This window comes from Halalkalibacter alkalisediminis (assembly GCF_028610705.1).
Lineage (GTDB): Bacteria > Bacillota > Bacilli > Bacillales > Bacillaceae_D > Halalkalibacter > Halalkalibacter alkalisediminis.
Genome location: NZ_JAQQWT010000022.1, coordinates 1 through 51,746 on the forward strand (window position 1 = coordinate 1; position 51,746 = coordinate 51,746).

At 35.8% G+C, this 51,746-nt stretch carries 32 protein-coding genes and 5 pseudogenes; 8 read left to right on the plus strand and 29 right to left on the minus strand.

Annotation, left to right across the window (positions count from 1 at the left end; translation table 11 throughout):
- Positions 1-793: 793 nt before the first annotated feature.
- The 4 genes and pseudogenes from PQ474_RS19790 to PQ474_RS19805 all read right to left on the minus strand — a co-directional run bounded on the left by PQ474_RS19790 (position 794) and on the right by PQ474_RS19805 (position 4,014).
- Positions 794-1,215 (minus strand): annotated as a pseudogene (locus PQ474_RS19790) (DUF1801 domain-containing protein).
- Positions 1,216-1,539: 324 nt separating this feature from the next.
- A complete protein-coding gene (locus PQ474_RS19795) occupies positions 1,540-2,385 on the minus strand; it encodes an AraC family transcriptional regulator (protein ID WP_273847100.1) in 846 nt (281 codons plus the stop codon).
- 685 nt (positions 2,386-3,070) lie between these two features.
- Positions 3,071-3,448: a hypothetical protein gene (locus tag PQ474_RS19800; protein WP_273847102.1), complete on the minus strand. Its 378-nt coding sequence runs from the start codon at positions 3,446-3,448 to the stop codon at positions 3,071-3,073.
- Between the two features lie 137 nt (positions 3,449-3,585).
- Entirely contained in the window at positions 3,586-4,014 is a 429-nt protein-coding gene (locus PQ474_RS19805; protein ID WP_273847105.1) for a VOC family protein, read from the minus strand.
- Between the two features lie 168 nt (positions 4,015-4,182).
- Here PQ474_RS19805 and PQ474_RS19810 point away from each other — a divergent pair, with 168 nt between their 5' ends.
- The 3 genes from PQ474_RS19810 (at position 4,183) to PQ474_RS26775 (ending at position 6,352) form a co-directional block, all read left to right on the plus strand.
- Positions 4,183-4,443, plus strand: coding sequence for a YetF domain-containing protein (locus tag PQ474_RS19810; RefSeq protein ID WP_273847163.1), 261 nt, complete (start codon positions 4,183-4,185; stop codon positions 4,441-4,443).
- 328 nt (positions 4,444-4,771) lie between these two features.
- Complete coding sequence (gene arr, locus PQ474_RS19815) at positions 4,772-5,188, plus strand: NAD(+)--rifampin ADP-ribosyltransferase (RefSeq protein ID WP_273847107.1); 417 nt, start codon at positions 4,772-4,774, stop codon at positions 5,186-5,188.
- 690 nt (positions 5,189-5,878) lie between these two features.
- Positions 5,879-6,352, plus strand: coding sequence for a YoqH family protein (locus tag PQ474_RS26775; RefSeq protein ID WP_475690638.1), 474 nt, complete (start codon positions 5,879-5,881; stop codon positions 6,350-6,352).
- Positions 6,353-6,724: 372 nt separating this feature from the next.
- Here PQ474_RS26775 and PQ474_RS19825 read toward each other — a convergent pair whose 3' ends face one another.
- The 6 genes and pseudogenes from PQ474_RS19825 to PQ474_RS19850 form a co-directional block, all read right to left on the minus strand.
- Positions 6,725-7,432, minus strand: coding sequence for an HAD family hydrolase (locus PQ474_RS19825; RefSeq protein WP_273847110.1), 708 nt, complete (start codon positions 7,430-7,432; stop codon positions 6,725-6,727).
- Positions 7,433-7,473: 41 nt separating this feature from the next.
- A complete protein-coding gene (locus PQ474_RS19830; protein WP_273847113.1) occupies positions 7,474-7,803 on the minus strand; it encodes a SulP family inorganic anion transporter in 330 nt (109 codons plus the stop codon).
- A gap of 416 nt (positions 7,804-8,219) precedes the next feature.
- Positions 8,220-8,777, minus strand: coding sequence for a tripartite tricarboxylate transporter permease (locus PQ474_RS19835; protein WP_273847115.1), 558 nt, complete (start codon positions 8,775-8,777; stop codon positions 8,220-8,222).
- A complete protein-coding gene (locus PQ474_RS19840; RefSeq protein WP_273847117.1) occupies positions 8,749-8,928 on the minus strand; it encodes a hypothetical protein in 180 nt (59 codons plus the stop codon). The genes PQ474_RS19835 and PQ474_RS19840 overlap by 29 nt, the downstream gene beginning before the upstream one ends.
- Before the next feature lie 239 nt (positions 8,929-9,167).
- Positions 9,168-9,989, minus strand: coding sequence for a helix-turn-helix transcriptional regulator (locus PQ474_RS19845; protein ID WP_273847119.1), 822 nt, complete (start codon positions 9,987-9,989; stop codon positions 9,168-9,170).
- A gap of 613 nt (positions 9,990-10,602) precedes the next feature.
- Positions 10,603-10,740, minus strand: a pseudogene (locus PQ474_RS19850) (ABC transporter ATP-binding protein); the annotation flags it as partial.
- A gap of 463 nt (positions 10,741-11,203) precedes the next feature.
- On the opposite strand from PQ474_RS19850, the gene PQ474_RS19855 reads away from it, so the two are divergent.
- A complete protein-coding gene (locus PQ474_RS19855; protein ID WP_273847122.1) occupies positions 11,204-11,758 on the plus strand; it encodes a hypothetical protein in 555 nt (184 codons plus the stop codon).
- 803 nt (positions 11,759-12,561) lie between these two features.
- Positions 12,562-13,500, plus strand: coding sequence for a YndJ family transporter (locus PQ474_RS19860; RefSeq protein WP_273847124.1), 939 nt, complete (start codon positions 12,562-12,564; stop codon positions 13,498-13,500).
- A gap of 586 nt (positions 13,501-14,086) precedes the next feature.
- On the opposite strand, the gene PQ474_RS19865 is transcribed toward PQ474_RS19860, so the two are convergent.
- On the minus strand, positions 14,087-14,674 hold the full coding sequence (locus PQ474_RS19865; protein ID WP_273847126.1) for an Imm64 family immunity protein: 588 nt from the start codon (positions 14,672-14,674) through the stop codon (positions 14,087-14,089).
- A 220-nt stretch (positions 14,675-14,894) separates the two neighbouring features.
- Here PQ474_RS19865 and PQ474_RS19870 point away from each other — a divergent pair, with 220 nt between their 5' ends.
- The gene (locus PQ474_RS19870) at positions 14,895-15,698 is read left to right on the plus strand and encodes a LysM peptidoglycan-binding domain-containing protein (RefSeq protein ID WP_273847128.1); all 804 of its coding nucleotides are present in this window, start codon (positions 14,895-14,897) and stop codon (positions 15,696-15,698) included.
- A 105-nt stretch (positions 15,699-15,803) separates the two neighbouring features.
- On the opposite strand, the pseudogene PQ474_RS19875 reads toward PQ474_RS19870, so the two are convergent.
- Positions 15,804-16,508, minus strand: a pseudogene (locus PQ474_RS19875) (SDR family oxidoreductase); the annotation flags it as partial.
- 18 nt (positions 16,509-16,526) lie between these two features.
- Here PQ474_RS19875 and PQ474_RS19880 point away from each other — a divergent pair.
- A pseudogene (locus tag PQ474_RS19880) lies at positions 16,527-16,865 on the plus strand (fibronectin type III domain-containing protein); the annotation flags it as partial.
- A 319-nt stretch (positions 16,866-17,184) separates the two neighbouring features.
- Here PQ474_RS19880 and PQ474_RS19885 read toward each other — a convergent pair.
- The 14 genes from PQ474_RS19885 to PQ474_RS19950 all read right to left on the minus strand — a co-directional run bounded on the left by PQ474_RS19885 (position 17,185) and on the right by PQ474_RS19950 (position 47,371).
- Positions 17,185-17,904 carry a thioesterase II family protein gene (locus tag PQ474_RS19885; protein ID WP_273847132.1) on the minus strand — a complete coding sequence of 240 codons (720 nt, stop codon included), beginning with the start codon at positions 17,902-17,904 and terminating at the stop codon, positions 17,185-17,187.
- A gap of 29 nt (positions 17,905-17,933) precedes the next feature.
- Complete coding sequence (locus PQ474_RS19890; protein WP_273847134.1) at positions 17,934-20,834, minus strand: non-ribosomal peptide synthetase; 2,901 nt, start codon at positions 20,832-20,834, stop codon at positions 17,934-17,936.
- A complete protein-coding gene (locus PQ474_RS19895; protein WP_273847136.1) occupies positions 20,834-28,504 on the minus strand; it encodes a non-ribosomal peptide synthetase in 7,671 nt (2,556 codons plus the stop codon). The genes PQ474_RS19890 and PQ474_RS19895 overlap by 1 nt, the downstream gene beginning before the upstream one ends.
- A gap of 40 nt (positions 28,505-28,544) precedes the next feature.
- Positions 28,545-33,272, minus strand: a complete 4,728-nt coding sequence (locus PQ474_RS19900; protein ID WP_273847138.1) for a non-ribosomal peptide synthetase — start codon at positions 33,270-33,272, stop codon at positions 28,545-28,547.
- 9 nt (positions 33,273-33,281) lie between these two features.
- A complete protein-coding gene (locus tag PQ474_RS19905) occupies positions 33,282-33,554 on the minus strand; it encodes a phosphopantetheine-binding protein (RefSeq protein ID WP_273847140.1) in 273 nt (90 codons plus the stop codon).
- Positions 33,555-33,566: 12 nt separating this feature from the next.
- Positions 33,567-41,033, minus strand: coding sequence for a non-ribosomal peptide synthetase (locus PQ474_RS19910; RefSeq protein WP_273847142.1), 7,467 nt, complete (start codon positions 41,031-41,033; stop codon positions 33,567-33,569).
- Between the two features lie 18 nt (positions 41,034-41,051).
- Positions 41,052-41,699 (minus strand): hypothetical protein, encoded by a 648-nt coding sequence (locus PQ474_RS19915; protein ID WP_273847144.1) that lies wholly within the window; start codon positions 41,697-41,699, stop codon positions 41,052-41,054.
- Between the two features lie 12 nt (positions 41,700-41,711).
- Complete coding sequence (locus tag PQ474_RS19920; protein WP_273847146.1) at positions 41,712-42,398, minus strand: 4'-phosphopantetheinyl transferase family protein; 687 nt, start codon at positions 42,396-42,398, stop codon at positions 41,712-41,714.
- A 390-nt stretch (positions 42,399-42,788) separates the two neighbouring features.
- The gene (locus PQ474_RS19925) at positions 42,789-43,079 is read right to left on the minus strand and encodes a transposase (protein ID WP_273847148.1); all 291 of its coding nucleotides are present in this window, start codon (positions 43,077-43,079) and stop codon (positions 42,789-42,791) included.
- Positions 43,080-43,127: 48 nt separating this feature from the next.
- Entirely contained in the window at positions 43,128-44,720 is a 1,593-nt protein-coding gene (locus PQ474_RS19930; protein WP_273847150.1) for a hypothetical protein, read from the minus strand.
- Positions 44,695-45,411, minus strand: a complete 717-nt coding sequence (locus tag PQ474_RS19935; protein ID WP_273847152.1) for an ABC transporter ATP-binding protein — start codon at positions 45,409-45,411, stop codon at positions 44,695-44,697. The genes PQ474_RS19930 and PQ474_RS19935 overlap by 26 nt, the downstream gene beginning before the upstream one ends.
- Before the next feature lie 33 nt (positions 45,412-45,444).
- Positions 45,445-46,236, minus strand: a complete 792-nt coding sequence (locus PQ474_RS19940; protein ID WP_273847153.1) for an ABC transporter permease — start codon at positions 46,234-46,236, stop codon at positions 45,445-45,447.
- Complete coding sequence (locus tag PQ474_RS19945) at positions 46,233-47,138, minus strand: ABC transporter ATP-binding protein (protein WP_273847155.1); 906 nt, start codon at positions 47,136-47,138, stop codon at positions 46,233-46,235. The genes PQ474_RS19940 and PQ474_RS19945 overlap by 4 nt, the downstream gene beginning before the upstream one ends.
- Complete coding sequence (locus PQ474_RS19950) at positions 47,135-47,371, minus strand: PLD nuclease N-terminal domain-containing protein (RefSeq protein WP_273847164.1); 237 nt, start codon at positions 47,369-47,371, stop codon at positions 47,135-47,137. The genes PQ474_RS19945 and PQ474_RS19950 overlap by 4 nt, the downstream gene beginning before the upstream one ends.
- Positions 47,372-47,572: 201 nt before the next feature.
- Here PQ474_RS19950 and PQ474_RS19955 point away from each other — a divergent pair, with 201 nt between their 5' ends.
- Positions 47,573-48,118 (plus strand): helix-turn-helix domain-containing protein, encoded by a 546-nt coding sequence (locus PQ474_RS19955; protein ID WP_273847157.1) that lies wholly within the window; start codon positions 47,573-47,575, stop codon positions 48,116-48,118.
- A gap of 343 nt (positions 48,119-48,461) precedes the next feature.
- Here PQ474_RS19955 and PQ474_RS26430 read toward each other — a convergent pair.
- The 3 genes and pseudogenes from PQ474_RS26430 to PQ474_RS19965 form a co-directional block, all read right to left on the minus strand.
- Positions 48,462-48,595, minus strand: a pseudogene (locus PQ474_RS26430) (M23 family metallopeptidase); the annotation flags it as partial.
- Between the two features lie 170 nt (positions 48,596-48,765).
- On the minus strand, positions 48,766-49,911 hold the full coding sequence (locus PQ474_RS19960; RefSeq protein WP_273847159.1) for an SMP-30/gluconolactonase/LRE family protein: 1,146 nt from the start codon (positions 49,909-49,911) through the stop codon (positions 48,766-48,768).
- A gap of 545 nt (positions 49,912-50,456) precedes the next feature.
- Positions 50,457-51,746, minus strand: a 1,290-nt coding sequence (locus tag PQ474_RS19965) for a fructose-bisphosphatase class III (RefSeq protein WP_273847160.1), incomplete at its 5' end; no start/stop codon positions are given.

Below are 51,746 nucleotides of genomic sequence, written 5' to 3' on the forward strand. Positions count from 1 at the left end.
CCGTCATTGCTTGCGTAAATAAGCTTTTACACTGGATCTATGCCCTTTTAAAAAACAGAACAACTTTCCAAGATATAACCTAATTTATAATTACAACCGAATAAGACAAAACCTTCCATCCATAAGATTGTGGAAGGTTATTTGGCATGTACATTTTTAGTATATCATGGATAATTTATATTTTTTATTGAAAAATATTGACAAACTATTAGCTGGTTTAATTGAATACAGCTGACAGTTATTTATTTACCGTTTCTGACAAGGAAATCACAATAATCTTGTTATACCTGAAACTAAAGAGTAAGTTGCGACAATAAAGGAGAGAATTCCAAAGATTCTCGCCACTTTATCTTTGTCTTTATCTTCTACTATAAAAAATTATTGTAGTATTTCGCCTCTTAGTTTAACATTAATTTCCTTTTATGTGACTACATTGTTTATTGTATCATTGAAACAAAAACGTCAATAATTCCTGTATAAGTCTTATACAGAAGGGATCACGATGCTCTTATCACAAGCGTGGAAAAACCTATAAATTTCATAAACGAATTGAAGCTTTCTCTTCACATACGTTAAATGCAAACCGACTTCAATCGTGCCTTCTCATCCGTTATTTTAATGATGCATCGATTGAATCATTGTCTACAAGTATGGGTCAAATACGAAAAGACGACACTTTTGAAAGCAATCGTCTCTTTACAGGATTATTCTATTTACCAGCATCGTTGTACTATTCAGCAGATGACTTTCTTTGTTATTTGACAATCATGGATTTAGAACAATGACAATAACTTTATTCGTTCGGATAAAGATTCTGATATGTTTCTACTGTATGTTTAATTAAATCCTTAAAAACATTGGTTTCCATATCAGCTAATTTATTAATGTAAATACATACCTTACTCTTCGTGTGTTTACCAAAGCTTTCTAATAATTTTTCTCTTTCCTCACTTTCATAGGACAAATAAAGACTAATTTTCGCCTTTCTTGGTGAAAAACCCACTAAAGCGCATCCCCTTCATGACCTGATGCATACTTATAGTGATAGCTACCAAAGCCTAAAATACTAGGACCCCACATTATCGCATCGTAACCAGTTACCTCTTCAAAAATTCCTAATAACTGATAAGCACCTGCCTTCTTCTTCTCATTTTCCACACGTTCAATAAATTCAATTACACTATTGTCAGTTTCTTTCATCTTTGGTTCATACATATATGCGCTCTCCTATTCACTGAATAAATACTTGTTTACATTATTGTCATCATTATTACATTCTAGAATAATAGACCAATTCCACAAACATGAATAATCTTTAAATAACTTTATATAACAGGCAATGCTTAAATTAAGCTCTCGTCGCTGTAGTTTACACCATTCTCCAATTTACAGGTAGAAAAAAAGAGTTGCAACTGCAACTCTTCATTTTTATTAGCACCCCTGTTGAAGGTAAAGACGTTTTTTATGTTTGACCTTTTCAACATATGTGTTTAGAAATTATGAAGTCTCATTCAAATAAGACTTCAAGGTTACCTGTATCTATTTTTCCTTAATAGAGATCCAGATCTCGCTTTTTTCATCTTTGCTAGCTAGTATCTCTGGTCCTTCTGCCAATTCATATGATGATGAAGGTAGCCACTCTGAATATATTCGTTGCCAGTGTTCTTCAACTTTCTCCCAGTTTCCATCAATTTCAAAAACTGCCCATAAGAAACTAGGCACTTCTAAAATGGAATAATTCCCTAATAGTTCTTGCGTCGTAGCTGCTCCGATATATTGATCAAAGATTGCCTTCCCTTCAGCGTTTTCTGAATAATTTGCTGAAACATGAATGACACCATTAGGCTCTTTATTCGAGATAGATTCTAATTCTTTCATCTTGGAATCACTGATAGTTGATATCATACTTTCGTAAGTAGGTGTTAGTATCTCATTTACCATCTCAACTTTATATTTAACCCCCACCACTTTAAATGCTTCTTTTTCAACAATACGATAATTCATCTCCGTTCCTCCTTTTATCTTTAATTGAAAGGTCATTCTTGGATATGCTTTTAAGTTCTGCTCCGTATTCCTAGCTATTGAAGGGGTAACACCATGATAGTTTTGAAATACTCGTGAAAAGGCATCTGGAGATTGATATCCATATTTGATTGCTACATCAATCACCTTTACATCTGGATCTTTCAATTCTAATGCTGCCAATGTCAAACGCCTTCTGCGAATATATTCTGATATGGTGATGCCTGATAAAAGAGAAAACAGGCGCTTAAAATGATATTCAGAGCACAATCCAATTTTAGCCACCACTTTTAAATCAATGTGATTACTTAGATTTTCTTCAATATAATTTAATGCGTCGTTAATTCCTTTTAACATATCCATGAATCTCTCCCTTCACTTGTAATATCATAATTAATTAATCTGTATGGTACCCGACTTTTTATGCTCATTTCAGTCGGTTAGAGTAACTTTTGGCTTCAATGAAAAATACATTTCTTCAATTACCCTACTTCGTTATTTAAAAATGATATTTCCTTCATGAGGGAAACTCCCTCGATTTTTTCTTGAGTGCTTCCAAAAAAATGACTGAATATAAACTTTTTATGTATAAGGACATCCATTGGTAGATACGTGTACTTGAATTGGAGTGGCGGGCATGATAACCCTATTTTGGCTGAGTAAGTAACTCTTCTTTCGCCTTGTGCCATAGTCATGACCACAAATGCTCCGAATCAAGTGTCAAAAACAGCGCCCCTGACGATCAAATTTGTGGTGCATAAAAAAGAGCTGCAATTCATGCAACCCAAGATTTTACTAATACTTATTCGTAGATGAAAAAAGAAAACATTTTAATCTGGTTTAATATCCCCAATCGTCAACACGCCAACCATCTGAATGGATCTCTTACTAATATCCAATTGATTGACCTTTTCTTAAATCTATGAAAGGATTATCAAAATAGCGCCAGAATCTTGGGATCTTCGTTTTTCTTTATTGGCATTACACAGCTTTGACATTTTTAATATTCTTTCATACTATCGCCTCAAAAAATAATTCAATTAAGTTTCTAATGCTTTATAGATTTTTTCACCCTTTTTAGGTGTGGAGCTGTTAAGTATTTTTCTCTTTTTCGTAACACAGTCAAAAATTCCTCTTTATTTTCACCAGTTACGGCTAATAGTGTGCTTTCCGAGTGCTGAGGAATTTCCTTTGGTCTGCAATCCTCAAGGTGATTGAGCAAGAATGGAAAAATCGCATCATTGTTTTCCTTTCTAACGGCTGCTAACTTCGCAAGAGTTAGGACACCTTTATCAATGGTAATAACCGAACCTATTTTTATGGCACTTTTTAATGTGTCAAGATGCTCCATAATGGTTTCTGATGCTGCCTCAACAATAAAACTCCCCTGCAGATGATTTGGTGTTCTTTCTTCTTGGCTTTCCATACCTCGCTTTGCAGAAGATCAAAACGATTACTCCAAAATTCCTCATGAATATGGAACCATTCAGTAACTTGAGATATTCAAACCTGACAAAAAAGGGGTCCCTATATTACTTTTGGGACACCCTCATGGTAAAAATATTAATACGCTGTTTCTTTGTTATTTAGATTAAATTGCCAAATTACACCAAATTTATCAGTAACTCGACCATAAAGCTTTGCCCAGAAAGTCTCTTGAAGCTCCATGTCAACAGTTCCGCCTTCTTTAAGTCTATTATAAACAGATTGAAGCTTGTCCGCGTCAATACTATGATAAGCAAGGCTTATGTTGTTTCCAACCATAAATGGTGAACCAGGAAACGTATCAGAAAACATAACATTGCTTCCTTCTATATTTAAACGTGTATGCATAACTAAATTTTTTGCTTCCTCTGGAAGAGGAAATTCTGGATTTGGAGGGTTTTCTCCAAAAGTCATAATGGTAGGTTGTTCTGTTCCAAAAACCTCTGCGTAAAATTCTACAGCTTCACGACAATTACCATTAAAAGTTAAATAAACATCAACAGCCATTTTCATTCACCCCTATAATATAGTGCATAATAAAATGTTCCCCTATCATTATAACCATAATAATCAAAAATAACATTCTTTTCCATTAGTAAGGTGTGGAAAAAGCGACACCGCCTGTTATGAAGTGGTCTGTAACTTTATACTAATATTATTACATTTATTCCTAAAATTCTTGATGAACACATGAGAAAACAAAAATATACAATCGATGCTTTAAATCAAGCGTTACGCCAAAAAGGTATTTTTGATATAAAAGAGGTGAAATATGCGGTTCTTGAAGTAAGTGGTCAGTTGTCGGTGCAGAAAAAAGCAGAACATTTACCTTTAACTCAAAAGAATTTTTATAAACATTCTTCAGATGAAATTAAGAATTTTCCAGTTGAGGCACCCAATCACTTAATCTTAGTATATAAACTGAAAGCCACCTGATTAAAGGTGGCTTTTTTCCTCTTATTCTTATCACTTAATTATCCCCTATATTTTCAAAACCAAGTAAAGATGATCAAAAGAAAAATTTAATAACGTTCTTCAATTATAGGGGCAGATTGTTTAAATACCGTTTTTTTATACAAAACATATATGTCAGTCCATAAAACTCCTGCAACCATAAACTTTGATTGCTAATTATTTATCATTCGAGATCATTCTCTCTACTTACATTATACTATCAATTATAAATTATTTATAGACTACACTTTCTAAAGTTCCTGTCCTATACTGTTTTATACAAATCTAAAAATATAAGAGGTGTATCAGTATGAATGACAAAAAAGATGTCTTAGATAATGGTCCTTTCTTTCATGGTACTAAAGCAGAACTAAAAATTGGAGATCTATTAGAACCGCAACACTTATCGAATTACCAAGACAAAAAATCTAACTATATATATTTCACTGCAACATTAGATGCGGCAAAATGGGGTGCTGAATTAGCAACATCTAATTCAAAAGAAAGAATTTACATTGTAGAACCATTAGGTGATTTTGAAAATGATCCTAACTTAACTGACAAAAAATTTCCTGGAAACCCAACACGTTCTTATAGGTCTAAATCTCCTTTGAAAATAATCGCTGAATTAAGCTCATGGGAAAGACATTCCGATGAAGAAATAAATCATATGCTTACATCTTTAAAAAAGTTACGTGAACAAGGAAAAGCTGTAATAGATGATTAACCTTCAACATCTATAGAATCATGACTAAAAAGAACCAATAATCAACTTGCTTTTACAATCGGTTTTCGTTTCGGCACCGGAGCGCACCAAGAAGCGCAAACGTTAGAACTTGAGTGTCGCCCACATCCACCCAACTTTTGACATCTGTACAAATTTAAACCGAACTCCTCCCCCTCAATCCTTGAGGGGGATATTCATTCAAAAAAGAATTTAATAGTTACGTAGTATGTGTCAAATGCGAAAAGACATTCACCTAATAATTGTCCCAGGTAACTTTTAAACAGTATGGTTGTACTGTGATGTTCTACACTATTTAAGCTATCTTAGCCTTTTGTTCTGCTTATTTTCCTATTTGTTTATAAATTTCAAAGTATAATGGGTTCCGCATACATAGATTCTCATAATGATAGGTGATCAGTTAAAAATCTTATAGCCGACGCATCAGTGAACCTAATGCTTTAAAATGGTTACCAAAAAGGAAAGTGTTTTTACTGTTTTGGTGATAATTAATTCATAATTCAAAAAGCATACCCATTTTAAACGTTACCACATACCATAAAATAAGGTTTCTACGATTGGGAGGCAGTATTTATGTATAGACAGCAAGCAAGAATACCACGAAACTGTCCACAGGGTTTTTTGGGTCGGTATACCGTAATTCCAGGAGACACGTTCTATACCATCGCGCAGATGTTTAGAGTAAGAATAGAAGCACTTGCAGTCAACAATCCCCATATTCCAAATCCTAATGTATTATTCCCCGGAGACATCCTCTGCGTACCGGGTTTAATCAGCTACCCCTGCTGTACGTCTTTACAGCCCCGAGGGAGTGCACCATTCGGTACAGGCGGCGTAGCTTATGTGAATTTTGGTCCAAGAGGAGGTCAGGCTGTGAGCATTATGGTAACCTTACCGCAGCCTCAAGTTTTCGGTGATTTTGACAAGTATACAGGTGAAATTATCATTCTCGGGACTGGCAGCTTTAGAAACCAGTTATTTGCTACTCCCGAAGACCCACCTACTTGGACATCCCGAATAGAACTTCCTACCGCTGCATCCGTTACGCCAAACTCGCGTGTGTTAGTACGCCCTTTTAATTCGTTGGCCGGCACTTCAGGCGCTCCTGTCTTAGAAGGTATAATTCTTGTTGGAAATTGTCAATAACATCAATAGAAGCAAAAGGAGCTGTCCTTCGTCATGTGTGACTAAGAGGTAGCTCCTTGCATTGTTTTCAAAATGCATCAGGTCTCCAAAAAAAGCTGGTCCGTCAACTTTAGGATCCAAACTCACAGAGAGAATTAAAATAAGGACAGGCGCACTTCCGTATCGATAATGCGATCAGTTTCATGAGAAATAAATTCCCAAACTTTGCCCCAGCAAGAATATTACTCCTTTTATAGATGACAGTTCTTGTAAAACTAATGCTTCCGTTTTGTTTAAAAACCCGCTCAATGCTATTCATTAAACCAATAAGAAGTTTTCAATGAAACCTAAATAGGAACCAGGATGATAATCGCTGATTCCTACCATAACGACCTAAGCCTTTTTCACAAATAATTCTAATAACTCTTTGGCACTATGCACTTCTTTATCTGGTTTATAGGTAGCATTAGTCGGTAAATCTTTCTTACGATGATTCATCCAGATCGCTTGCCAGCCTGCTTGTTTTGCTCCGATAATATCTTTTTCAAAATTATCCCCGATATACACGGTTTTGGTTTGGTCAAGGTCCATTTTCTGTTCAATAAAATCAAATACTTCTCTTTTCGGTTTTGCATGACCAATCGTTCCAGAAATAAACGTCATTTCTGCCGGAATCCAACGACTAAGGCTGAGCTGTTTAATTTTCATTGCTTGATGTTTTTCTTCACCATTTGTAAGAATCCCAAGCTGTTTCCCTTCTTTGCAAAGTACATTTAGTAGTTCTTCGACTTCTGGAAACAAGGTAATGTTTTTTTGTTCGGTCACATACGTTTCATGAAAAATAGTCGCTTTTTCCGTATCTATAGGGATGTTAAAATCCTTACACGCAGCCATGATTCGTCCGGTTTGCCATTCAAATTGGGATATTTCACCTGCTTCACTTTGATCAAATAAAATCTCGCTATACTTACGACTAGCTTTATATAATTGATTGATTTCTTCGTCTGAAAATGGCTCTTGAAAAAGCTTCTTCACCGTTTTATGAAAAGATTGTGCTTGATCATATAATGTATCATCGACATCAAAAATTATCGTATCCATTCTCATAGCCCTCCTTATACTATGATGATATCACTTATTCTTCAACTAGAGAATGGGACAGGGGGACAGGTCCCTTGTCCCATTCTACCCATTGACTTAATCGAATGTGGTATAAGTTTTATGATCATTCCTACTTTCATCAATCCAAAAAGTAATTGAATAGTACCTACCATTAAAGCTAGAACGATCGTAAAGGAAAAATACTCAAACGTTCCAGGTTCTGCATATACAGAAACACCTGAAAATACAAGCAGAGATGTAATCGCAACAGGACCAATGGATAGGTACCTTGAGGAAGCAAAAAAAGCGTAAATGATTAAAAGATGGGTGGATGCATATAATCCCATGACAGGAGGAAGACCAGCTAACATCGCATACGCCATCGTCTAGGGAATCAGCATGACGAAAAGTGTAAGACCAGCAACCAATTCTTTTTGGAATATTTACGATTGTAAGTCGACATGATGGAGTGATTATGCTTTATTTTCATAACCCATAGCCTCCCACGGCGTAATAAGACACAGTAAACAATAAACGAGAATCATACTAACAGATCCTATACTTCTAAAAACTAAATGTATTTTTTTAAAAACTATTCCCTAACACCACTAAAGAAAGAGGGGCATCCTGTAACCACCACCTCCCCTTAAGTAAAATATTGCGGTTTGGCAAAATCATCGTTGACCACGTCAAAACTATTTCTATTTATACCGAAACTATTACTACCCTCCAACTAAGCTACTCTAACTCAATGGTAGAGATCTTAATCGCTTCCCTTCACAAGTAACTATGTGGACTTTCTTCGAATGACCTTCTTAACAAAAGGAAATAGAATAATGATGATAGATAATACAACAAAGGTAATTGAAATCGGACTACCCACAAATATGTTGTAGTTATTTCCAGATAACATCAACGCTTGTCTGAACTTCTGTTCTAGCATAGGACTTAAGATCATCCCAAGTAACAATGGGGCTAAAGGATATCCGTTTTTTCTCATGAAATACCCAGCTACACCAAAGACAATTAATAGTCCGACATCAAACAAGCTTTCTCGAAATGCGTACACACCTATAAAACAAAGACTAGTAATAACGGCTGTCAAATAGGGTTCTGCCTTTTGAATTAATATCGTGAAAAATGGGACGAAAATTGTGTTTAATATCAACAGTAAAATATTTGCAATAAATAACGCTGCAATTGCACCCCAAACGATGTCTGCGGAATCACGGAATAACAAGGGACCTGGCTGTAACCCTGCCATCATAATCCCACCCAATAGGATCGCCGCACTTGCCGAACCAGGAATTCCTAAACTAAACGTAGGAATTACCAATAATCCCATCGGTAACACTTAATAGTCTAATAGAAAGCTTCTCTTCAGTCTTCTTATCATAAACGTAAATGATTTGGTCTAAATATTTATCTAATAACTTTGCCTTACTAACGAGATCAAAATCATAATTTAGTTCAATAACATGAATACCATTAATCATAATCGAATCAGTTTCTATTTTTTTAGCTACGTCTAAATATTGAATCTCCTCACAAGACTCATTAGAATGTAAATTTCGTTCCTCTTTGACAAGAGCGAATTGGTTATTGTAAATGGTGATACTTTAACCTTTCATTTAGTTCATTCGTTGATTGATAGCGCATCTTAATGTCCTCCTCTTCATTCATATTTTCATTATACCGAGAACATATTTATGACCCCGAATAAAAAACGGGGGGCTTACTGATAATTCTTGTACAATTTCTCCGCTTCAACCTTTAGCATCTGCACAAGCCTTGGTGGGTATAAAACTTTCACATCACTTCCCCATGTTAAAGTCCAACGTACCAGCCCCTCACTAATAATCCCTTTCGTAAATAGCTTAAATGTTGAATCATCCATTGGACGAATATCGGCTTTTCTACCAAAGCGATCAATCACAACATTAATGAGACTTGCAGAAAATTCCATTTCAATCTCTGTTTCTTCGCCTGCATACATATGAAACAGCTTTTCTGTGTATTGCGTAATGTTAAAATTTGAATCGGGTAGGAAGGTTTCATGCGTTTTAGTGATATTTTTATAAATCCGATCAATTCGATAATGCCGAATCTCTTTTTTTGCTATGTATTCTCCAATTAGATAATAGTAGTCATGATTCCAAACTAGAGCATTCGGTTTAACTCGATATACATTTCCTTGGTGACTTAACACAAATTGTTTATCCATGTTATAACGACCATAATAGAATTCCACGATTGATTTTGTAGAAATAGCATCATGTAAATCACTAATAATATACTTAACGTAATTATTTTCAGATTTTGAATGGTCTGCAAGCAAGATTCGATTTTCAAGTTGCTTGGCTAAATAAATGCTTGTTAACTTTTTTAGCCTTTCAATAATCTTGTCTATATCGGCTTTTGGTATAAATTTTGCCGATGAAATTGCGTCAATCATTAAACGTAACTCATGAACTTCAAAGGGACGATTTTGATAGCTATAATAGAATGGTAAGCCATTTGCTTCTTGATAAGGGATGACAGCGAAAGTATTAACCATTTCTAACTCTTTTAGATCATTTTTTATCCCAACCGAATTAACCTCTAAACCTTAGTCTTCTTCAAATAAATCAACAATTTCTTGCACGGATAATTGATGATTTGAATCTGTATACCTTTTCAGAATTTCCTTAAAAGCAATAAGCGTGTGTGGTTAGACAATTGATCTCCCCTTTTCCTCTTCATCGGTCAATACCTACTATATTAGGTCAATTGCTAATTTATATATGAGTTAATTCTATAATTTGGATCATTAGTCTAGTAAAACTTTTAAACCACGAAAAAAGGAATATCTTTTAAGAATTAGTTGGTTACTACGAAACTAAAGACTAGAAGAAGATCCCTTTTCACAAGTATATGACAAGGTTACCTGTTTGACCTGCAAATCCTTATTATGCGTTCAAAAAAAAGAGACCTCAATTTTCTGAGATCACTTTCCTGAGTTTTATAACAATAGCGCCTGATTCTTGAATATCCTTTTTCTATTGAACAGCATCGTTATACTGTGCTACTAATGATCTGTTGTTCTTTCGTATTTTCTTCTTCAACATGAGCTCCCTTTTAGTTGAAGAAATTCACAAGGGTACAAACGTTCCCCTATCTATCCAGTTTTCTTAATCTTTTTTTATTCTTTTTGTTGCAATTGTCTTTTGGAAAGTATCGTCATGTTCTACAAAAACCATAGTAGGCATAAACGTTTGGATCAGCTCTTCAATTTGCATACGAGAGTACACATCAATAAAATTTTTGGGGAGTGCCTAGTCACTCCCCCTTGATGCTAAAGAAGATAAAAAATCTATTCCAATCCAAAAAGCTAAACCTAGTTGCTTTCGCCTTTCAATCTTTATCTCTTTTTATTCCCTTTATTGTTATCACCGCTAGCTGGAACTTTGCCATGTAATTCTGGTGCATTTTGATTACGGCTGCCTTTATTATATTTTTTGGTCATATTTCACATCTCCTTTCTTAATTCTTTCTTCAGTTTACCCCTTTTTTTAAAATCATATGTTTTTTCTATTCATACCTGTAGACTCCATTCTTTGATCAGTTCAGGCTCAAGAAGGATGGCTCCAATAACAGCTGTATGTATGATACTGGTGGTTGTAACAAGCGGTGCCTGTACGTTGAGACCCAAAGTGTTTCTGACATTTTTTAATACACTTTCCATAAATGATAAACCCAGAATTGGGCAATCTAAAAATGGGAGGTATGAAAATGATCGCTTATTTTGGTACTATGAATAAAATTGAAGATTTTACTAGTGAAGAAAAGGTTCAAAACGTCAATAACATTATTGGTACAATTGGATTTTGGCTTACATCTGATATTCATTCTGCTAAACGTTATGCAATAGGAACGGAGACGATTTTTCAAAAGTCAGAAACGGAATTTTGGGAAGATGGAAAACCTAAAGTTATCCAAGTTGATAAGCTGATAACTGGCTTTATTTACAAAATATTTATAGATGACCCAAACCTTAAGATATATGATTCTAATACCATGGATTCGTATGATTTGTTTATGAATGATCGTGACAAATATTGTGAATATTTTCATGCAAGAAAAAGAAATTTCACCTGGAAAGATGAGGCTACCCTTTTAAATATGGAGGAAGCCAATGAAAAATTTCGTAACAGCCTTATTCGTCAGGGGTATGAAGGCTTTGTCATTCAAAATTGCAAACTACCAAATGGGGTTACTGACTTGTATTGTCTTTTTTCAATAAAATCTCCGCTCATTTCAGATATTATACCTGTAGAAACTTTGTAGTGTGAAACGGTGCCTTGAACAGTGTCTGCCCCAACCACTAACGTTTAAAAAAAGCGGGGGAGCAATCGCACTCCTTTAGTTGAAAAAGTAGCTATCGCCAACAAAAATATTCTATTTGATTTTTGAAAGACACTTTCTTGGTATTTCGTTTCTGCTTTATCCTTCATTGCCTTTATGAAAGACACTTCTCGAGCATTTCTCGTCTCCTTTGTCCTTCATCGGCTTTATGAAAGACACTTCCTCGGCGATTCGCGTCTCCTTCGTCCTTCATCAGCTTTATGAAAGACACTTCCTTGGCATTTTTCGTCTTCTTTGTCCTTCAATGCCTATATGAATCTATTATAAAATATTAATATTGATAATAATGCCTGTGTCACTACCTGTAATTTGTCGAGAAGATTTCAACATGCTTTGAGGTAGGCAGGCACCTAAATTCAATCTTACGCTCTAGTTCCCAATAGCTAAAAAAATGAACATAAAAGGGAACCTATATCTTAACAGTATTTAGGTCCCTTAGCTGCTTTTATTCATTTGTAGTTGAGACAAATCAATACTATAACCTGCTTTCATCAACAAATCTAATTCCAATAAACCATTGATATCATGGCGAACCGTTCCTGGCACTGTTCGCTAATACTCTTCAGCTGTGCGTTGACTCATCGACATTTCCAGGTTTGTTTTACTGCTCTATCATCACGTTTCAAAGTTGCTATAATAGAACTGTAAGTATATTTTAGACTATCAATAACTATTAAGAGTATACTAATGTCACAAGTTAATAAAACTGAAAGGAAACTACTGTTATGAAACATCCATTTTTTCCGACTATTATTGGAGGAATCATTAGTTTTGTCATCTTTACATTTGATTTTTTCCAATTTAGTTTGATAGAGAAATTTTTAATGTTTGCGTCGTTTGTGATTTTACCACTCATTATTATTTTAATTAACGATAAGGATCAAACAAAGTTTCAAAAAAAGATTTATTCCTTCATTACTGTTCTGCATTTTCCTGCAGCACTTCTTTCTTTAGCTTCCCTTATGAGTAACAAAACCTGGGAAACGGGAAATAGTGCTATTTCAGGATCTTTGTCTCTTGCGTGGCTTCTTTTTACTTTCTTACTCGCTTTATATGGATTGCTTCTAATTTCAGAGAAAAAAGAAAAGATCGAAGAAATAGCAATCGGTGCAGGGTTAATTTATTTTTTTATTGGAGGGATTTGGTATACCCTTTATCAATTTCAATTAACCTTTCTACTAGTCGATCCTACAGTAAGTGCTTTAAGCTCCGTTCATTTTCATTTTTCATCTGCTATTGTTCCTATTTTTATTGGAATGCTAGGGCGGATTATGGTCAAAAAAAGTTGGTATACCTGGTTAGTTGTCATTGATATCATCGGACCCATTTTGATTGCGATTGGAATTGTTTTTTCTAAACCACTGGAGATCATGGGTGTAAGCATCTTTGCCTGCAATATTATCATTTATAGTACCTATCTCCTTTTGAAAATAAGAAAAAGCACTAAAAAAAGTTGTGGAAACTTATTATTAACCCTTTCCTCGCTTGCTTTTTTCAGTATCATTGTCCTTTCAATTTGTTATCCGATAGCGAAACGGTATTTTTCCTTAACCATTTTGGATATGGTACCTATATACGGATCACTACATGCGTTTGGATTTGTATTATTTGGATTGTTAGGATGGATCTTAATGACTTACTATCCAAATAAAGGAGATAATTGAAGAAGTATATCTATCCATTACCATGGCAATTAGAACTTCCATTTTTCGAATTGCATTATAGATTTAATCTTATAGACTATAGGAAAAAACTCAAAAGGGCGCCCAAAGCGTATATGTGTTCAAAAAAAAGCGACCTCCATTTTCTGAGATCAGCTTTCCGGAGTTTTTCTAACAATAGCTCCTGATTGTTGAATATCTTTTTCTATTGAATCGTATCGTTGTACTACGTAGTAACGCTGCTTATCATTAACAACACTTTTCAAATAAAAGGATTAGTATTATTAAAATAAGACATAGAATTTCATCCATGTCACTAAGGTTTCGTAATTAAACAATTCAAATATCGTTAAATTTTTGTTATTAGACTAGACCAATAGTTAGAAATACACCTCATGGTTTTTATCGGATATATAACAAGTAAATCCGAAAAAGATGAAAAACAGGGTCAACTTCTATATAATTATACTATACGTATTTGAATAATCGGATTAATAACCGCAAAAAAAAAACAGGCTGTTGAGAAGACTTTTCAACAGCCTGACTTAAAATAAATTTTAAGTGATTTTGGGTTTCAGGCCCCTGTAAATTAAATAAGAACTACTTCCCTTTTTGCTTTTTGCTCTGTCAGGCCGTCAATACAGAATGGCCCGTATAGAATTTCGAGTTTTTCCTCCGCGCCGATTAACACAACTGGAAAGGAGTCTGATTCACCGGAGATGTCATCCGGGTGAATCTCGATTTCCAGCTCGTGCCCTATGAGAGAATATGCAAAGCCTGTTTCTTTATATAAGTTGGCCGTATTTTTAACCAGCTGGTTAGTAGTACTCTGTAAATCATTCTTGCCGTTTTCCGGAAACAGTTCTTCCCACTCTATATTGATTAAAAACCCGAAAAACCCTTCTTCATGAATCGTTGTTAGAAAGAATATATTTATACCCAAAATTTCACCTGAAATTTCAATGGACAAGTAATAGCACGGGCCGTCGATTTCCAGCTGATTTGCTGTAACCTCTCTCTCCGCCCAATTCTCGCCATCTGCATCTTTGCTGTATTTCACCTTTAATATGGTGCTGCCCTGTTTTACGAAGTACTGAAGAGTAGCCTCCAGTTTATCCTGAATGTTTCCATTATCGTTAAATACCTGAGCAATATTAATGTATCCGCCGGCTGCCATATATTATTTACCTCCTGAGTATTTAGCAAAATGGGGACTGACCCCATTACCTCGTTTTTCTGTATTTCTTTCGTATTCATCATATTCTTCAACTATATATAATATATTTTGTTAATCGTGAAGAATAAAAAACGTAAACAATGATGCCACTTCTCAAGAAGATGAAGGTACTAACCCAGGAATATCACGATTATAATGGCCCAAGGGGAGTGTATGTTATATGCCTGTTGTAAGACAATCACATGTCGTTTACACCGTTCAGCCAGGCGATACGTTATATGCAATCGCTGCACGTTTTGGCAGTACAGTCCTAGAAATTCAAAGAGCGAACCTACAGGATCCTCGTTTCATCGATCCAAATGTCATTTTTCCAGGTTGGACACTTGTTATTCCTGTCCCTACCGTACGTCCCTTTGACACCACCTACCTTCCGGCCCCTGGAAATACACTTTTTCGGATTAGTCAGCGATTTTCAACACATTTCGATCTTATCGCCGGAGTTAATAGACTCCAGGATCCGAACCTTATTTTTGTTGGGCAACTTCTCTGGGTTCCAGCCTTTGTGTACGAAATTGAAGTAGGAGATACTCTATTTGGCATTTCCAGACGCTTTCAAATTCCGATAGCAAATATTTTAGCAGCAAACGAAGGTCGTCCTGGATTTTCACTTGATTTAATTTTTGTCGGTTTTCGCTTACTCCTTCCACTTCCGTCATCAAGAAATATCGTAGTCACTCATCCTTTTCCAGGGGATATTATTCCAAGCAGAGAGCTTGTGGAAGGCTTCGCTCGTGTATTTGAAGCCAATGTATTGATGCAGATTCGGGATGATAACGGGGTGATCGTCTCAGAAGAACGCTTTACAACAGCACTTGAAGGTCCACCTGCATACGGTTATTTTTCTGGAACCGTTCTCACCGATCGACCACCTACCTCACCTAGCGGACAATTATGGGTATACTCTCGCAGTCCAGTCGACGGCAGTATTATAGATCTTGTACAAATAAGAGTTTTCTTTATGTAATGCATGGGGTCGGTTCTTTTGCTCCCTTTGCTTCTCAGAAACACGAGAACCGTCCCACGCTTCCCCTTATGAGTCATTCCTGTTGAGATAGGCTTTACTAGTAACTTAATACTTATAAGATTGTCCACCATCAATTGGCACGACAGCCGCATTGATAAATCCTGCTTGATCAGATAGAAGGAAGGCAGTAAGGTAGCCTACTTCTTCCGGTTTACCAAAACGTTTCATAGGGTTAGGCTCAACAAACGCTTTACCTACTTCTTCCCAACCATCTTCACCACCAATTTGTTTTAATGATCCTTCAACCATTGGTGTCATAATTGCTCCTGGGGCTATCGCATTAATCGTAATACCGAATTGACCGTACTCAATAGCTGAGTTATGTGTTAAACCAACGACCCCGTGCTTACTTGCCGCATAGCCTGATTGGTTACCAACACCACGAATACCACCAACAGAAGCAGTATTTACGATATGGCCACTACCTTTTTCTTTCATCACTTTAAGAACATATTTCATACCATAAAATACACCATTTAGATTGATATCCAAAACTTTACGGAATTCATCAGAACCGAAATCTTCAGTCAAGTTTTGTTTGCCTTCAATTCCAGCATTATTAAAGAAACCATCAATGGTTGCAAATATTTCTACTGTTTTATCTACATAATTTTTTACATCATCTTCGTTAGCGACATTGGCAGTTACTAAAAGCACCTCGGCATTTGGAGCTACTTTTCGAACCTCGCTTTTTGTTTCTTCTAATCCTTTTTCATTTAAATCGATTAAAGATAGCTTCGCCCCTTCTTTTCATCGGTTAACCAGGAAGTCATCGGTTACAGAGTCTATGTGAATGGCGTACCAGTTAAAGATGAACATGTGATCTTCAACCCAGTCAACAATGAAATGACTACTACCGAAACAAGCTTTAAAATCTCCAATCTAGATACTGGCAAACGTTATACGTTCAGAGTAGAAGCTGGAGGAGCTACAACTAAGCTTGCGAAGAGAGAACGACTTGCTGACGTTCTGCCAAACGGTCTTTTAGAAGTAGAAGATTACCGTTGGAGCGGATTTGGACCAAGTACAGAACTTCATCTCACGCCAAGAGCAACACCAACACCGCCAGGAAAATCAGTCACACCACCTGGTAAACGAGGCAATTAATTGGAACAGAAATAAAGCTTAGAGAATTTTTCCTTTCTCTAAGCTTTATTTTCAACAAGACGATGGAGTTTGATATGAACTTTGACATAAAACTTTGCTAAAACATATTCCTGATTGTCCCCTGGTTCATCATTAAATTGATTTCCTTTACGAACCAAAACCCCGACTTCGTTTTGTAGTGGAAACTCGTCCGGCTTCCTTCAGATTCTAGGTCGCCCTAGACACCCTTGCCATTCGCTAACAGTTCCCACTGCCAAGCCTGTAGTGGACTTTCACCACCTAGCTGTTAGACATGCCGGGCACACCCCATATAGTATGCTTACATGACTGGAAGTTCATTTTGTCTTTTGCTGATATTGTTACGAACCAGTTTAAGGACCGTATCCTGATTTTGTTTTATGTAAAAATGATCTCCATTTAAAACTTGCATGCCCTCAATGGGTTCTATATATTCTTCCCATGCTTCCATACTTTCCTTTGTCACCGTATCCTCGGATCCTACTAATAGCATGGTGTGACTTCTTAATTTTTGATTAGGTTTTGGACCGCCACAATAGTTAGCTAATATCGTTAAGTCAGCTTGCATGATTGGCAGGAAGACCTGTAATATATCTTCTTTTAAAAGTTGTTCTGAGGTTCCACCAATTTCTTTTAACGTTTTTTTTAACTCGGTTACATTCGAACAATCCATTTGCGCTAATTTGTAATGGGGAGATGATTTGCTAGAAAGAAATAGATTTTCTATTTTTTGACTGTATCGTTGCTCTAGTTTTACTGCAATCTCATAGGCAACTGTCGCCCCCATGCTATGCCCAAAAAATGACAAATGATCTAGCGGAGTTATGTTATAGTTGGTAACAATTTCTTCAATTAATAAATCTGTTAACTCAGACATACTTTTACAGAGAGATTCACTGTACTTACTACCATGTCCAGGATACTCTAGCGGTATGACCTGTAGGCTAGCATCTGTTTTCCAGTCTTTATAAAAGGACGCACTACCTCCCGCATATGGAAAACAAAAAAGCTTGTTCTTCATTCCAATCATCCTCTCTTCGGTAGTACCGATTAATCCAACATATGCTTCATAAAGTTTTCAACATAATGAACATCGATAACTGGCATGTCCATTGAAACTTTCACCAATTCTTTTTTCGTTTTCTCTTGTAAAATTGTAGACTCTTTTAACTTAGTTGATTCATCAATTAATTGAGATAAGGCACTTAAGGAATGAATTTCATCTGATTGTGTTTTTTCTTTTAAAAGTTGCAGCCATTGCTCTAGCTTCATATTTGTATAGTTTAGTTGGTATTGGTCAAAGAAAGTAGTTACAAATTCACTTGAAACCTTCTGACCGTTAAACATATGGTAGATTCCTAGTTTGTCGTCGACCTCCATTCTTGTAATTTTATAAATAAAGTCACTGACAAAATCAACCGGCATTAATTCAAAATGAATCTCTTCCTTAAATGGCATTATCTTTTGATTAACAAATGATTCAAACACTTTGTATAACATGTCTTTTTTATTCCATATTCCGTTTACTGAATGAGAAGAAATACGCCCTAACCGGAAAATATCAATAGAGAGTCCCTCTTTCTTTGCTTGAAAAAGGAGCTTCTCTGCAACCCATTTCGACTGACTATATCCAATCATTAAATCAGGTGTATACACCAATTCATCTTCTTCATCCCACTCTCTTTCACCGGTTAAAACAGAGAGTGTTGATGCGTAATAAATATTCTTTCTATTATTAGACGCTGCGAATTTCACAACCTCTCTCACTCCATCTACATTTGAACTTTTGGACTTGCTATAAGAGTTGAAAAAATCTGTTTCTGCTCCCACATGATACACATGAGAGACATCATTGCTTAATTCTTCATAGGTGATATCATCTAAACCAAATTGAGGCTTACTGAAATCTCCTTCTATCACAACTAACTGACTTTCAAACTTATCGTCCCACAACTGGTAGCTCTTTAATGTTTCCTGTAATCGATTTTTCGAAGGGAATCTAATCAAACAATAGATTTTCACATCTTTCAACTCGGTTAGTAATTTGTTCAAGAGATGCGCACCTAAAAAACCAGTTGCACCAGTGATCAGTATATTTTTATCAAACGCAACAGACTGAGTACTAATCGACCTAATGCGTTCTTTTAAAATAGGGTCCAGTTCAGAATCTTTCTCCATCAATTCTCTCATACTAGTAGCTGCTTCATTTTCGATAGCGTCCACAAACTTATTAACGGTATTGTTTTCCAATAACTTTTGAAGGGTAGCTTCTGGTAATACCGTTTCCTTCATTAAATACACTAGCTTCGTAGCCAAAATGGAATGGCCACCATGGTCAAAGAAATGATCATCCAATCCCAACTTAGTATTTCCTAACGCTTGTCTCCATATCGCTAATACTTCTTTTTTCTTTTCATTCTCTTCAACTGCTATAGCTGTTGTTGGATCAAAGATATCCATCTCAAGAACTTTCCTTTGATCAACTTTCCCATTTGCGTTAAGCGGAAATTCTTCAACTTTAACAAAGAAATGTGGAATCATATAACTTGGCATCTCACTACTTAAGTAGTCTTTTAGCTCTTTATCCACGTTCTGGGCGTTTACATCTTGATGTTTATAATATGCTACAACGTAAGATTCATCATTTATGGTTTTTACCGCTACTAATGTAGTTTCCACTTCAGAATATGCATCAAGCTTTTCTTGAATTTCATTTAATTCAATTCTAAATCCCCGAATCTTTACTTGGCTATCTCTTCGTCCTTTGTAGAGTATTTCTCCATTGCTTTGACGAACAGCAAAGTCCCCTGTTTTATACCACTTCTTTTGTAAATCATCTACAAACAATGCTCGTTCTGTTAACTCCACTTGATTTAAATATCCTCTCATAACCCCCTGTCCACCAATATGAATTTCACCTATCTGCCCATCTGCAACTTCTATCTGGCCCTCAGAAAGGATTGAAATTTCGACATTACTTAATGGTTTTCCGATCGGAATCACTTTTGTATCTTCACTTTTCACTTCATGACAAATTGCAAAGGTCGTACACTCTGTTGGCCCATATCCATTAATTAATGAGACATCTTGAAGGGATTGCTTCAACTTCTTTACATGGGAAGTCGAGATCTTATCTCCACCCACTACGAGTTTCTTTAACCCGTCAAATATCAATGGATCCTCATCAACAATGGCATGGAAAAGACCTGTTGTGAAAAAGGCGACATCCACCTTACCAATCGTAATCGCCTCCTTCCAATCATCGAAAGAAGTAAATTCATTAGCCATTAAGAACAGTGTCGCTCCGTTTAATAAGGCTCCCCAAATTTCATAGGTTGCTGCATCAAAGCTAGGATTAGAGAACTGAGCAACTATATTGGATTCGTCTATTTTAATGATGTCAGAATTAAGAACGAGATTAGCAATACTACTTTGTTCAATCATGACGCCTTTAGGCTGTCCCGTTGTGCCAGATGTATAAATCACATAGGCAAGGCTGTTTGTGGTTGAACGATTCACTGGCTTCACCTTCATTTGACCGAGTTCATCTAGGTCGAAATAAATGGGTGAAATCCCTAACTCAACTAATTTGTTATGATCCTTACCATTTGGTAGGAAAATGCTCATTTTAGTGTCTGCAATCATATATTGCAATCGACTACTTGGATACTTTTCGTCTAACGGAACATAGCAACAACCAGACTTCATAATAGCCAACATCCCTACAATAAGTTCAATCGAGCGTTGACTTGGAATTCCTATCATAGCTTCCTCTTCAATTCCTAAATCGATGATTCTCTGTGCGAGATGATTGGATAGATGATCAAGCTCTTCATAGGTTACGGATCTATTATTTTCACGAATAGCCACTTTTTTTGGATTAGCTACAACTGTATTAGAAAAAGCCTCTGTTACCGATATTAATCCACTTGCTGTAATCATTTTGCTCATTACCGCACCTCAACTCTCATATCATTTAGTAGTTGTCCAACAGTCATTGATTCATCTTCTATTAGTTTCGTAAAGATCGTTTGTACTTCATCCATAAATCGAACGATTTCACTCTCTTCATACTTATTTTCTTTATAGATTAGCTTATAATGGAGTTGTGTTTGTACGATAGCCGCAGAAAATGTTAGATCAAAATTTGTCGACTCATTTCCAATAAAGTTCTCAATCATGATGTCAGAATCAGTTACTTGTTCTGTGCTCGGATAATTTTCAAAAACAAAAATATGCTGGAATAAATCCTGAACCCATGAAACGTCACCGTACCTTTTAATATCAGTTAATGAACTACTTTCGAATTCTCTCATTTGCAGTTGTTTCATTTGAACAGTAGTTAAATACGATTTGAAATCCTCATTTCGATCAATATTAAACGTGAATGGTAATGTATTAATTAGCAATCCTACAGCTGATTCAATATGAGGGATACTAAGATTTCTTCCAGAGCTTGTCACACCATAACAAATGGACCCACTCTCACTAAAATGAGACAGAACAATGCCCCATACCCCTTGAACTACCGTGTTAATGGTTTTCCTATGACGCCTTGCATACTCTATAACTTTTTCCGTCAGATCTTCTGGCAGGTGATACTCCATGACTCGGTCGTTTGATCCGGCATCAGTTTTCTTTTTCGTTGCTAGAGACGGAGTGACTTCTCCTACATTTTTCAGTTCATTTTTCCAGAATAGAGCCTCGGCTTTTTTATCAACAGTTTGAATGTGTCTCATTACTTGCTTATACGCAAGTCTGTGCTCTCCAGTGTCTTTGGCTACGATCATTGGATTACGATAACATTCAAGAAAGTGATTCATTACCACTTGTAGACTCCAGCCATCAAGCAATGCATGATGATGTGTCCATATGAATGTAAAACGATGATTTGGCAGGTGAGCGATTGTTATATTCATCAGTGGTCCATTCTCGATATCGAATGGCTTATTCCTATTTCGGACTAACAATTTATCAAGTTTCTCTTGCAACTCCTCACCGGAAAACATTGATATATCGACATGACGAAAGACGTAATAGCTATCACTAAGAATAAGCTGGTAGCGGTCCCCGGTTTGATTCCTTCTGAACACCGAACGTAGTACATCAAACTTTCTTGCCGTTTCATTCCATGCTTCTTCAAGAAGATTAAGGTTAATATTTCCTGTGATATCGAAGGAAATCTGTGAAATATATTCAGAGCTTTGTATTATCTCGCTATGAAATAGCATCCCCTCTTGAAGTGACGTCACTGGATAAATTTCTTCTATATTGGAAAACTTTTTGATAAAATAATTAATCGTGCTTTCATCAACAATCTGATCTGACTCAAAGTCTGTTTCAACAATCGCATTAGATAAACCAAGATTCCCCGTTAAAAGTTTCGTAACTAAGGACTCAATTTCTCTACATACCGCTTGGAAGTTGCTATTGCGCCCATCTCCCATCACATTCAATGTCAATCTATCGTTGATGATACTGGCGACGACATTTATTTTATACGGGAATACATAGTTCTCATCTATATTGTTACTTTGCGTTTGTTCCATATCATCTACGTTGTTAAACTGACCTAAATAATTGTAGCTGACAAGACTCCCAGGGGAATTTAAATCTTGTTCAGAAAGGAACTTAAGGATTCCAAAATCAAAGCCTTTATTTGGTACGTCTCTCAACCTTTTTTTCGTGTTTCGTAAGGTTATTCCAAACGATTGTCCTGCTTCAAGTCTTACCGGGTACATCGTAGTAAACCAGCCTACAGTTCTAGTCAAATCAAGATTATCTGAAATCTGCTCTCTACCATGTCCTTCTAAGTCGACCCAAAACTGGTCTATCCCCATTTGACTCGATAGGCCACTTGCTATAACAGATAATAGTAATTCATCGATAGTTGTTTTATACTTTCTTAAAGTATTTTTTAAAAGGTTTTGAGTTTGTTCGACATTAGCTTCAAATGTATATATGTGTTCACCATTACAATATTCTCCTAAATCCTGTGTAACTGGAGAAACCGTTTGATTCATTTCATTTTGCCAATACTCAACAATATCTGATGTTAGTTCGTTCGCTTGATAGTCCATAAGTGTCTTAGACCACTGTTGAAATGAGGTTGTTTTTAAAGGTAAGGACAAGGTTTGCTTGTTTGTAATCTGTTGATAGCATTTCTCAAAATCTTCTAGAAGGATTCGCCAGGAAACACCATCAATAAGTAAGTGGTGGCTAACCCAAAACATTCTTATATGGCGTTCATCTCTAAACAACAGAACCTTCATCAGTGGACCATGAATAATATTAAGACTTCTCTGCGCTTCGTCCTCTAGTTTTTTTATCTCTTTCAAACACTCATCATCTCTAATATCAAAAAAAGAATAATCAATCACTTCACAAGCTGTATTAGCCTCCCGAATAATTCCTACATAAGAATCACCTTGCTTTTCAAATACCGTTCGTAACCCATCATGATGTTCGACTAATGCCCGGATAATCTCTCTGTATTGCTCCGTTGTTAGTTGGTGATTCTTACTTATTACAATAGACTGATTCCAGTGGTGTATATTCTGATGGTTTTCATTTAAAAACCAGGACTGAATCGGAGTTAACGGAACAGGACCTGATACCAGATCCTGTGACACGACACTTTGAGTCGTTTCACCTACAACGGACGCTAGTTCACGAACCGTTTGTGATTCAAATAGATCTTTAGGTGTCATAAACAAACCCTGCTCTTTTGCTGCCGAACAGATTTGAATACTAACAATCGAGTCACCGCCACATTCAAAAAAGTTATCATCCGGTCCAATGAACGAATCATCAAGAACCTCCCTCCAAATACTAAGAAGGGCTGTTTCCGTTTTTGATAATTCGGTAACGGTTGGAAGCGTTGTCTCACGCCCATTTGTGTAATCTGTCCATTTCGGTAAAGCCTTTTTATCAATCTTTCCACTCGGTGATAGGGGAAATTTCTCAAGCTTGATAAAATAAGAAGGAATCATGAAGCTCGGTAAAATTGCTCGCACCTTTTTTCTAATCGCTTCTTCGGTAACCTCCGACGCGATCGTATAGTAAGCGATCAGCTTTTTTGACCCATTACTATCTTCCATAACTGTTACAACACTATTTGTAATTTCATCAATCTGAAGAAGGGCCATGTTTACCTCTGATAGTTCGATCCGATATCCTCTTATTTTCACTTGATCGTCTGCTCTTCCTATATATACGAGCTCTCCGACTTTATTAAATTTAACTAGATCACCAGTCTTATATAACTTTTCATTGGGATTATATGGGTTGACAATAAATCGTTCATTGGTCAATTCTTCCAGATTCATATACCCCCTTGCTATACCAAGCCCTCCTACATACAGTTCACCTACTGATCCGATCGGCATAAGATTTCGATGTCGATCTAATACGAGCACATTTGTATTCGTTATCGGTTTTCCAATCGGGACAACATGTGCGTCCTGGATATCCTCGTTTGGTAAAAAGAGTTTATAGCTGGTACACACTGAGTATTCCGTTGGTCCATAAGCATTAAAGAAGGTAATCTGTTTAAATTTTGAAACCAGCTCAACCGTGCATTCGGAACCTGCCGACCCTAACACCTTAATGCTATTTAATTGATCAATTGGTAGCTCTTTTAAAATAGCTGGTGGCAATATAATATGAGTAATTTCTGCTGCCTTTATTTGATCAACAAGCTTGTCCATATCAAATTGGTTTTCTTTATCAAAGCTTATATTAAGTTCCGCACCAAATAGCAGAGTGCTAAAAATCTCGATAACAGATGAATCGAAATTAAAGGTAGCAAATTGTAACAATTTAGCTGATGGGTCTAAGCACAGCATCTTTTTTTGGCTATATACTAAATTAATAATTCCTTTATGCTCAAGCATAACCCCCTTCGGCCTACCTGTTGTCCCTGACGTATAAATCACATAAGCCAAATTGGTGCTCTCAGACATATCAATATTAGTTGCCCCTAGTGTCTCTGCTTCAGCTTCAACTGTTTCAAGAAAGATAAATTCAGAGCTAGCAACTAGTTCACTTTTACCCAGCTCTTTATTGGTTAAGCAGTAGGAAAGAGAGGAATCTTCAATTATATAACTTAATCGATCCACTGGATAATGAGGGTCTAATGGAACATAAGATGCCCCTGCCTTTATAACAGCTAGCATACCAATGACCATATCAATCGATCGGTTGACATAAATCCCTACCTTCTCTTCTTTGCTAATGCCCTTTCCTAATAAGTAGCGGGCAAGCTGATTACTCTTTTGATTCAACTTCTCGTAGGTTATCGATTTCGCACCGTCCACAATCGCTATCTTGTTAGGAAACTGTCTAACGATTTTAAAGAAGGCTTCCGGAATCGTATCGTCCATGCCCTCAAACGTCACCTGCTCTCCTTGCCATTCCTCCAATAACAGCTTCTCCTGGCTCTCACTAATACCAGGTACTTGATATATTGAAAGTTCTGGCATATCGATGATTCTCCTTATCCAAGCTAGAAAATTCTCGCTTAATTGCTGAATTGTTTCTTCTTGAAAAATCTCTGACTGATACTCAAAGGCAAGTAACAGCCTTCCATCAAGTTCCTCGACAGCTAAACTCAAGTCAAACTTTGCTTTTTGAGACTTTAGTATTTCTGATGTTATTGTTACATACTCACTCTGGAAATTAACTGCATTGTTTTGTAAAATGAAAGCTGTTTGAAACAACGAGGTACTCGTTGAGCTTCTTTCAGGGTTGAGCGCTTCAACGATTTTATCCAATGGCATTTGTTGATGGTCATATACATCAATAATATGTTCAACATTTCTTGCCAAGATCGACCTAAATGTATCGTCAGAATTGACTTTTAATCGAAACGGTAACGTGTTAACAAAATACCCAATGGTCCTCTCTGTCCCTTCAATGAGGCGATTTGCTAACGGACTACCTACAATAACCTCATCTTGTCCTGTGTATCGGATTAAAAATGTTTGATACATGGTTAGTAATGTCATATATAACGTAGAGTTTCTGTCAAATGACATGCTCTTTAAACGTTCTAGCTCTTCTTTCTTTACTTCTACAATAAAGCTACTACCTGGATTCGTACTGTCCTTTAAACGAGAGCTATCTAAAGGCAATTCTAACTTCGGTAAGTCTCCTGATAAATTGTTTTTCCAAAACTCCATTTCCTTTTTCGCATGAACTTCCAGCCAGCTTCTTTGTTCCGCTGCAACATCCTTATATTGTTTAAAATCAAGATCGAGATTGGGCTTCGTTTCATTCATCAAACTATCATAGAACGATAACCATTCATCCCAAAAAATTCCTACAGACCAGCCATCAAAAATCAAGTGATGGATATTCACATAGAGGACAAATTCAGACTCAGATAATTTGACCAGCCGTACCACCAAAAGAGGACCTTCTTCAACGTCAAATGACATAGACTGGAGGGTTTCCTCGATTTTTGATAGACGGGTCAATTGCAATTCTTCTGACAAATTTTCTATATTTTCTTCACTTAATTTAATAGAAACATCCTCTCTAATTTCCTGAAATCCCTTTCCTCCTTTTTCTCGTACGACCGTCCTTAAGCTTTCATGCCTTTTAATCACCAGATTCAGTGCCTTTTCTAATAGGACTGCGTCTAATTTCCCTTTCACCCTATACTTTTGCGGAATAGTATAACTCGTTGAATTACCAAGTTTTTCGTTAAACCATAAGGCTTCCTGATTACTAGAAAGGACATACTGCGCTGTCTCGCTACAACTTTCATTCCTTATCTGATCATCCATCTTCGTAGACAGGTAGGTAGATAAAGAATTAACACTTGGGTGCTCAAAAATTGCTTTCAAAGTGATAGCGTTCTTAGAGACTTTGTTTAACTTCGATACGACTTTCATCGCTGTGATCGAATGACCACCTAATTCAAAAAAGTCGGCATTAGGATCTATATGCTCTATTGCTAATACTTCTTCCAATACTTGTTTGACCGAAACTCTTATCTTCTCTTCTAACGTTGAACTAGAAGTAGGCATAGGTGGAAACAGCTTCTTGCTTAGTGATGCTAAAGTAGGGTTTTCAAATAACTCTTTTAATGTAAGATTGACATTAAGCTTCTTATTTACCCTAGAAATAAACTTCATCGCTTTTATGGAATGACCACCGATTAAAAAAAAGTCAGCATCAGGATCACTTTCCTCATTAGGAAAGAACTCAAGCCATATCTCCTTTAGAGGTTCATGAACGAACGAGGTTAACATTGCATTAGATTGGTTCAATTCTCCTTCCTTCTTTCCATTAATAGGAAAGGGAGTTGTTAATGTTATATCTTTAATCGTGGAAACCTTTGTTATTTGGTTAGCAATCTCCATAAATGCTTCGTGAATTACCTCGGCAAGAGCTGGTTCTATAAACTGAAGATGAAAGTATAACTTACAGAAAATCGCTTCTTTGTTATCTTGAGCTTGTAGTGACAATGGAAAACTATGTGCCTCAGAACCTCCTTGGATCTCCCAATCAAGATCAATATCCGAATTTTTAGCGGCTTCTGGATAATTCTCATAAACAAAAAGAGTTTCAAATAAAGGGTCTTCTTTCTTTACATTTGTATACTGTTTAATATCAACAAGTGATATTTGAGAGTATTCTAACATGTGATTTAATGTGTTTTGAAATTCTTTCAACACCTCTTTTATGTTAGCCGGCTCTTTGATTTCCGTTATTACTGGTAGTGTATTTATGAGCAATCCAACAATTTCTTCTGACCTATATAGCTGTGACGATCGACCTGAACTTACTATACCAAAGACGATTTTTTCTTTTTGTGACATCTCCTTCAAGACGATCGACCATATTAACTGCAGCAACACATTAACAGTTACGTGATTAATTGCTGCGAATTCTCGTAACTCTCTACTCAACTCATGACTTAATTCCCAGAAAATATGACTATCCTTTTGGTCTGCTTTCACATCTGGTAATGCTGAAAATGTAATAGTGGGGCGATCTAACCCCTTTGCCTTTTCCTTCCAAAAAATAGTCAAATCCTCTTTATTTACTTTATTCATATAACGAATAAAATCGCCATATTGCCTTGGCTTTTCAACAAGATCCCTGACTTCAGCTTGAACAATCTGACCATATCGCTCAAATAACTCATTGATTACAATGCTCGTGCTCCAGCCATCTAAAATAATATGATGGTGAGTCCATATCAATGTAAAAAGCTTTTCTTCCAATTTCACCAAATGAAGCTTCATCAAATTTGAGTTATTAACATCCATTTCCTTGCCCTTGTGAGAGATTCTATCTAGCTCTTTAAGCTTCTCCTCTGCAGTTAAGGCCGAAACATCTATTAGCTCCGGTTGATAATCAAGTGTATCAAATACTACTTGAACGTTATTTTCAACGTTCTTTGTTATAAGCCTCATTCTTAGCGCCTCGTGACGTTCAATAACATGATTCCAAGCCGCAAACAACGCATCTACATTCAATGGACCAGCTATTTTTATTTTCATTTGAGAAATGTATAAGTGCTCGGTATAATCCTTCATTTCGAGTTCATAAAGAATTCCTTCTTGAAGTGGTGTTAATGAATAGATATTTTCTATTGATTTTCTCATTTTGTCCCTCCCAATTCCCTCGTTAACTTTGATGCTAGTATTAGTTATTCGAATTTAAGATATGAAGTAAGTCATCTTCCGATATGACAGCATCTGGAAAGTCACTTTCTATCAGGTAGTTCTGGACGACATCGGAGTCCTTTAGCTCCACTATGATACTTTGAATAGTTTCAACTAGAAGTGATATTTGCTCCTCCGCTGCCTTTGAGATAATTTTTATATGGAGCCTGTCATTCTGAATGACTGCTAAGATATGAAGTCTTGGTTTACTCTCAAACTCACCAAAATCTGAGCTAACAGAGAATTCTATTTGAGAATCGAGTCGCCCCAAATAATTGAACGTCATATAAATGTCTGGATCCTCAATCAATACAGGAGTTGAATACTTGATTAGACCGTAGTCGAATCCTTTGTTCGGAATTTCTCTAATAGCATTCTTAGTATTTTTCAAGGTAGTGGCAAAAACACTGTCCGACTCCAATAAGATCGGGTAAATTGTTGTAAACCAGCCAACGGTTCTTGTTATATCTATTGTGTCATCAACCATTTCTCTTCCATGTCCTTCTACCTCTATCCAAAAACGGCGAACGTCAAAGGCTTGCCCCATACTCTTTGCAACTAAAGTCAACAATACTTCTTCCACAGATGCTTTAGACTGACTCGTTAATTCCTGAATGAAAAAGGTTGTGTCATCTTCACTGAAAATTATTTCCCTTGTTTTCTCTCTTTTTTCAGTCATGTGATCTACTAGTCTAAAAGGTGAAACATTACTATTAAGCTTATTAGTCCAATAGTTAATAGTATCTTGGGCTAGGACTGAACGAATATATTTCTTTAGATAAATAGACCAATCTTTATATGATGAAGTTCTAGGTGGTAGATTAGTTGGTTGATTATTTAACACTCTATCATGAAGATGATGGAAGTCTTCAAGTAAGATTCTCCAGGAAACAGCATCTACAACAAGATGATGGATCACCCAGAAAAAGCGATACTGATGGGCTTGTTCTTTCAAAACGAGCATTTTCATAATCGGTCCATTCTCGATATTCAAAGATTCTTGGATTGCGATTTCCCATTCATCTCTTTTTCTGATTCGAGTATCCTTATCAAGATGATGAACATCTTTATAGATCAGCTCCCATGTCTTATGTTCCGAATTGATCAGGCCGATATATTGTTCGTCTTTCTTCTGAAATAGGGTTAATAATACGTCATGATGGTCGACGATTTCAGCTAGAATCTGTTCCAGTTCTTCTTTTGAAGCACACTCATTACTGTTGAAGACTAGCGATTGGTTCCAATGATGGATCGATGTCGAGTGTTCTTTGAAAAACCATTCTTGAATAGGAATGAGCTCAATACTCCCTCGTGTTTCTAAGGGCTGAATAATTGATTTATTTTCTGTGTGTAAACTGGCTGCTAATTCAGCTACCGTCTGATGTTCGAAAATTGACTTAGGACTAATAGTAAGACCTTCTTGCCTTGCTAACGAGCAAATTTGAATACTTTGAATCGAGTCTCCCCCCAGTTCAAAGAAATTATCTCGAATGCTCAGTTTATCCATGCCTAACACTGACTCAAATATGGTCAGAAGAATTCTCTCGTTCTCTGTGTCAGGGGTCTGGACTACCTTCTCCGTTTTTGTAGCAGGATCAGGAAGTTTGTTCGTATCTACTTTCCCATTTGCATTTAACGGGAATGAATCAATCTGTAAAACAAAGGAAGGAATCATGTAAGTTGGTAAACTTTCTTTTAGAAATGCCTTAATTTGTTCTGTATCGATTTGTTCATTTGATGTAACATAGGCAATTAGTTGCTTGACATAGTTTACATTCTCATCAATCTTTATATAAGCATCACTTACTAAAGGATGTGCATTGAGTTTGATCACGATCTCATCCATCTCAACTCGAAACCCTCTGATTTTGACTTGGTTATCAGATCTTCCTTGAAACAACAATTCACCAGTCATTGTATATTTAGCAAGGTCTCCACTACGATACAGACGCTCACCTGGTCTAAAAGGGTGTTCAATAAATTTCTCTTTCGTTAATTCATCATTATTATGATAACCAGCCGCTAACCCTTCGCCCCCTATGTACAATTCACCAGTTGCACCAATTGGAACAAACTGTTTCTCACTATTTAATAAATAGACGTTCGTATTAAGAATTGGTTTACCAATAGACACCTTGCGCCTAGTTTCGTCATAATCGTTAGATACTTTAGATGCCTCAAACATCTCAAACGTCGTCCAAACAGAGTACTCCGACGGTCCATATGCATTGTAAAAATTTACATGCTGATATTTCTTAACTAACTCTACCGGGCAATCCGATCCTGCAGATCCAACAAACTCCACTTCACCATTTTCAATATCCAACACCTGCAAAATCGCTGGCGGTAGTACAAGATGTGTTAGCTTTTCTTTTTTAATTTGCTTTTCAAGTTGAATTAAATCAAACATATCTTCTTTATTATTTCCGATATGTAGCTCTGCCCCATTTAACAAACTTCCAAATATCTCGTATACAGAAGCATCAAAGTTATAGGTAGCAAATTGCAGTACTTTTGAAGTTTCTTTAAGATGCAAATATTTATGCTGACTTCTAACCAAATTTACGATCCCTTTATGCGAAAGCATGACTCCTTTAGGTCTTCCCGTCGTTCCAGATGTATAGATAATGTAAGCTAAATCTGTTGGTTCAAGCCCGGAACAATCGATGGCACTTTTCTCATAACGAACAGACGTAAGGTTAATTACATGGCGAATCGTCTCAATTACCCCTTGCTGTCTTTGATCAGTTATACATACAGTTAGAGCCGAATCATGAATAATATATTCCAATCGTTCACTGGGTAGAGAAGGATCTAGTGGTACATAAGCGCATCCGGCTTTCATAATTCCTAACATACTAACAACCATGTCAATCGATCTTGTTACGTGAAGCCCTACCTTTTTCGAACGTTCGCCCATTGCCTTTTTAACTAAGTGCGCTATGCCATCAGACTTCTTATCTAACTCGTAGAACGTTATTTGTTCCCCGTTATCATAAACAGCGATGCTGGTAGCACGCTCTTTTACAACCTGTTTGAACACGGAGATAACCGTCTCATTGGCATAGTCATTGGTAATCTCTCCTTGCCAGCTTGATAACAAATCTAACTGATCATCATCTAAATATTGTAATTGTCTGATCGGTGTTTCGAAATGTTGACAAATTTGGTATAGCCATTTTTCAAAACTCTTCATAAGTCTCTTGATCGTTTCTGGTAGAAAGAGCTCATCTGAGTATTCAAATTCAAGAATTAACTTTTGAGAGCCCTTCACTTTAATGGTTAGATCATAATTAGAGAAAGGAATATCAAAATTTTCTTTTTCCAAAGTAAAAAATGAATTCCTAAACTGACCATCAAAGCTTTCTTCCATTGCTATTGCTGTTTGAAACAACGGAGAATAACTTAAGTCCCGATCCGGGTTAATGATATCTACTATCCTATCAAAGGGATAAGCTTGATACTCAAGCACTTCCAAAATTTGTTGCCGATTCCGAGTTAGAATCGTTTGGAAAGATTCAGTTGAATCTACTTCTAACTGAAATGGCAGTGTGTTCACAAAGCAGCCAATCACCTTAGCAAATTCCTCTTGAACCCGATTAGCCACTGTACTACCAACAACAATTTGCTGCTTCCCTGTATACTGAGCTAAAAATACTTGATAGGCCGTCAACATAAACGCATATAGCGTTGTACCACTTTGCTTCAAGACACGGTCTATCAACACTCGAAGATCATTGTTAATTTCTAATTCTATTCGGCTTCCCGAAAAGGATGGAGATTTTGGTCTTGAGAAATCATAAGGTAATTCTAAATTCGTCTCTCCCTCCATGAAGTAACGCTCCCAGAATTCTTTTTGGTTGGCGTCATTCTCTTGAACCCATTCCTTATGCCACAATGCATAATCTAAATACTGCATTTCTAAAGGCAGAGTAGTGTCTGTTGCATTGGCTGTAGAGTTCCGTTCATACGTTTCTGTTAATTCTTGAAAAAAGGTCATAAATGAAACCCCATCAAAAATAATATGGTGAAAGTTACAAACTAAATAATAGAATTCATCTTCTATTTGGAAAATCTTCAGCGTAAATAATGGACCCGAGTCTAGATGAAAGCTTCTTCTTGCTTCTTTATTAAGATGGTTATCAAGCTTCACGAAAGCGACTTCTAGTTCATCGTCTCGCAAATCTTCGTAGGTAATCGTATTTCTACTAAACTTGTTCACGACTTGTCGAATTTGATGGTTCTCTTCTAAAAAGTTGGTTCTCAAGCTTTCATGTCTCTCTACTAGAGAATCGAGGGCTTTTTGTAGAACTTCGATTTCTAATATGCCATTTAAGCGGAACTTAAATGGCATATTATAGAGCATCTGGTTATCTCCAAGACTATCGAACAAATACATCCGATCTTGATTATGAGAAAGTTCTCCCCGGATTGCCCCGCGTCTAACAGGTTTAACTTTATGGTCTTCTCTCATATTAATAACCATCTCGATAAAGCTTGCTAGTTTTTGGATGCTTGATTGAACCGTTATTACTTCCATCGTTAGTTCGATTCCAAACATCTTTTTGATAAGCGCGAAAAATGCCTCTTGCTCCGCATACGTTTTTAATTGATGACATAGGTTATCTGTAGACGTTAAGGGCGCATCCACACTTCTTGATAAAATAGTCAAAAGCTTCTCTTGCGTTCCAGTCATTACTCTATTCATAGATTCACCTCATTTATCGCAGCCCTGATTAATATCACTTAATTGCTTGATCAGTAGCGAAAGCTCCTCAATAGTGGGATGTTCAAACAAAACTTTGATAGCTAATTTAATACCCAGGTTATTCTTCACCATTTGAATCAATTGCATTGCTAGAAGAGAATTGCCTCCAAGGTCAAAAAAGCTAACATTTCGGTCAATACTCTCCTCTCCTAGAATTTCTCCCCAAAACTCAATTAGTTTTTTTTCAATTGCTTCAGTCTTACTTGTAGTAGTTATCTCCATATGTTTTTCTCCTCACTTAACTTTTAAATTTTCAAGTAGTTGACTTATGATTTGATTAAACGTTGAAATAATGGAAGACCTTACGTTTACAGCAATGGTTGCCTCGTTAAATTTAATTTGAACGCTTGTACCTGGAGTAATAACAATGACCATTGGATAATGAGATGTTTCTCTTCCTTCTATTAAACTCACAGTCAGTTCATCTGTACTCGCTATTGTCATTGGGTAGTTTTCAAAAGCATACAATGAATCAAACAAATGCTCTTGTGAATTCGCCCATTCCTGAATTTTAGATAAAGGTGTATTTTCAAAGGCACTTACTTCTAATAGCTCGCTTTGTACTTCTTTCATTAGCTCTTTATACGTCGACTCTTGATCCACTGTCTTTATAAAAGGGATCGTATTAATAAATGGTCCAACCATCGTATCAATCCCTTGAATTGGAATATTTCTTCCTGAAGTCACTACACCACAACAGACCGTATCTCTTCCTTTTAACTCGCTCAAGGTTGCAAGCCAAATCGTTAAGAAAAAAGTATTGGCAGTAATCTTGTTTTCCTGACAGTATCGTTGAACCAACATAGAGAGTTCATGATCTAATTTTTTCGTATATACGTACTCAACGTAATTGTCACCTGTAAACGATTCTAGTGAGGAAGTAGCGCTTTGTAATTGTTGAAGCTTTACGTTCCAATAATCTTTCAGTTGATTCTGCTCCATATACCTTTTCATGTATTCAACGTACAATTTGAAAGGTACATCTACTGCTGAAAGTGATACTTTGGCATGATAGAAATCGAAAATTTCGTTAATTACCATTGAATAGCTCCAACCATCCATAATAATATGGTGGAATGTCCATATTAATTGGTATTGTTGCTGGGCAGACTTAACGATTAAGAAACGGTTGATTCGATTGCTCTCAATATCAATTTTTTTGTACTGACTCTCCATCCATTGTTCTAGATTTAAATGCGAATTCCATAAATCGACATAGTCGATTTCAATATCCACAGAGTGCAATAAAAATTGTTGAAAGTGCCCCTTCTTGTCGGAATGGAATTGGGTCTTAAAAATATCATGCTTTAACATTGTTTTCGTTATGGCATTCTTTAGTTTTTCAATATTCAATTGACCATCTAAGCCAAAGCTAAGCTGTACGGTATACTGGCTACTATCACTATCAAATAAACTATGGTATAACATTCCTTTTTGGGTCGCTGTTAAGTCATACACATCTATAATTTGGGAATCAGGTATTGGAAAGTCCAATGTCACTTCAGCTGATCCATTCTGCTCGGTCTTTTCTCTTAAACTATAAAGTAATTTTGGCAATTGGATCTTCACATAGTTTTCAAAGTCCTCTTGGACAAAATATCGGTTGTAATTGACTCTTACTTCCTGTTGATCATCAACAAGCAATAATTCAATATCTATTTCATGCTCAGTATAGGAGTTCTCTTGAATATCCTGTTCACTGAAAAAATGGATCTCTGTCGCAAACATATTCTTGCTTTTATGAAATTTCCCTAAGTTATTGAAGCTAAGGATCGGTTTATTCAGTCCAGTCAATTGATCCTTTAATATGCCATAATCAATACCTTTATTTGGCATAGTTCTTAACTTTTTTCTTATGTTAAAAATAGTATCGGACAAGGAATCCTTCTTTTCTAAATAGATGGGATACATAGTTGTAAACCACCCTACGGTTCTAGATAAATCAACATCATCAAACAATTCTTCACGGCCATGGCCTTCTAGTGTAAAGTGGACATCTGTTTTATTGAAATACTCACCAAGCAATGTTGTAAAAACAGCTAGATAGACTTCATCAACCGTTACGTTATATGCCTTTGTTATTTCGTTATAAATCGCATGAGTTACTTCTTGATTTAATGTTAAAGCAAAGGATTCCCCTGCATAATCAGTTGTAGTCTTCACCAACAAATGGTCATACTTCTTGCTGCATTCATCCACCCAATATTTCTCAATATTTTCTGGGATTCGTTCCTTATACTCAGCTAATTTATTGGCCCACTTTTTAAATGATGTTGTTTTGGAAGAAAGCCGTTGTTCCTCATTATTCAGGGCTTGCATATAGAGCTGATCAAAGTCTTCTAGTAGAATTCTCCAAGAAACACCATCCACAATTAAATGGTGAACGATCCAGATGATTGTATGCTCATCTTCACTCGTCTTAAGGCAAACTACTCTCATTAGTGGTCCGTTTATAATATTAATTCCTTTTTGAGCGATCTTTTCTAGCTGAGAGATTTCTTGTTGGAGTTGCACCTCACGAAGGTTAGAGTGATCGAGGTATACAGCCTGCCAAAATGCTTGGTGTTTCTCAGCTCTTTCCACTGTTGAAAATTCTTCACTCGCGGTAAATCTTGTTCTAAAGGCATCATGATGCTTTACAAGCTGGGCAACAATCTGATTAAGTCTGTTTTCATTCATAGCTGGATAGCCTTTTAACGTAACAGATTGATTCCAGTGGTTATAATTGTTAATATTTTGAGAAAAGAACCACTTTTGGATCGGGGTTAGCGGTGCCTGTCCATATACGTCTGATTCAGTTATTTCGTTGTCGTTCCTCCATTCCACAACCTTAGCAATTTCTTCAATGCATTGTTTCTCAAATATATCTTTAGATGTAATGAAAAGATGTTCTTTTTTGGCAAGGGCACAAATTTGGATACTTAGAATAGAGTCCCCACCACATTCAAAGAAATTATCAGATATGGTAATATTCTCTTTGTTTAAGACGTATTCCCATATTTCTAATAATTTCTGTTCAATTATATTCATTGCTTTCTCTTTAGGTGTTCGTTCACGATGTGATTTTAGATCGGATAGGCTTCTCATATCCACCTTTCCATTTGTTGTAAGCGGAAATGAATCCAACCTAATAAAAGAAGAAGGAATCATATATTGAGGCAAGTGCTTATTCATATGTTCATGGATGTCAGCTTCGGCCATCTCATTGTCTGAAATAAAATAGGCTATAATAAGCTTTGACTGTGCTTGATCCTTAGTTGTAACTATGCAATCCTTTATTCCATCAAACTTTTTTAGTACTGCATTGATTTCACCTAATTCAATTCGATAGCCTCTAATTTTCACTTGGTCATCTGCTCTTCCTATAAATAGCAAATCTCCATCCTCAGTAAACTTAACTAAATCCCCAGTTTTATACAGTTTTTTAGTTGGATTAAATGGGTTTGGGACAAAGCTTTCTACGTTCTTTTCCGGATTATTAATATAACCTCGTGCAATTCCTTGACCTCCGATATACAGTTCTCCAACTTGTCCCTTAGGAGTCAACTTCATCATTGAATTAAATACATATGTCTCTACATTCAAAATGGGTTTTCCAATCGGAATCACCGTATTATCTCCTGGACGAACTTTATGGGCGGTTGAAACAACCGTTCCTTCTGTCGGACCATAGTTATTATATAAATTAAAATTTAATTGATTAGGGATCGTTTTCAAACGGTCACCACCAGTAAGAATGCTCCTAATCGAATCTGGGAATTTCATTTCATTAATAAATAATTGCTCAAGAAGTCCTGTAGAAAAAAATGCGATTGAAACCTTTTCATTTTCCAATTTTTCCGAAAGTACTTCGACATCAAGTAAATCATAGTAATCTAATATCACAAGCTTATTGCCATTAGTTAAGTAAGGGAACATTTCCCATATCGAGGCATCAAAAGAAGCACTCGAAATAAGTAAGGCTGCATCTCCCTCTGTAACGGAGTAGTAATCGATATGCCAATCACATAGATTCGCGAGTCCTCCGTGTTCGATCATTACTCCCTTAGGTTTTCCCGTTGTTCCCGAAGTGTAAATAACATAAGCTAAATTCGTCTTGAAAAGTCTTCGTGCCTGGAACTCATTAGCTTCACCTAGATTAATAATTTCGTCAATGGCGATAAGTTTCTTATCATCTCCTGGATAAGTAAGTTCTCCATTATTAGTTAAGCAATACACAATTTCAGAATCGTCAATCATATGAATGAGTCGCTCTTCTGGTTGTGAAGGGTCTAGCGGGACATAGCCAGCTCCTACTTTCATAATGGCTAAAATAGACGCTATCATCGTTATAGAACGTTCCATAAAAACACCGATTTTGTCTTCCTCACATACCCCGTTCTGATGTAGATAAGTAGCAATCTCATTAGCCCTTTTATTTAGTTCTCGGTACGTTAATTGCTCTTCTCCATGAACGACTGCTACGTCCTCAGGCCTACTCCTCGCCTGTCGTTCAAAACGGGACACTACATCCTCGAACTTCCTCTCTTCACCTTCATTATGACCTCTGTTACTAATCGCTAGTGTTAATGTTTCTTGTAATTGTGCTGGTTCTATGTATGATAAGTTTTTTAATTGAGTTTCTTCTTCACTAGTAATTTCATGTAACCAGTGTTCGAAATTATTAGCCATTTTCTGAATGGTTGATTTATTAAATAATGATTGGTTATATTCAAAGGAAATCACCAACTCCTCATTGATTTGTTCTGCTTGTACAACTAAGTCAAAAATCGCTTTATATGAATTGACCTGTCTCGGTTGTAATTGAACGGTTTCGTACGTTAATTTTTCCTTTTCGTTATTTTGTAAAACAAATACTGTATCGAATAATGGTGTCGAATAAATCGAGCGATCCTGTGCATGTGCAGCGTACTTCATTATTTGTTCAATCGGTAAGTTTTGGTGATCAAACACATTTGTGATATTCTTAATGTTTCTTCTTAACACGTCTGTAAATGATTCTTCTTGATAGATGTGTAATTTAAAAGGTAATGTATTTACGAAATAGCCTATTAACTGCTCTATATCAGCATGATTTCTTTTGGCTAATGGACTTCCTACTACAATCTCTTCCTTATCAAAATAGACAGATAAAAACGTTTGATAGGCAGATAGCAAACTCATAAACAAAGTCGATTTTGTCTTTAGATTAATCTCTTCTAATTTCGTTTGAATGGCATTGGGTACAGAAAAACGAATAATATCTGAATCATTTTTACTAGCTGCTGTCTTCGGATAATCATATGGTAATAATGATTCCTTTCTCATTGTGGAAATTTCTCTACTCCAAAATTGTTGATCCTTCTCACTTATATAGGTTGGTGATGTTTTTTGCCAGTAAGCATAATCACCATATTGAATCTTTTCTTCACAATGGGCAGGCTGATTCTCACTATTAAGATTGTCATACATAGTAAACCAAGTGTTAATCAGTAAAGGAATTGACCAACCATCGAATATAATATGATGGAAGTTACAAATCAATTGATACTCCAAGTCACTCTTCTTCGCTAGAGTAATCGATAATAACGATCCATTTTCGATATCAAATTGTCTAGTTGTTTCTTGTTTCACGAATTCTTCTACCTTTTCTGCTTGCTCTTTGGCAGTATTGCTTGAAAGATCAACAAAGGTAAAGTGATGATAGATTGTCTCATCATATACTAATGTCCCTTTTCCTCCTTGCTCTCTAATGGTACTTTTTAATATTTGATGCAAATTACCCATTTTATTAAACGAGTTCTCCAGGGCCTTCCTATCAATTTCTCCTGTTATATCATAGGAAAATACAATATTATACAGAGACTTATCTTCATTTGTATGGTAAATGAACCATAAATTCTCTTGTTCATATGTAAGGGGGTATTCATTCCTTTTCTTTATTTCAATAGGGTGATACTCTTGCATCTCTTTTTTCTTTAATCGTACTTCTATCATGCTCGTTAATTTTAGAATCGTATCATTTTCTAGCATCTCTAATGGAGCAAGCTCAATATTGAAAAGGTCTCTCACCTTCACTATTATTTTCATTATCGATAATGAATTCATTCCTGATGCCAATAATGACTGTTTATTTGAAATCCCTTCATTGCCTAGAATATCGATAATCACTTTTCTTATTTGTGCGGCTAATTGTTCATCTACTACTATTGTTTCGGACGGTGTTGGTTCAATAACTGTTTGTTGAAACTTTGGTAATAATCCCTTATCCAATTTCCCGTTTACGGTTAATGGAATTTGGTCGATCTTGATAAAGAAACTTGGAATCATATATGCAGGGATCAGGGTACTAACTGCTTCTCGTAAATAACTGGTAGGTAATTCCTCCTCCGCAACATAATATAAAACCAAATGTAGGTCATCACTAAAGACCGTATCGGTTATAGCAACTGCATTGCTAATTTCCTTAAGTTCATTATATGCGCTCTCCACCTCACCCAGTTCAATTCTAAAGCCTCTTAACTGGACTTGTTCATCATTTCTTGAGATGTATTGAAGTTCATTATTGTCTAATTGTTTCACTACATCGCCTGACTTATAATATCGAATATTATCAAACTCTTTAAACTTTTTCTCATTCATTTCTGGATTATTATAATAGCCTATTGAAAGACCTCCTCCTGAAATGTACAACTCCCCTTCTCCCCCCTTAGAAACTTCTTCTTCACAATCATTCATAATCTTAAAGTCTAAGTGAGGGAGTACCTTACCAATATTAGTCACACCATTTTCCACACTACATTTTTTCACTTCTTTAAAAGTAACATGAACCGTCGTTTCTGTTATCCCATACATATTTATTAGTTTTGGTAAGTACTTATTTTCCGGAGAAAACCACGTAGCTAGTTTTTTAAAGTTTAACGCTTCTCCTCCAAAAATTATGTACTTTAAGTGTAATTCCTGTTGACGCTTTATGAGTTCTGTACTCATTTCAAAAAAAGCACTTGGTGTACAATTAAAAATGGTCGTCTTCGTTTGTACCATGAGATCAACAAATGAAATTGGACTCCTACTTTCTTCAAAGGAAACGACGATCACTTCACCACCATAGAGCCAAGCCCCCCACATTTCCCATACCGAAAAATCAAAGGCATATGAGTGAAAAAAAGTCCACTTATCTTGGTGGTCGAAATCAAATAAACTCTCACACCCTGAAAATAAACTCATCACATTTCCATGGGTTACACAAACTCCTTTTGGGTCTCCAGTCGAACCAGATGTGAAAATGATATAAGCAGGGTTTTTTGGGTCGATGGATATATTTAGATTGTTGCCCTCAAATTGTGTTGATCCGTCAATGACTTGAGCACTCGTCACATGTTGACAATTTTCGGATGTTTCTTCGTCTGTAATCAGTAATTTCAACTCTGAGTTCTTAATAATATGTTTAACTCTTTTAGCTGGGCTTTTTGGGTCAATTGGAACATAGGTAACGCCTAATTTAAACAAGGCTAAGATGAAAAATAAAACATATTCCGATTTTTCAATATAAATCCCTACATTATCACCTTTTTGTATTCCCTGATTTTGTAAGTACTGTGCAAACCGATTTGCTAATATATTCGTTTCTTTATAAGAAAATTGTCTATCTTTATTTCTTACTGCAACTTTATCCCCATGCTTTTTTGCACTTTCTTCAAACAAATATACCAACGATTTCATAGTCGTGTTTCCCCCTTGTTACTTTAAATATGTTCCTGATGTTACCGTCAACATATGAAACACTAGAGAAATTAACGCGATAATAAGTGTAATGATAATCGCATTTCTTCTTTTTATTTTTGCTACTTTTTCTAAGGAAAGACTAAATACAATAAGACTAGCAATATAGAATAACTCAAATTCAGCCATAAAGGTGTGTAATGTAGAATTTTGATCATGAACAAGTAGAGCTAAACTAGTAAATGTAGTTTCTTTCGCACTGACTAAAAGCGCAATGATTGCATTGACACCAGAGCCAATGACGATCAATATCCCGGCATTGACAACCGATTTCATAATACCTTTTACGTTTACGGGTTTCTCTTTTAACATAAATGCCAGTAGTATTACGATAAGGGTTTGAACAATAAACGTAAAAAATAATCCTAACGATCCCATAGCAATCGTCATACTAATAAAACCGATGACACCTAGCTCTGACATTGAAACGCCATTTAATACATCCATTCCTTTTTGTTCCGCAGAGTATAATAATAAAGTCGTTTCAATGCCCGCTATGAGGCTAAGTAGTACTAAAGCAATAATTAACTTACTAAATTTGTCCTCTTTTTTATAAAGATGATTAGTTAAATTTTTTTTGTTTCGTACTTCCCTTTTCAGTTCCATTCGTAATCTCCCTTATCCGTTTACTTTTGTAGAATTAATTGGAAACGTAACACTTCGTATCTGGTCTTCTCTAAGCACAACCTTACACTGATATTGCGTAAAATGACTAAAAAACAATAAAATGCCCTCATGGTCAACCTCAAACCTCGAAATTTCAAAAATTTGTAGTGGTGTGGTTAATCCTGTTTTTAATATTTTTGATAGACTTTCTTTGGCACTAAAAAGAATTTCCTTACTTAAGAAGCTACTCCCCTGAATCATCTCTCTTTCGTGCTCAGTTAAATATTCTTCTAAAAACGGAGAATCCTCTTTTGTTCTTTGTTCAACATCGATACCCATTGGATGCAACTGATCAAATACGACGATTCCAATTGTTTTTGAGGTATGGGATATCGAAATGCCGACATTAACCGGCAGAAACCTATTTCCGATAACGACGGGCTGTCCGAACACACCTTTTAGAAGAGAAATTTGTTTTATTTCATTTAAACCAATATCTAAAAATTTCATGATAGAAAATTTTGCACAATATAAACTTTTCTTTGCTTCTGAATTTTTTTTTACAGTTAGTGAATCTAAATAACTACGTTCTTCCTCACTAAATATCCCATCTACATCGTTTAAATTTAATAAGTCTGCCTCATAAAACATGGTGAAGGCTTTGTAAGTATTGCACTTATTCATAAAATATTCGATCAATCTCCCCCCTCCCTTTTTACTAAATTAACAATAATGATCTACCTTTTTACCGATATAATTTTATTTATTTTAATTATTTTTTTACTACATTGGCCAAAAACATTATCATTATCATTATTGATAATACCTTACCATAACAAATATGTAAGGTCTATTAAATTTTTGTAAAATTATAGGTTGTTTAATTGTTTTTGGTTGATTTATAGTTTTATTTACTTATATCTAAAGCCTTAACACAAAAGTATTTTACTCGTTTAGTTAAGAAAAATTTTATTTTTAAAATTTCTTTTAAAAATTTAAATAGATTTCAAATTTTTATATAAAAAAAAGCCTATTCAATTTGATCATTGAATATGGCTTTCTCCTATTATTTAAAATAGATTAGGTCACCTATTTAATTTCTTTCACCAAAATATGCATTGCTTTTTTAAGTATTTCATTTTCCTCTTTGAGGCTTTCAATAATTTGGTCTTGATCATTTGTCATGTTTGTTCCTGAATAAACAATGCTCCCGTCTACTTTATAGCCTTCCTTATTTTTTTCTTTATAGGTGTTAACCCAGTTACGTAGAGTTTGTAATGACACATTTATCTCTTCAGACAGTTCTTTTGTCTTCCTACCTTCCTCTACCACTAACCGTGCAACGTGCATCTTAAATTCTTTATCATGATGCTTCCCCATAGGTAGATGCTCCTTTCTTGTACCTTTAATGATTTTCAAGTAAATCTTTTACAAAACTAGCTTCACCTTTTTTATTAGGATAAGCAATGTTGACATTCCCAATAAGAGAGTAATAATTGTCGCTATAAATGATTGATCCACAAACCATATTAAGCTAAAGTGAACCGCTATGATTAGGATCAATATTGGTAATCCATACAGGAGACTGATTAAAACATTCGGATTTGATTTAATCGCCTCTGCTGGGTTTTCCCAATCTAGACTTGGTTTTTTCATATCGTAGAGTGGTGTGAGAAGGTTATAGCAAATGACTAGACTTGTGATAGTCAGCAGCAATGCTATACTTTCAAATTCCCAGAACCCAAATAGAGCCAATATTAAATAACTTACCAAAATAGCCATAATACTCATTATTGACGAAATGACGACTTTCGAAAAATAGACATAGTTCTTATTAAAGGGAGCACTCTTCAATAGATAATGATATTTTCCCTCTCTTGAATATGGTGTACCACTTATATTATTTATACAGCACAGAAACAGGACAACATATGAAAAGAATGATCCTAAAAAACCTTTATTTGAAAGAATGAAATAGGATGGAAATACATCCTTTTGTACTAATACTAATAAGATCACTGCACCAATGGGAGGCAGTAGGAGACCTAAGGCAATCTGCATTTTAAAATATGCTTCTGATTGAATAATCCATAGTTCTCTTTGTAAATAGTTAACCCATTGACTATTAGTAATTCTAACTCTTGATGGTCTTAGACTCGTTTCACTTTGTTCAGATACTCCATTCTTAACATAACTGAAAGAGCATATTTTTATCACAATATAATATAATAAAATACTAATTAAAATGGTGAAACTTAACATCACAACCCATAGTCCCATTTGCTCCAAGGTGGTAAAACTCGTCACAATCAAGCTAATTAGCGCCATGTTATTGAACGTTTCATACATCGTCAGAAGGACAAATTCCACCGAGTTCAGTAAACCTTCAATTGATGTTACATCCATTTGTGACAGAAATGTTGAGATGGTAACCGTCATTTTGCTAGAAAAGTAAACTAGGCAGCCGATCAATACGAGGAGGATAACAGCCATGTTGGCAGCTAAATAGTCTACTTTATTTTTAAATCGATAATACTGTGTATTCACAATAGAAAGAAGAAAGAGGAGAAGCAGAGCTGTTAAAACATTTACTATTGGTATGAAGAGTAGCAGCTTCATTGCTTCGATGATTCTAATTTCGATAAGTAAAAGCACTAAAGTAGGGATTTGAACAAGCATTGAAATCACCATAGGAACCCATAGACTACTGATCACCTTAGCGGTTATAATTTCTCTAGCACTTAAGGGAAGAGGAACTAACATGTTAAATTCATAATATGCAAACACCTGAGAAATGGAGAAATAACAAACCAATGCAAAGATAAGCACACTCGATATCAGTAAATTGTAAAACATGAACATAGGCGTATTTCCTAGTAAAAATACGGCGAGATTCACCACTGTTAATTGGACAAACATGTAGAAAGCAGCTATAATCAATACGACTTGAAGCATCGGTTGCTTGGGTCTTCTATAAAAGGAAGAAACGAAAAATTTAATTAATTGACGTTTTTCGTTCATATACTTGTGCCTCCATAAAAATGGACTCTAATGATTCTTCGCCGAGGATATTTTGAATATCATCATGTAAAATAATCTTTCCTTCTTTTAGAATAGCAACAGTACTACATACCTTTTCAGCGATGTCTAATAAATGGGTAGAAAAGAATACGGTCCCACCCATTTCTACATAGTGTTTGATTAATTCTTTAAAGACTAGAACCGCATTTGGATCTAAACCGTTTAAAGGTTCATCCATAATAATAATAGGGGGAGAAATTACAAAAGCAGCAATTAATAAAACTTTACGGAGCATTCCGTACGAATACGTCCCCATTGGTTTAGTTACGGCCTCTTGCATATCAAATTTCTCAATAAACTGATCAAACCTTTTTTTATCCTTTTCCCCATATAGGTTCATTAAAAAACAAATCCAGTCATATCCCGATACATTTTTAAAGACATTAATCGTATCAGGTATGAAAAAAAATTGCTTCTTATACTCAATTCCAGCTTCTTTAGAGAGACCATTGATTTCTACTTTGCCTTTTTGATAATCCACAATGCCTGTAATAACGTTTAATGTTGTAGTTTTACCGGCGCCATTCCCTCCAACAAACCCTAATATTTCGCCTTTTTTTATGTTGAGATCTAATCCGTTTAAGACTTTCTTTGAGGTATAGCTTTTTTCTAAGTTTGTAATCCTTAACATCTCTTAACCTCCTAGCATTTGTGTATACTTACATTATTGCTCATTACTAAACTTCTTTTTTGTGATCCAATTATTTGTAATGCTAAGTGTGAAAATAGTTAGAAGTAATGTTGCTATTCCACTGAAGATGACACTCTTATTAATTGATCCTACAACCAATACTTCCATCGCATAATGACTCATACTGGCAGGATTAATAGAATCGATAATAGGACTTAGCCCCACTATCATTCTACAAAAAATTAAAAAAACAATTGAGATTAAAGCTATAATTCCCTGACCATTGAAAATGGTGCTTATCATTGTCGTAAATCCAACAATGAACAACACCCAAACTAGATAAAAGACTAACGCAGTTAGTAGGTCCGCAAGTGGAATACTTGTAAATAGAAATTGAACATAAAAGTATGAAGCAACATAACCGATTGCCACGCTCAAAGCAATAAACAGATAGTTGGAGACTACTTTACCACTAATATAGGATCCAACCATAACAGGTCTTGTTAGAATAAAAGCTAACATTCCATTTGATTTATCAGACTGAACAATCCCCATCATCGAAACAATGATAATAATCAAACCTAATTGATCAAATTGAGAGGCCAATGTCGTAGCTAATACTTCTCCACCACTTTGAGCGGCCATGCTTGGATCAATGATAATCCCCTCACTACCACCAAGTGCCTCTAATATTGAAGGTAAATAATAACTAATAATTGGTTGAGTCATCCCTAAAAATAGATACACAAGGGGTAGCCAAATAATCTTATATTCCCGAAGCATTTGAACAAACTCTTTTTTTAGAATTACTGTGAAGTTATTCATTTCGCCACCACCAATTTTAAGAAGATCTCTTCAAGAGTATCGTTATCTATCTCAAATTTTGCTATATCGACATTATGCATAAGAGCACTTTTTAACAACATATTTTTGTTCAGTTGTATATTTTCAACCTCTACTTTCACCTTATTTCCGATGACCTCTACGTCTTTAACATACTCTTCTTTCGCAATGATCTGAACCCATTGCAGGTCTTTGCTTGCCATCTCAATATTCAGCTTATTTTGACTGTTTTGGTTTAATAGTTCAGTCAGTGTCGTATCTTCAATCTTTTCACCATTTTTGATTATGACAAATCGTTCACAAATCTCTTCTGCATCTCCTAAAATATGAGTTGATAGCAAAATTGTGGTTTCCTTTTTGATTTCTTCGATGATATTAAGTACTTCCCGTCGACCAACTGGATCTAGAGCTGATACTGGTTCATCCATGACAATAAGCGCTGGCTTATGCAGCAATGCCTGGGCAATCCCTAGTCTCTGCTTCATCCCACCTGAAAAAGTTCCAACCCTTGAGTTCTCTTCTCCACTTAATCCTACTTTGTTCAATATTTTTGGTATCGCTTCTGTTAATTCTTCTTTTTTAACTCCTGATAACTGTCCCATAAATGACAAGGTTTCTTTTGCTGTCATCCATGAGTAGAAATTCGGATATTGAGGTAGATAGCCGATTTCTCTTTTCATTAGTGAAATCTTCTTACCATCAAGAAGAACTTCCCCCTCAGTTGGGTCAAGTATATCTGAAATCACTTTAATTAGTGTCGACTTACCAGCTCCATTAGGTCCTATTAATCCAACACATTCTCCAGATTGAAGCTCCATTGAAAACTGATTAACGGCTGTTTTTTCTTTAAATGTCTTTGTGACATTTCTGATTTCAAGTCTCATCTTTCACTTTCCTTTCTGCCGATGACCAAATATAATATTGGCCCGAGGGTATTTACAAAAAGTATAATTAAGGTCCATAGTAATACGTTATTTCTTCTCTTTCGATTTCTATACAAATCAATTAATGCAATCAGTATTAAGATCCATCCAATAACAAGGACAGGTAAAATAAATGGTAGAAAAGACATAATATCTATATTCTTCAACGTGTCTATTCCATAATGTAATTTCATGGCTCTCACTCCTCCTATTAATCATTATCATTATTGATAATGATAACATAACATTTGGAAATTCGCACCTGTTTTTTTAAAATTATTGTTTTAATTATTATTGTTATTTATAATGATAATATTATCATTTTAAATAACAATACATAGAAACACTTAATAAGAACGCATAGAAACAAAAAAACGGAATGTTAGGAGCATATTATGATTAACAAAGCTGAGATTTTAATGCACCCAGTACGAATAAAAATTTCCCAAGCTTTAATGAGGAACAGAGACAATGGACTAACCCCACTCGAAATGCTGAAAATTATTGAGGATGTTCCCCAAGCTACACTCTATAGACATATTCAAGTGTTGGTGGATTATGGCGTTATCCGTGTACTCAAAGAGAAAAAAGTTAGATCCGTCTCTGAAAAGTATTATGTTCTTAATGAAGAAGAAGCTAGACTTAGTGGGGATGAATGGAAAAAATCGCCAAAAGAAAAGAAACTAAATTATTTTTCCTATTATCAGTTATCACTAATGAATCAATACCAGAACTACCTTACAAAATTAGAAGAAAGGGAACATGCAGAGGACGGTTCCACCTTCTCACTTTTAGAACTAAAGCTCGATGATCAAACATTTCGCACCTTTCAAAATGAATTAAATGAGCTGATGATCAAGTATTATAAGGCAACGAAACAAAGCAAACTGAAAGACGCTCCTATTCAAACGATTGGGGTTACTATTATCCCCGAATCTTAAATACAGGTCTCTTCATACGTTCCTTTCTAAAGTGATCATTCTGTAGGATCTGGAATAGGAAAAAGGGTGTCACGATTGGCACCCTTTCTTTTTACATGTTAGAAAAGGAGGGTTTCCATATTCAGCATGTAGGAATTCGCCTTCTCCCCTTCCTTCCTGTACATACTAATTCTCTCTTCATTCCAAACATAGTTAAACCTTGCCACCTTATCACCAACCTCCTAATAAAAAACACAACTGTAAGTACAAGTTGTGTTTAGTCTAACCGCCTATTTATTCATTTCAAGAATTTTTTTTGCACATAAAATTTAAGGAATTTTTTGTCGCTAGACATTACTTTTCGTGGTATATAACGTAATGGATCAACCGCATTTGACTTCGCACCATTCCAACCGCCTTCATATACTTCAAAGTGAAGGTGTGGTCCAAATGATTGTCCAGTATCCCCATCATACCTAAACGCTGCCCATCTGATACTTCACGATTTTCTAAATGCGTTAACTTGGATATCAGGCCGCGATAATAAGTAGATTCATTAAAAGCAACCTAGCAAACCAACAATTGAGTAGAAGCAGGCATCTCTTATTGGCTGCCTGCTTCCTCTTTAAAATAAGCTGCGAACTCAATATGTGAGGGTTTTGTGTGGTCTAATAACCTATATCTGCCTTTTTAATCCAACCAATTGTGTTCGTATTATTTAAATGATGGAAGAATAACTTATCGTCTGACTCAGTTGCTCCAGTGATTTCTGTATATGAACTATCTGGATCTTGTAAATCAGCTAAAACTTCTCCTGATTCATTAATGGCTATAACATGAGAATATCCATTACCTTTAGGCAACAGAAAGTCAGGTAAGCGCATCGCTATAGAACGAAGCCATGGTTTGTTTGCACTATAGTCTAAAAAGTCATTTCGAGGATAAATTAATCCAATCCAGTATCTTCCATCTTCCCCTTGCACTATATTATCAGGTAGGCCTGGTAAATTATCAATGACGATCTGTGCAGATTTATTCTGTTTGAATGCACTGGTGTTTTCTGCAGTTACGTCTAATTTCCAAACACGATATTTTCCTGTTTCGTTTATGAATAAATACTGTTCATCTTCACTTAAAGCAATTCCATTTGCAAAACTTAAGTCATTTATTAATACTCGTGTTTGTTGTGTTTGAGGATTGTATTCCAATACTCTTCCCGAACTGCTATTGGCTAATATGTCTAGTTCACCAGCTTTTCCAACATCACCAATTTCCTTTGCCTTCACTTGTAATGAGGCATCTGTAAAGTAAATCAAACCGTTTTTTGCCACTACAACAGCGTCAGCAAAATAAATGGGATAGCTATCGGCGGAATCAGTTAAAAGTTCTGTCTCTGCTCCCCCCTCAAGGATCGTCACTCGAAGCAATCCACCATGGTCTCCATACAAAGGATCAGCAATGATAAGTGCTCCCTCTGAATCAAAGTCGAATCCAAGAGGACGTCCCCCTGTATTTACGACAATTTCAATTTCTGATCCATCAGGGCGAACTCGGATAATTTCTCCATCCTTCATCGCGGCATACAGCCAATTATCTCGATACACAATATGCTCTGGTTGTTTATAATGATCTAGTTCAATAAATCCCATTCCTGCTAACCTACTATTCACTTTATGTGGACCTGTATATCCTTCTGACTTTGGAGCATCCCAATTCGGAGAATGAATCGGTACGGGCCATAACGTTAAATAAAGTATGAGGAGTAATGTACTTAGACCAATAATTAAATAACCTTTCTTCTTTAGGCTCATCATCTTTTTCCCTTCTTATGTGCTGGAGTCAGGCACTATTTAGAGATAACTAGTTTGAAGTGAACGATGTCGACAATGGGACAACTTACTTCAATAATCGTCTCTCTACTCCTCTGAGCTGGTTTAGTAGATAAGATTTAAAAATGTACTTCTCCAATTAGAACGCCTATAACAATGATGGCAGAAAGAAAAGCTACTACTGAAGTAAAATCTTATTAAATAAACGAATAGGTTTTAGACCAGTTTTCAGCTTATTTGAAAAAGTTAACATTACAATCAGTATAGCAATACTTATGATTGATGCTATTAAGTCAGTGAAAGTGAATGGCTTGCTTATATAATCATCCGAGTAATAACTAGTAAAGATCAACACTCCTCAACCATGTTATGTAAATGAGTCATCCATGAAGGCACAACGAGCAGATAAAATCCGCTAGTTGTGCCTTCTTTCACGCAAAACTTCCGATTGTCCCCTGTTAAAACCTGTCCCCTTGCTTCGGGACAGGTTCATTGACTCCCTGGATCGTGGTTCCTATCCCTTCGGCCTTTTATTTCACATAGCGATATTCCAGCAGGCTATTCAAAATAGAGAGTTCTTGTAATATTTCCTCTCCCACATTCGTTTCTAGAACCTTTTTTCTCTCTAATTCTTTATCGACTAATCTTTTTACTGATAACACATCCGTTCCATTTATAAGGACATCTTCTTTTGAATTAAACTGTTTATGGGCGACAAGTTGCATACCGAACGAGTTGTATAATAACGTGTATCCAGCAATCCCTGTTGTTGATTGATAAGCCTTGGAAAATCCTCCATCAATCACAAGCATCTTTCCATTTGCTTTAATTGGGTTTTCTCCGTCTATTTCTTTCACTGGTGTATGGCCATTTATAATATGACCTTGATCAGGGTTAAGATCAAATTCTGCTAGGATTTTACGGCAGATTTCTTCATTTTCACGTAAATGGTAGTATGGGTTTTTTCTCTCTTTATGGGTTGTTTTATCCTTAATGAAATACCTTTCAAAGGTCGTCATTTCTCTTTTCCCAAATAGTGATGAATATTCACCTGTCCATAAATACCAGACCATATCTTTCGCAAGATCATCTGTCTCTTCAGGATGAGCAAATGCATGTCGTAAATAATGTTCAAACGTATCAAGTAACTCACGACCAGCATAGGTTTTATTTTCAATGACCATTTTTTCCATATTTCCTTCTTCATCTAAAGGAATACAGCCGTGTATTAATAAGTTTCCGTTATATCTTAAATAAAGGCTGCCTTTTTTCATCAGAAAATTCATATGTCTAGCCAGCTTTTCCGAGTGCTGAACAGAAAATAACAGTTTATCTATGACTTGCTCTTCTTCCTCTAATAGTTGATCAGGTTGTTCTGGATTAACTGTCGCAAAGCAAGTATGATCTAGTGGATATGTTTTCCCATGAATCGTTATTTCATTTTTATCATAATCAATTTTCTCAAGCAGAAGTCTCTCTGACATTTTAAAGTCCGGGCGTCTCTTTATAATAGGGCTTTCGAGTTTGAACTGAATCATGGCAATGGCTTGATGAATTTTCGTAATTTGTAATTCTTCTTCCACAGATCCTTTTTTATCTGATTGTATTTTGGGTCTAAAGACTGGATTGTCGTTATAATATTTTTCCGCAAGATTAAGAAGTGGTCTGAGGTTAATTCCATACACATCTTCAATAATATCCAAATTGTCGTACCGAGCGCAGATACGAATAATGTTAGCGAGGCAAACCTTGGATCCAGCGAAGGCCCCTAGCCAAAGGACATCATGATTTCCCCATTGAATATCAACAGAATGATAATT

Bases quoted from the DNA above. Each gene is read 5' to 3' on its own strand.
- PQ474_RS19795 (WP_273847100.1), bottom strand. From the start codon at position 2,385: ATGGATATGTTAAAAGGAATTAACGACGCATTAAATTATATTGAAGAA.
- PQ474_RS19800 (WP_273847102.1), bottom strand. From the start codon at position 3,448: ATGGAAAGCCAAGAAGAAAGAACACCAAATCATCTGCAGGGGAGTTTT.
- PQ474_RS19805 (WP_273847105.1), bottom strand. From the start codon at position 4,014: ATGGCTGTTGATGTTTATTTAACTTTTAATGGTAATTGTCGTGAAGCT.
- arr (WP_273847107.1), top strand. From the start codon at position 4,772: ATGAATGACAAAAAAGATGTCTTAGATAATGGTCCTTTCTTTCATGGT.
- PQ474_RS26775 (WP_475690638.1), top strand. From the start codon at position 5,879: ATGTTTAGAGTAAGAATAGAAGCACTTGCAGTCAACAATCCCCATATT.
- PQ474_RS19825 (WP_273847110.1), bottom strand. From the start codon at position 7,432: ATGGATACGATAATTTTTGATGTCGATGATACATTATATGATCAAGCA.
- PQ474_RS19830 (WP_273847113.1), bottom strand. From the start codon at position 7,803: ATGTTAGCTGGTCTTCCTCCTGTCATGGGATTATATGCATCCACCCAT.
- PQ474_RS19835 (WP_273847115.1), bottom strand. From the start codon at position 8,777: ATGGGATTATTGGTAATTCCTACGTTTAGTTTAGGAATTCCTGGTTCG.
- PQ474_RS19840 (WP_273847117.1), bottom strand. From the start codon at position 8,928: ATGATTAATGGTATTCATGTTATTGAACTAAATTATGATTTTGATCTC.
- PQ474_RS19845 (WP_273847119.1), bottom strand. From the start codon at position 9,989: ATGGTTAATACTTTCGCTGTCATCCCTTATCAAGAAGCAAATGGCTTA.
- PQ474_RS19855 (WP_273847122.1), top strand. From the start codon at position 11,204: ATGATCGCTTATTTTGGTACTATGAATAAAATTGAAGATTTTACTAGT.
- PQ474_RS19860 (WP_273847124.1), top strand. From the start codon at position 12,562: ATGAAACATCCATTTTTTCCGACTATTATTGGAGGAATCATTAGTTTT.
- PQ474_RS19865 (WP_273847126.1), bottom strand. From the start codon at position 14,674: ATGGCAGCCGGCGGATACATTAATATTGCTCAGGTATTTAACGATAAT.
- PQ474_RS19870 (WP_273847128.1), top strand. From the start codon at position 14,895: ATGCCTGTTGTAAGACAATCACATGTCGTTTACACCGTTCAGCCAGGC.
- PQ474_RS19885 (WP_273847132.1), bottom strand. From the start codon at position 17,904: ATGAAGAACAAGCTTTTTTGTTTTCCATATGCGGGAGGTAGTGCGTCC.
- PQ474_RS19890 (WP_273847134.1), bottom strand. From the start codon at position 20,834: ATGAGCAAAATGATTACAGCAAGTGGATTAATATCGGTAACAGAGGCT.
- PQ474_RS19895 (WP_273847136.1), bottom strand. From the start codon at position 28,504: ATGAGAAAATCAATAGAAAATATCTATTCATTAACACCACTTCAAGAA.
- PQ474_RS19900 (WP_273847138.1), bottom strand. From the start codon at position 33,272: ATGAATAGAGTAATGACTGGAACGCAAGAGAAGCTTTTGACTATTTTA.
- PQ474_RS19905 (WP_273847140.1), bottom strand. From the start codon at position 33,554: ATGGAGATAACTACTACAAGTAAGACTGAAGCAATTGAAAAAAAACTA.
- PQ474_RS19910 (WP_273847142.1), bottom strand. From the start codon at position 41,033: ATGAAATCGTTGGTATATTTGTTTGAAGAAAGTGCAAAAAAGCATGGG.
- PQ474_RS19915 (WP_273847144.1), bottom strand. From the start codon at position 41,699: ATGGAACTGAAAAGGGAAGTACGAAACAAAAAAAATTTAACTAATCAT.
- PQ474_RS19925 (WP_273847148.1), bottom strand. From the start codon at position 43,079: ATGGGGAAGCATCATGATAAAGAATTTAAGATGCACGTTGCACGGTTA.
- PQ474_RS19930 (WP_273847150.1), bottom strand. From the start codon at position 44,720: ATGAACGAAAAACGTCAATTAATTAAATTTTTCGTTTCTTCCTTTTAT.
- PQ474_RS19935 (WP_273847152.1), bottom strand. From the start codon at position 45,411: ATGTTAAGGATTACAAACTTAGAAAAAAGCTATACCTCAAAGAAAGTC.
- PQ474_RS19940 (WP_273847153.1), bottom strand. From the start codon at position 46,236: ATGAATAACTTCACAGTAATTCTAAAAAAAGAGTTTGTTCAAATGCTT.
- PQ474_RS19945 (WP_273847155.1), bottom strand. From the start codon at position 47,138: ATGAGACTTGAAATCAGAAATGTCACAAAGACATTTAAAGAAAAAACA.
- PQ474_RS19950 (WP_273847164.1), bottom strand. From the start codon at position 47,371: ATGAAATTACATTATGGAATAGACACGTTGAAGAATATAGATATTATG.
- PQ474_RS19955 (WP_273847157.1), top strand. From the start codon at position 47,573: ATGATTAACAAAGCTGAGATTTTAATGCACCCAGTACGAATAAAAATT.
- PQ474_RS19960 (WP_273847159.1), bottom strand. From the start codon at position 49,911: ATGATGAGCCTAAAGAAGAAAGGTTATTTAATTATTGGTCTAAGTACA.